This window comes from Salegentibacter agarivorans, from assembly GCF_900113135.1.
In the GTDB taxonomy this organism is placed as follows: Bacteria; Bacteroidota; Bacteroidia; order Flavobacteriales; family Flavobacteriaceae; genus Salegentibacter; species Salegentibacter agarivorans.
In genome coordinates, this window is record NZ_FOOH01000026.1 from 1 (window position 1) to 56,000 (window position 56,000).

A 56,000-nucleotide genomic window follows, 5' to 3' on the forward strand; every position below is an offset into this window, starting at 1 on the left:
GTATTGACGATTCTAACGGGATGATTTACAGGAACCAAATCATCATAACTGGGAGGTAAAAGACTTAACTGCGACTGGTTATAGGTCTTAAATACAACTTTAGCTTTCATTACATGAAAATAATAAAAACCTCAAAATAATCCAACAAGAAAGGCTACCTTTTCAGACAGCCTCCTTTGTTTTATACCTGAAATCCTGTAATTCACTACTATAGGTTCTAATAATTGTTAATTACAATACCTTTAGGTAAGTAACCAAAAATGTATAATTATGAAACGTCTGGTACTTATTATTTGTTTTGCTTTATTGGGAACCACTGCTATGCAGGCACAAAGCGGATTAAGAATAGGAGGAAATGTTGGCTTACCTGTTGGAGATATTGAAGAAGTCAGTAATTTTCAAGCCGGGGTAGATTTAGCTTATATGCTAGACGTCGCTGATATGTTATATCTAGGTCCTAAAATAGGATATACTCAATTCTTTATGGACGAAGATAATTTTGGCGGTTTTGAAGTAGATGATCCTGCTTTTCTACCTATTGCAGCATCAGGAAGAATTTCACTTGCAAGAGGTTTCTTTTTTGGAGCCGATTTGGGCTACGCAGTAGGTTTAAATGATGGCAACGACGGTGGTTTTTATTATAGGCCGCAAGTGGGCTATAATTTTGGAATTATAGGTCTGGTAGGATCTTATACCGGAATTAGTGTAGATGGCGGTAGCTTTGGCGCTATAAACCTGGGACTTGAATTTGGATTGTAACTGTAAGTAACCAACCAGAAATTACCCTTCTTAAAAATTGAATTTCCCTAAAAGGATCTTCTTTTTTTTCTGAAGGGTTTTTTATAGATCAACTATATCTTATTTTTTACCTTTACGAGTATAACCAGCTAACCGGTAAAAAATGAAAATAATGATTATAAACGGTCCCAACCTAAACCTTTTGGGAACCCGTGAGCCTGATACCTACGGAAATAAAAGTTTTGAAACCTACTTTTCTGAACTTCAGTTTAAATTTCAAAAAACCGAACTTTCATATTTTCAAAGTAATATAGAAGGGGAGCTCATCAACAAACTTCATGAAGCCGATAAGGAGTTTGACGGGATTGTTTTAAATGCAGCCGCTTACACACATACTTCGGTGGGATTGGGAGATGCAATTAAAGGCATACAAACTCCTGTTGTAGAAGTACATATTTCCAACACTCATTCGCGGGAAGAATTCAGGCATAAATCTTATATAGCTCCTAACGCTAAGGGGGTAATCCTTGGGTTTGGACTTTTGGGATATGATTTAGCAATTCAAAGTTTTTTAAATGAAATATGATGAAAAAAGCCTATCTAAATTGGAGTAGTGGTAAAGATGCTGCTTTGGCATTTTATAAGGTTAAGCAGGATGGCGAATATTCGGTGCAAAAATTAGTCACAACGGTAAATACTGAGTTTAACCGAATTTCTATGCACGGTGTACGACTCGAATTACTACAAAAACAGGCAGCATGTTTAGATTTACAGCTTCAACAAATAGAATTGAATGGTGAGGTTTCTATGGAAAATTATAATGAGATAATGACAATAGAAACGAACAACCTTTTAGATGAAGGATTTACCCATAGTATCTTTGGTGATATTTTTCTCGAAGACCTGAAGCGTTACCGTGAAAATCAATTAGAGGAAATAGGGGTGCAGGCAGTATTTCCGCTTTGGAAACAGGATACAAAAAAGCTTTTAGAAGAATTTATTGCAACCGGATTTAAAGCTATTGTAGTTTGCGTAAATACAAATAAACTCGACAAATCTTACTGCGGAAGAATTTTAGACCAAAGCTTTTTAAAAGATTTACCAAAAGACGTGGATCCATGTGGTGAAAACGGGGAATTTCACACTTTTGTTTTTGATGGACCAATCTTTAACGAACCAATTAAATTTAAAAAAGGGGAGATGGTGGAGAGATCTTATAAACCTGCTGAAGAATCAGATAATAATTGCTTTTCTAACGATCAAAAATCCTGGGATACCAGTTTTGTGTATTGTGATTTGTTGTTGGAATAGAAATCTAAACATTTTTACTTCTTCACGAAACTTTGGGATTGTTTCAGCTTCTAACATAATTAAATTTAAGCATATTAGATCCTGAAATAAATTCAGGATGACGTTAAAAACTAAAAATCCCCGAAACAATATTGCTTCGGGGATTTTAATTTTTAAAATTATATGCTTCTTAAATATGAATTACTTCATCGTAAGCAGCAGCCACAGCTTCCATCACCGCTTCACTCATTGTAGGGTGAGGGTGAACTGCTTTTAATACTTCGTGGCCTGTAGTTTCCAGTTTACGTCCCAGAACTGCTTCCGCGATCATATCGGTAACGCCGGCGCCAATCATATGGCAACCTAACCATTCACCGTATTTAGCATCAAAAATTACTTTTACGAACCCTTCAGATTTCCCTGCAGCTTTTGCTTTTCCTGAAGCAGAGAACGGGAATTTACCTACTTTAAGTTCGTAACCGGCTTCTTTGGCTTGCTTTTCAGTCATACCGACCGATGCAATTTCTGGCGTAGCATAAGTACATCCGGGAATGTTTCCGTAGTCTAATGGTTCTACATCCATTCCTTTTATCTTTTCTACACAAAGAATACCTTCTGCAGAAGCAACGTGAGCAAGGGCTGGCCCGTGAACTACATCACCAATGGCATAAATTCCGTCTACATTGGTTTTATAAAAATCGTCTACAACAATTTTATCTTTATCGGTCTTGATCTTAAGATCTTCAAGGCCTATGTTTTCAATATTGGTTTTAATTCCAACTGCAGAAAGTACGATATCAGCTTCCAGTGTTTCTTCGCCTTTTTTGGTTTTTACCTTAGCTTTTACTGTTTTGCCAGATGTATCTACACTTTCTACTGAAGAATTGGTCATTACCTTAATTCCCGCTTTTTTGAGACTACGCTCAAATTGCTTGGAGATTTCTTCGTCTTCTAAAGGAACTACATTTGGCAAAAATTCTACCACTGTAACATCTGTTCCCATAGCATTATAGAAATGAGCAAACTCAACCCCAATAGCGCCAGAACCAACAACAATCATAGATTTTGGTTGTTTTTCCAGGCTCATTGCCTCACGGTAACCAATTACTTTTTTACCGTCTTGCTTAAGGTTTGGTAATTCGCGAGAACGCGCACCGGTAGCTACAATAATATTATCGGCCTGGTATTCTTTGGTTTTATCGTCTTTATCTGTGACAGCGACTTTTTTACCGGATTTTAATTTTCCGAAGCCTTCAATTACGTCAATTTTATTTTTCTTCATTAGGAACTGAACTCCTTTGCTCATTCCTGCAGCCACGTCGCGGCTACGTTTAATGACTTTTGAAAAATCCTTATCGGCTTTTTCAAGGCTTAATCCGTAATCTTCGGCGTGTTTCAGGTAATCAAAAACCTCGGCACTCTTTAAAAGGGCTTTAGTTGGGATACATCCCCAGTTTAAACAAACACCTCCAAGGCTTTCTTTTTCTACAATTGCGGTTTTAAAACCTAGTTGTGAAGCTCTAATGGCGGTTACATAACCTCCCGGGCCACTACCTAAAACAATGATATCGTATTTACTCATATTCGGAATTTTTTATTAGGCTTAATAAATCAAATCTCGCTTAGCGAGTGAAGTTGCGAATTTAAGGAATAATCGCTTAAACTGAAAAGTTTTCGTAAGGAGTATACCAGCTATATTAAAGGTGAAGATTTTGAATTCTATTTATGTTGTATTTTATGAATACAAATAGACCTCCCAGGTTTTGAAACCTGGGAGGTCTAATAAAAACTTAATATAAATGAAGGCTTATTTAATTGCTTCAACTTTTTTTACATCACTTTCTTTTAAATCAAGTGCGTTCATAACGGCATCAATATTTGAACTGTCAAAATTCGCATTTTCATAAAAATTAGCCGGAATAATGGCGATCCTAAAAATCTGACCTTCAGTAAAATCATCACTTAGTGCAGCCAGGTCATAATTTCCGTCAATAAAAATTTCAGTATCTACAAAAGTATGGTTAAAAACATATTGTATAGTTCCATCTTCGGTAAAAAAATTCTGAGGTAACATGCTCCATTCATCTACATCGCTACCATCATCTAATTGACCTATAGCGTCCAGGCGATAAATTAAAACAACATCTGTTTCAAGAACTTCAACATCAGTGAAGTCGCTAAAAGCCAAAAGATCAGTAGTCCATAAATTAGCTCCCTCGTCATAAAAAAAGTTAGAATTTATTTCGAATATCGTTGCAGATGCGCCACCAAATCCATCTTCACCGGGAGGTCCTGGAGGTCCCTGCGGGCCCTGATCTCCTTCACAGGCGGAGAATAAAAATGTGGTCATAAATAAAATAGAAAATAATTTTTTCATAATAATAGGTGTTAGGTTGTTATTTATTAAAATTTATACTGGCCGAATTTACGCAATATCGTTGTCCGGTTTCAGTAGGTCCATCATCAAAGACGTGGCCAAGATGCCCGCCGCAGTTAGCACATAGAATTTCTGTTCTAATCATACCAAAGGTTTTATCCTGTACGTATTCTACTTTTCCTTCTATAGCTTTATCAAAACTGGGCCAACCGCAGCCGCTCTCAAACTTGGCTTCACTGTCAAAAAGTTTTTCGCCACAACCGGCGCAAAAATACTCACCATCTTCAAAATGCATATTGTATTTGCCGGTGTGTGGTGCTTCTGTTCCTTTTTTTCTCAATACCCGAAATTGCTCTTCAGAGAGTTGTTCTTTCCATTCGGTTTCGGGTTTTTCTATACTGTACTTTTTCATAATAAATCTTATTTTTCTTTTGGTTCAAAATCCATCGCAATCCCGTTTATGCAATGTCTTTTACCAGTGGTTTCTTTTGGTCCATCCTCAAAAACATGGCCTAAATGCCCACCACAACGGGCGCAGTGTACTTCGTTTCTTTGGTAGCCTAATTTAGAATCGGTTCCATAAGCAACTCCGCCTTCAATGGGGCGATCAAAACTTGGCCAGCCCGTACCGCTCATAAATTTATGTTCGGTTTTGTAAAGTTCGTTTCCGCAGGCAGCGCAAACAAAAGTCCCGGCTTCTTTTATATCATTTAAAGGACTGGAGAATGCTGGCTCTGTAGCCGCTTTTCGTAAAACCTTATATTCTGCATCGGTTAGTTCTGCTTTCCATTCTTTATCAGTTTTGGAAACTTCAAACTCTTCCTGTGCTTTTTGATTTTTCTCCTGTTCTTTTTGGGCATTGCCCTGGCAGCTCATCACAAAGACGGCGAGTAAAATTGGTATTATCTTTTTCATTGCTTTTTAATTTAAATAGCTACATATAAAAGGAAATAGCCATTTCTAAAAACCCTAGATGGGTTTTTTCCTTTAAAAGTACAAAGATTATACCGCGATGAACGTTGTGATTTTGTTAATTACTTTAGAGTCGCCCAATATACGTCTGTGTCCTAAGCCGTTTGTTATAAAGAGTTCGCTGTTTTCTAAAGCCTTGTGAATATCGTAAGCTGAAGATATTTCTACATCTACATCATCCTCATCGTGAACAACAAGAGTAGGTATATTTACCTCTTTAGCCGAGATTGCTCCTGAATAGCTGTCCATATCAATATCGAATTTTTTATCGAAATGAGCTTTCATTTTATCGGCAACCTTACGGTTCATCTTAAGGTTTCGCGCAAATTCACGGGTTATGTGGGTAATACTATTGGCTGTGCCTATTATTACCAGTTTTTTTGTGTTCAATCCATCTTTTACAGCTCTAAGCGTAGCCATACCCCCAAGCGAATGGCCAATCACAGCTTCAAATGGGCCATGTTTTTCATTTAAAAACTGAATGGAATCTATAAAATCCAGCATCATACTTTTCCTGCCAGGAGCTTTACCGTGGGCGGGAGCATCAAAGCTAATGGTACTAAAGCCTTCAGCTTTTAAGGTTTCAGCTATTTTGGCTAATTGGGTTCCACGGCCACTCCAGCCGTGCACCAATAAAATTTTCTTTTTGCTTTCCCCAAATTCATATACCACAATTTCACGCCCGGTTTTTGGAATTTCTGTCCGGTATTGTTTAGAAAGTTCATCCATGTTTTTTTCACGCTCTGGCAGCTTATATTTAAACGGAGTTAAAAAAAGTTGCCCAGCAAACCTGCTGGCTACAAAGGGTGATAGCTTAGAGAGTACGTTGCCGGTATATCTAATATAATTAGGTACAAGTAATCTTTGTACCGGGATTTGGTCTTTTTGCTGTTTGTTCATTTTTAATTTTAGGTAATTAAGTCGCAATTTACATATTTCTTAAATGCCCTATCCCGGAAGAAACGGCTATCTCCAGGATTATTCTCATTATGGTATCATTTTTGAAAACTGTTAAATGATGCTTAAAGCGATTAATAAGCATTCAAGGCTTTTGTAATTTTAACAAAACTAAACCAAAACATATGAAACTTAAAAAGACAATTAGTGTGATTGCTGTTTTACTGCTCGTGGTAGCATGTAAAACCAATCCATTTACCGGAGAAAAGAATTTAAATTTTGTCTCTAACGATCAGTTATTTCCTGCTTCTTTTCAGCAATACGATCAATTCTTGTCTGAAAATGAAGTTATAACTGGCACTGCCGAGTCACAAATGATTAAGCGAACAGGTAATAAAATTGAAACTGCCGCTGAGCGTTACCTAAATGCAAATGGGTACCAGGGATTTTTAGAAGATTTTAAATGGGAATATAATCTTGTAAAAGATGATGCAGTAAATGCGTTTGCAATGCCTGGTGGAAAAATAGTTTTCTTTACCGGAATTTTACCGGTAGCTGAAACCGAAACCGGCATAGCCGTTGTTATGGCTCACGAGATTGCCCACGCCCTTGCCGATCATGGAGCCCAAAGAATGAGTGCAGCACAATTGCAACAATTAGGAGCAGTTGCAGGCTCAGTTGCTGTTAGCGGTAGAAGCCAGGAAACTCAGCAAATTTTTGCACAGGCTTACGGTTTGGGAACACAGTTAGGAGTAATGTTACCTTTTAGCCGTAGCCACGAGACCGAAGCCGATAGAATTGGTTTAACTTTAATGGCAATAGCTGGATATGATCCTTACGAGGCTGCCGATTTGTGGAGAAGGATGGCTGCGCAAAGTGATGGACAGGCTCCACCAGAGTTTTTAAGTACTCACCCTGCTAATGAAACCAGGATAAACAACCTGCAAAAATGGGCACCTGAAGCTGAAGCCGAAGCTAAAAAATACGGTGTTACAAGTTTCCAATAAAACATAATGTATAAATTATCTGAAAAAGCTGTCTTTTAAGGCAGCTTTTTCTATTTTAGGGCTCCTTAAAGATTCTGAATAAATGAATACACTCCCCAAAGGGCATAAAAAATTACTACATGCCTGGGCTTTTTATGACTGGGCGAACTCCGTTTATAGTCTTGTAATTTCTTCAGCGATTTTTCCTATTTTTTATGGAGCACTAACCATTGTAAAAGATGAAGATGGTAGTATCCTGGACGATACTGTAGATTTCTTCGGAATAAGTTTTAACAACGATTCTTTAATAAGTTACGTTACCGCAGCTGCGTTTCTGGTGGTTTCTATTTTAAGTCCGTTTTTATCTGGAATTGCCGATTATGTGGGTAGTAAGAAGAATTTCTTAAAGTTTTTCTGCTATTTGGGAGCATTTAGCTGCATTGGTCTTTTTTGGTTTAGTCTGGAATTTCTCTGGTTTGGCTTATTGTGTTATTTTCTTGCGCTTATTGGTTTTTGGGCTAGTTTGGTTTTTTATAATTCCTATTTACCAGATATTGCTTTTCCAAATCAGCAGGATAAAGTTAGCGCGAAAGGATTTTCTTTGGGTTATATTGGTAGTGTGATTTTATTGGTAGTCTGCTTATTAATGATTCTTAATTATGAAACTTTTGGTTTTGAAAGTGAAGCTCTACCTACACGTTTGTCTTTTGTATTAACCGGAGTATGGTGGATTGGTTTTAGCCAATACACTTATGCCTATTTACCAAAAGGAAATAAAAAAGCTGCATTTACTAAAAATGTGCTTTTCAATGGATTTAGAGAACTTCGCGGAATATGGCTCACTCTAAAACATAATACTCAACTAAAGCGATATTTAGCCGCATTCTTTGTTTACAGTATGGCTGTACAAACTATAATGCTAGTAGCAACTTATTTTGGGATAGAAGAATTGGAGTGGGGGGAGCAAGATGCCACAACCGGCTTAATTATTAGTATCTTATTAATTCAACTGGTGGCTGTAATAGGCGCAACCTTAACTTCAAGACTAGCTATAAAATATGGAAATATTAAAATCCTCATTTTTATAAATTTAATCTGGATCGCTATCTGCGGTTATGCTTTTTTTATAGTTAGTCCGCAGCAATTTTATGTGGCGGCTGCTTCGGTAGGGTTGGTTATGGGAGGAATTCAGTCTTTATCCAGGTCTACTTATTCTAAGATGCTTCCAGAAAATGCTATAGATACCGCTAGTTATTTCAGCTTTTATGATGTTTCCGAAAAGATAGGGATTGTAATAGGAATGTTTCTGTACGGAATTGTAGCTCAAATCACCGGGAGTGTCAGAAATTCAATCTTATTTCTAGTGATATTTTTTATTGGAGGAGTAATTTTATTGCTACGGGTACCCATAAAAAATCCCGTCTCGAAAGACAGGATTTAATAATTTTTCTTTTTCAATTTTATTTCTTCTGAATATTAATTGGAAGAAATTGAACCCGAACCTGAAGTTTTGAAATCCTGGTTTTTAGGGTTTCCTTTGTATTTAATATCTCCCGAGCCCATTACTTTAGCTTTCAACTTTTTACTGGCGGAAATTTGAATGTCTCCCGAACCCATTACGGTTGCTTCTACATTTTCAGCTTTAAGATCATAGGCTTTAAAATCTCCAGATCCGGTAACTTTACAATTAAAGTCCCTGGCTTTTCCAGATAAAAGTATATCCCCAGATCCGGTTACCGCACCTTCCAGGTTTTCAACCGTCAGATCTAATTTTATATCGCCAGAACCGGTAAGTTTGGTGCTAAAGTTTCTGGCTGTAATTGTTGAAGAATTCCAAAGATCTCCAGATCCGGTTACTTCAACTGCAGCTAAGTCTTTAAAAGGAACAGTAACTTTAATACCATTACTTCTGGAAGGTTTCAAATTATAACCTTTTTCTACTGAAATTTTCAAAGTACCGCCATTCACTTCGGTAGTGATATATTCCTGCAGGTTGCTTTCGGCCTCTACGGTTAAATTGCCTTCACTGCCAGAAACCAGTTCCACATCCATAGAGCCTACCAGGGAAATTTCGTCATAATCACCGATACTTCTTTTTTCTGAAGTCATTTGGCCGTTTCCTTTTATGGTTTCGTTGCTACCCCACCATTGCGCCTGTACTGGAGATGATACGGTAAATAATACTGATAAAATTAAGATTAGTTTTTTCATGATTTAAGTTTAATGATTGATGAATTATTTTTAGTTTGTCTATTGTTTACTGAAAGTTACATTTCCATAACTAGTGTTTATAAAAATACTGTTACCTGAATTTTCTTCAAGGTGATATCCTTCAAAAAGCTTGCTGGTATTCTCATCGTGGCGTTTTCTAATTTGCATCTCCTCAAGCCCTTTTGCACTTCCATAAGATGATTTTACCGTAAAATTAAAGGGATGTTCTCTATCGTAACCCAGTTTTATACCGGCATAATCGGTGTTTATTTCTACTTTAGAAACTCCTTTTAAGATCTTTTCTATAGTTGCGGAACCATAATCGAGATTAAGGTCTAAAGATTCAAAAACACGACCAATTTTAGTACTTAAATAGTCTCCATTACCAACGATCCTTTTTGCTTTTTCAATATTTATACTTCCATAATCACAATTAAAATCGAGCTGGGCTACTTTTTTAATCCTGGAATCAGTATAATCGGCACTAATATTTAGTATTTCGGCTTCTTCAATTTCATACCCGCTATAATCGGCTTTTATCTCCGCATTTTTTACATAACCTATGTGGCTGTTTCGGGTGTAATCAAAATTAAGCTGGGTAGAATTTCCACGTAATTCGCCAATATCAATTTTTCCATAATCGCAGCTTATTTTTGCATTACCTAAGAGACGATCTATGTAAATTCCGCCGTAATCATTTTCTATATCTACGCTGTGTCTTTCAGGCGCTTTAATGGTATAATTAATTTCCATATTTACACTGCCAGAATTATTAAAAAGTGAACTCCACCAGGATCTGTCTTCTCTCGTAAAATGGGTTTTTGCACTCACTCCAGATGAAGATTGATTAAATTCTATATTGATCTCGTCCAGTTTCTTTTGTACTTTTTCCTCATCGTCGCCATTGGTTTTTATATTCACTTCTATCACCACTTTGTTCTGATTCCAGGTAGAGATATCTACATTCCCGTAGCTGTTGTCTATAGTGAGCAAATCAGTAGCACTCACATTATAAGTTTTTGTAACCTTTTTCTCTTTGGTATGTCTCCCGTTGAGATCGCCGTGGCAGTAGCTTAAAGCCGGGGCCAGCATCGTTACCATTAATATTTTAAATATAGTTTTCATCGCTTTGGTTTTTTAGGGTTTTAATATTTTCTATTTGCTCAAGTACTTCATTTAATAGATTTATTCTTTGCTGAAAATTGGAGATCATCGCATAGATAACCCGTTTGTCTTTCCCACTGTTTTGCAAGTCTTTTTTCAGTTTTTCGTACTCGGTTTCCAGTTTTTCAAGTTGTGTTAGCGCATCATTTACAATAGCTTCGGTTTCCGGGGTATTTTCAGCTTCCAGTGTTGCCAGTTCTGTTTTTATAAGCTGGGTATAAAATTGCTGGGTTTCTTTCATTTCTGGAGAAACACTTGCCAATTCTCCTGAATTTCTGCTGGCGTTTTCATTAAAAAAACCGGCAAAAACCATAAAAGCTATCGCAAGTATTGCAGCTACCGAAAGCATTGGCGCCCATATACTTCTTTTATGAGGACTGCTGCCAGAAGTGTTGGTTTTACCATTCTGTTCTTCCAGTTTTCTCAAAAACCTTGCTTTATGTCCCGAAGCAGGCTCTTTATTATCAAAATCCAGCTCTTTAAAAAGCTCGTTTATATTATCCTTTTTCATAATTTTATAAATTGAAATAATCCAGTAAGTTTCTCGCAGACTAATTATTTTCACCTGGTTTTTTTCAGCTTATGTGTCCGGCATCAGGCCGGTTTCATCTTTTAGCAATTTTTTTCTTAGGCTTTCTTTAGCTCTTGAGATTGTTGTTCGGGAATTGGCATAACTTAAATTTAGTATTTCACCAATCTCTTCGTAATCGTAACCTTCTATTAAGTGCAGCGTTAAAGCAACGCGGTAATTTTCTTTAAGTGAATTAAGTGTTTTTAAAACCTTATTTACTTTTTGGTTTTTTGAATCTTCTTCCAGGATAATTCCTTCACCTTCATCCATTTCGTTCTTGAGCTCATCATTATAGGCTACTTCGTTTAATTTCACCTTTTTATTGAAAGCATTAATACTTAGGTTTACCACGATTCTTTTTAACCAGGCGCCAAAAGTTGAAGTCCCCTGGAAGCTATCTATTTTAGAAAAAGCTTTTAAAAATGCTTCCTGCATAATGTCTTCAGCCTCAGCTGTATCGTTTACAATACGCAGGGAAGTATTATACAAGGCCTTATAATAGCGCTCGTAAACTTCCATTTGTGCCCGCTGGTCATTTTTCCGGCAACGCGCAACAAGATCATTGATATGTGTGATGGTTGGTGTCAATTAAAACTATCTTGTTTCTGTACTAAAGATAGCTTTGAATTTGATTTGTTACACTTTTCAGAAAAAAAATCTGGAAAAGATGGTGGCACAGGAATTGACTACTTCTAGTAGAAATTGCACGAAAAGTCGCTTAGTTTACTGAGCATAAGGCTTTGCAGAAAAAGAAAAGATTAAGAACCACAAGCTGTTAGTGACAGTTTGACTTAAAATAAATTATGGCTAAAACGAAATTGACGAGTTTTGACAGTTTGTCATTGCAAGATATAGATCAGGATGCAGATTTAATTCCCTTAATGACGCCAGAGGATGAGGAAGAAATAAACAGGGAAGAATTGCCCGATACTTTACCAATACTACCGTTAAGAAATACAGTGTTGTTTCCTGGGGTAGTAATTCCAATTACTGCCGGAAGGGATACTTCTATTAAATTGATTAATGAAGCAAATAACGATTCTAAAATTATTGGGGTTGTTGCTCAAAAAGATGAAGAAGTTGAAAATCCTTCTGCTAAGGATATTTACAATACCGGTGTTGTTGCACGTATTCTGCGGGTTTTAAAAATGCCCGATGGAAATACTACGGTAATTATCCAGGGTAAAAAGCGTTTTGAAATTGATGAAATTGTAAAGGAGGAACCTTACCTAACTGCAAAAATCAAGGAAGTTCCTGAAGCAAGACCAGAATTGGATAACAAAGAATTTCCCGCAATTATAGATTCTATTAAAGAATTGGCACTTCAAATTATAAAAGGAAGTCCAAATATTCCAAGTGAAGCTTCTTTTGCTATTAAGAATATAGAAAGCTCTTCATTCTTAATCAATTTTGTTTCTTCCAATATGAACCTTGCGGTAGAAGACAAGCAAAAATTACTGGAAACAAACGATCTTAAAGATCGTGCCCTGGCTACTTTGCGCCATATGAATATGGAGTTTCAGAAATTGGAACTTAAAAATGATATTCAGAGCAAGGTGCAGAGTGATATGAGCCAGCAGCAGCGTGAATATTTTCTTCATCAGCAAATGAAAACCATCCAGGAAGAATTGGGAGGCGTTTCCCATGAAGATGAAATTGAAGAAATGAAACTCCGCGCCAAAAAGAAAAAGTGGGGCGAAAAGGTTCAAAAACATTTTGATAAGGAAATTTCTAAAATGCAGCGGATGAATCCGCAGGTTGCAGAATATTCCATTCAACGAAATTACCTGGATTTATTTCTTGATCTCCCGTGGAATGAATTTAGTAAGGATAAATTCGATTTAAAAAGAGCGAAGAAAATTTTAGATCGTGACCACTATGGTCTAGACGATGTAAAACGCCGAATTATAGAATATCTGGCGGTATTGAAACTTCGTAACGATATGAAGTCGCCCATCCTTTGTCTTTACGGACCTCCCGGAGTTGGTAAGACTTCGCTGGGTAAATCTATGGCCGAGGCATTGGGTAGAGAATACGTGAGAGTTTCTCTTGGTGGATTACGTGATGAAGCAGAAATACGCGGGCACAGAAAAACTTATATCGGGGCTATGCCTGGTAGAATAATCCAGTCGCTAAAAAAAGCGGGTACAAGTAACCCTGTTTTTGTTTTAGATGAAATTGACAAATTGAGTATGGGACACGCCGGTGACCCATCTTCAGCATTATTGGAAGTTTTGGATCCCGAACAAAATAGCGAGTTCCACGATAACTTCCTGGAAATGGGCTTTGACCTTTCTAAAGTAATGTTTGTGGCCACCGCAAATACTTTAAGTACCATTCAACCGGCACTTAGAGACCGTATGGAAATCATAAATGTTACCGGTTATACCATTGAGGAAAAGGTAGAAATCGCCAAGCAACATTTGCTTCCGAAGCAATTAAAAGAACACGGATTAACCAAAGAGCATATAAAAATTGCTAAACCGCAATTAGAAAAAATTGTGGAAGGTTATACAAGAGAATCCGGAGTTCGTGGATTGGAAAAACAAATTGCTAAAATGGTTCGTCACGCAGCCAAGAATATTGCGATGGAGGAGGAGTACAATGTGAAAGTTACCAACGAAGATGTTATAGAAGTTCTAGGTAGTCCAAGATTGGAGCGTGATAAATATGAAAATAATGAAGTTGCCGGTGTTGTAACAGGATTGGCCTGGACGCAAGTTGGTGGCGATATCTTATTTATTGAATCTATTCTTTCTAAAGGAAAAGGTAATCTAAATATTACCGGAAACCTTGGAAAAGTGATGAAAGAATCGGCTACCATTGCGATGGAGTATATGAAATCTAATGCCGAAGAACTTGGTTTAGATCCTACTATATTTGAAAAGTACAATGTACATATTCACGTACCTGAAGGTGCTACGCCAAAAGATGGGCCGAGTGCAGGGATAACGATGCTTACTTCTTTGGTTTCCCTGTTTACTCAGCGAAAAGTGAAGAAAAGTATTGCGATGACTGGAGAAATTACCCTAAGAGGGAAAGTACTTCCGGTTGGAGGGATTAAGGAAAAAATCCTTGCTGCCAAACGTGCCCGTATCAAAGAGATTATTCTTTGTAAAGAGAATGAACGTGATATAAAAGAGATAAAAGCAGATTATCTAAAAGGACTTACTTTTCATTATGTAAATGAAATGAGCGAAGTTATAAATCTCGCCATTACAGATGAAAAAGTAAAAAACGCTAAAACGCTTTAATTTTAAAAGCTGTTTGGGACATCCGGTTTCGTCAACCTGAACTGGTTTCAGGTTCTAACATGAGATTAATTCTCATTTTCTTAGATTCTGATCCCGAAGCTTCGGGACAGAATGACGTTCTCATGGATTTTCCAGACAGCTTTTTTAATTCTAATACTTAAAGTTTCAGAAAACTATCGCTTTGTTTAATTTTGCTTTCCACTTTTAAATTAAATTATGAGTAAAAAAATAACGATTGCCATAGATGGTTATTCCTCCACCGGGAAAAGTACCGTTGCTAAACAGCTTGCGGCAGAACTTGGCTATGTCTATGTTGATACCGGTGCGATGTACCGCGCCGTGACTTTATATTTAATGCGCAAAATGATAGTCACCGATACCAATTTTGAAGAAGAAGCCATTTTAAGGCAATTACCTTTTATTAATATCAGCTTTGTTTTTAATAAAGAGTTGGGTTATGGGGAAGTTCATTTAAATAATGAGAATGTTGAAAAGGAAATCAGGTTGATGGAAGTTTCCCAGCAGGTGAGTAAAGTGGCAGCTGTGCCAGATGTTAGAAAGATGTTGGTTAAAATCCAGCAGGAAATTGGCAAAAATAAAGCAGTAGTTATGGATGGCCGTGATATTGGAACCGTGGTTTTTCCTGACGCCGATTTGAAATTATTTATGACCGCTTCAACCGAAAAAAGAGCGGAGCGCAGATATGACGAATTAAAGGGCCGTGGCGATGAGGTTAAATACGAAGATGTACTGGCTAATGTTAAAGAAAGGGATTACCTGGATACCACCCGCGAAGACTCTCCTTTAGTAAAAGCTGAAGATGCTATAGAAATCGATAATTCAGATATGAATTTGGAGGAACAGTTTGAAAAAGTATTAAAACTGGCCAAAGATAAAATTGAAGAATAAGCATTCTGTTTTTAAACTAATTAGGGTTTGAGAAAAGAAAAATAAGTTGTATTTTTGCAGCCCTTTTTGGCGAAGAATCGGAAAATCAAAAGGGATTGGAAATCAAAACCATAACTACTTCTGTGTTTTATTTGCTTAATTTTTCCGAAGAATACAGGATACAAATTTTTTATCAGCAATGGCTGAAGACAAAAAAAACCAGGACGTTCAGGACGAAAATCTTGAAGTTCAACCGGTAGCTGGAATGGCTACTTCATCGCAACCCGCTCCTACCGAGCAGCAGGAAAACCCTGAGAAATTTCTTGAAGAATTTAACTGGCACAATTATGAAGAGGGAATTGACCCTATTGATGATGAGAAGTTAGAAGAATTTGAGAAATTAGTTGCAGAAAATTTCGTAGACACTTTAAATGACGAAGTTGTAACAGGAAAAGTAATTAATATTACAGATCGTGATGCAATTATAGACATTAACGCAAAAAGTGAAGGCGTTATTTCCCTTAACGAATTTCGTTACAATCCAGATCTTAAAGTTGGAGACGACGTTGAGGTTTTAATTGATGTTCGTGAAGATTCAACAGGACAATTAATCCTTTCTCACCGTAAAGCTCGTGTAATTCAGGCCTGGGATCGTGTGAACAAAGCTCACGACGAAAGTCTTATCGTAAATGGTTTTGTGAAATGCAGAACTAAAGGTGGTATGATCGTAGATGTATTTGGAATTGAAGCATTCTTGCCAGGATCTCAAATAGACGTGAAGCCTATCCGTGATTACGATGCTTATGTTGGAAAAACAATGGAATTCAAAGTTGTGAAAATTAACCACGAATTCAAAAACGTGGTGGTTTCTCACAAAGCGCTTATTGAAGCCGATATCGAAGAACAGAAGAAAGAAATTATCGGTCAGCTTGAAAAAGGTCAGGTACTTGAAGGTACTGTTAAAAACATCACTTCTTACGGAGTATTTGTTGATCTTGGAGGAGTTGACGGACTTGTTCACATTACCGACCTTAGCTGGTCTCGTATCAACCATCCAAATGAGATCGTTGAACTTGATCAAAAACTAAACGTGGTAATTCTAGACTTTGATGAAGCTAAAACAAGAATCCAACTTGGTCTTAAGCAATTAAGCAAACACCCATGGGAAGCTCTTGACGAAAACCTTAAGGTTGGAGACAAGGTAAAAGGTAAAGTAGTTGTAATCGCAGATTACGGTGCATTTATTGAAGTTGCCGATGGTGTTGAAGGTCTTATCCACGTTTCTGAAATGTCATGGAGTACGCACTTGCGTTCAGCTCAGGATTTCGTAAATGTTGGAGATGAAGTTGAAGCTCAAATCTTAACTTTAGATCGTGAAGACCGTAAAATGTCTCTTGGAATTAAGCAATTAACTCCAGACCCATGGACAGATATTACTACTAAATATCCTGTTGGTTCTAAACACAAAGGAATTGTACGTAACTTCACCAACTTTGGTGTATTCGTAGAATTAGAAGAAGGAATTGACGGACTTATTTATATCTCCGATCTATCCTGGACTAAGAAAATCAAGCACCCATCAGAATTTACTAACGTAGGTGATGAGCTTGAGGTTGTAGTTCTAGAATTAGATGTTGATGGTCGTAAGTTAAGCCTTGGTCACAAGCAGGTTGAAGACAACCCTTGGGATAAATACGAAACTGAGTTCGCTGTTGGTACTAAACACACCGCAGAGATTGCAGAGATCGTAGATAAAGGTGCTACTATAGACTTTAACGAAGATATCACTGCATTTGTTCCTACCAGACATCTTGAAAAAGAAGACGGTAACAAATTAACTAAAGGTGAATCTGCAGAGTTCCAGATCATTGAATTCAATAAAGAATTCAAAAGAGTGGTAGCTTCACATATGGCTATTCACAAAGAAGAAGAGCAGCAAATCGTTAAGCAAGCCGCTAAAAAAGCAGCTTCGCAAAGCAATGACAAAACCACTATTGGTGATGTTAATGCCGATCTTCAGGCTTTAAAAGATAAAATGGAAGGGAAGTAAATCTATTTCCGTGAAGACGGGAATCCCCTGATATTTAATCATAAACAAAAACCTCCTTAGTTCGCTAAGGAGGTTTTTTTCTTGACCCTATTAAAAGGCTATTACACTAAATATTTTCCCAGCAATGTTCTTTTCTTAGGATCTAGTGCCTGGTTATTTACAGCAATTTGCAAAAAGTCCTGGTTCTTTTCTTTTGCATAAATCAAATGGAAAAGTTCTGCAACACTTAAACTCTTATCAGGGCGCTCTATTAAAGTGAAGTGATCATTCTTCGCTACAGATCCTTCTTCTAGAATACTTACATAGGTTCCTGCATAACCTCTCTTAATAAATTGTTTCAGGACGTTTTGATCTCCAAATTTATAACCGAGTTTATAACAGGGTTCTCGATAATCTGAAACCTGCACTACGGCATCACCCACTTTATAGACATCACCTAAGAAAACCTTTCTTTCATCAAAATCTGCTACGGTTAGATTCTCTCCAAACATACCCCAGTTCCACTCCAGGTTGGGATAAAGATTCTTCCAATATGGATACTGTTCTACAGAAAATATATAACAGGCCTTGTAAAAACCACCGTGATGTTTACGATCTGAAATTTCATCATTCATCACATTGTTTTTCGCCAAATAAACAGCTTCATCGGTAGGTATTTTATAGATACCTGTTAGTACTTCTTTTGAATTCCAAATTATTTTAGTCGGTTTTCCAATATTGGTTGAAATTATTTTCACGTAGCTAAAAATTTATTTTATAAAAGGTATTAATAGGAGTATTCACCTTTAATCACCCATTCCAATTTCCAAATTCACCATTTTGATAATCCTGGAAAGCCTGCTGGACTTCCTCCTGTGAATTCATCACAAAAGGACCCTGTGCAACGATGGGTTCGTTGAAAGGTACAGCGTGGCCTAGAAGTAGGATGCTTTCTTTGTGGGCTTCAATTTCCAGTTTTTTACCATCATTATTAAATTCAACGAGGTTATGCATTTTTGCTTCTTTCCCGTTCACTTTTACCTTACCCTTTATCACGTAAAAGAAAATATTCCTATCAGAAGGAATTTCTACCGAATATTTACCGCCTTCAGCAAAATTTACAGTAGCCATCTGGATATCGTTTAATGGATCAAAAGCGCCTTTTTCACCTTCCCAGTTTCCTGAAACTGCAGCTAATTTTACTTTTCCTTCATTTAGATTTAGCTGCGTAATATCTTCTTTCTGAAGTCCTACATAATTTGGTTCGGTCATTTTATGTTTTGCCGGTAAGTTTACCCAAAGCTGAAGAATCTCCAATTCGCCACCTTTCTTTTTGAATTCTTCTGAAGAAACTTCAGCGTGAATAAGTCCTTTTCCCGCCGTCATCCATTGTACACCACCTGCTTTTATAACACTTTCAAATCCGCCACTGTCTTTATGGGTTAAATCGCCCTTCAAAATAAAAGTCACGGTTTCAAATCCCCGGTGGGGGTGAGGGCCAAACGGCAATCCATTATTATTTACAGGATATTCCTGGTAGCCGTGATGGTTTAAAAACAAAAACGGATCTATATGATCTACAGAATTTGTGGGCAGGGCACGATAAGTAATTAGATCGGCGATAGGGGAACTTACCGCGGTATGTATTTTTTTAATGCTTCTCATAAAATTGATTTTACTCTTAATTAAAAAATAAAATTATTGGCGAGTTTCAACTCATCTTCTGAAATGGTATGTGGCCGGTTTTTATAGATTTTCACTTCTACATTAGCATTCATTTCCCTTAATATTTCAGCTGAATCTTCTACTCGCTCAACCGGAACGTGAGGATCTGGATCTCCGGTACCTATAAAAATTGGAGTTCCATTAAAATCTCCCGAATAATTTTCAGTATAAATCTTATCGCCAATGAGGCCGCCGGTAAAAGCGGCAACCCCGCCAAATCTTTGGGCGTTGCGGGTTACAAATTCCAGCGTTAGGCAGGCGCCCTGTGAAAATCCGGCAAAATAAATATTTTCTGATGCTATGCCGGTTTCTTTAATGTCTTCAAGTAATTCTTCTAAAACTTCTAAAGCCGATGAATATTCGGGTTCATTTTGTGCTACTGGTGCTAAAAATGAATTCGGATACCAGGTAAAATCTGTAGCCTGTGGTGCTAAAACTGCGAAGTCCTGGGGGTTTAACTGATTGGCCAAAGAAAGAAATTCTTTGGCACTGCCACCACGGCCGTGGATTAAAACCAATACTTTTTCGGCTTCCCGTAGTTCTTTTCCCGCGGTATATATCTCTTTTTTGTGCATTGTTATAATTTTAAATTAAGATACTAAATACCAATAAAAAAGTCCCGAAAAACGGGACTTTTAAAACAATTTTTAGAATTGACTCACTAAGTGAGAATAGATAGCGTTAATCTAATTAATTATCGTCGTTATCTATCTTTACTTTTTTCTTCACTTCGCCGTCATCTTCTTTGATTTTAATCTTTTTATCATCGGTCTTTACTTTAACCTTATCATCTTTCACTTTCACCTTTGCATCTTCTTCCTCGGCTAATTGTTCAATTTCAGATTTCTCTTCTTCTTCCCTGCAGGACACAACCGTAAGGCTTAATGCCAGAATTAATAAAATTGATTTTAATGCAATTTTCATAGTTAATAGTTTTAGTTATAAGGATTAAATGTAGGCAAAAAACTCAATCTTTTTTCGCCAGTACTGCTTTTTCTGAAAATTCAACCAAATCTACTTTTGGATTTCCATAAAGTTCCATTTCGCTTCGGTTTTTAGCAGTAAGTGTAAGGTTTTCAAGAACTTCAAGTTCATTTTTAGATTTACCTTCAGCAATAACTACTGCGTTTCTTGCACTTAATCTTCTGCCGTCAAACTTAGTAGAATGTTCAGAGCGTAGTTGTAGATCGTCTACTTCACCTTCAATACGAGCGCTGGCTTTTTCATAGATATCTACTTTAAATCTGGGTGCATTCACCAAAGCTTTAATATCGCTAGACTCGTTAAGCTGAAAATAAGCATCTTCTGCAGTTAAATTTAATTCTACATCAGCTTTTCCCTCATTAAAAAGATCAAATTTGGTTGCGGTTACGGTTAGGTATACTTTAGCATCATCTGCCGTGGTTATTTTTAATTCTTCAGAATATAAATCTTCATCTGCTTCCAATTCTGTGTTGCCCGAAACTGTAATTTTTTCAAGATTTTGAGGGTAAGTCAGTGTTATTTCCTGCGATTTGCTTCGGCCTATCTTTTTTGTAGGCTTTAAGTATAAAACCTGGTCTACAACTTCGCCTCTTATTATTCGGTGTAAGTTATCATCGGCTTCAACTTCCATCATCGCGGTAGATCCTTGCTTGAGGGTAACTTCAAAATCACCGCCTATTTCTACACTATGGAAATCTGCTAAGCGTGTTTTTTCGGTGGTTACGTTTCTGCTTCCTTTTACTTTTTTTGCACCACAGCTAAATGCCATAAAAATGCTTAGTAAGAGTAGTATCTTTTTCATAAAAAATAAGGGTTTAACACAAATATACTAAAAAAGCCTCCGGATGGGAGGCTTTTAAGACTTGCTTAGCATTCATTGAAAGCTATGATGCAGTGTTCGGATAAGATTTCATTACTTTTTATGTAATCTTTAACCAGTAGATCATTTTCTTGTGCCGGTTCTCCCAGGTTGAAGAGTAGCATTAGTAATTGCAGAACTAATTGTATCATAATTCTTCATTTTCAGGATTTTCTTCTTCTTTTTTAACCGGTTTTTTATCTACCGTTACCCCTCTACTATTTATTTGAATGTTTACCTCTTCATCTCCAGAATTTATCCTGGCGTTAAAGTCGCCGTCTTCATCCCATTCATCTTCACTTTCGGTTTCCCATTCCTCTACCGGGCAATCTTCACAAATAGCGGCATCTTCTGTGATTTTTAAAACTTTTTCTTCGTCGCCGTTTATTAAAATATCTCCCCAGTAGTCTGTATTTCTATGAAATGAATTTGTATTATCGTCTGCCACCAGGCTAGCGCCTTCGGGTAAATATAAGGTAACTTGCACTTCCTGATCCCGATACTTATATTTTGCAGGCGAAGTAAAAAAGCTGTTCAGCAATAATTGGTTGTCATTAAAATTGGTGTTATACATTATATTTTGAGCGCGTTCTCTGGCTTCTTTGTAATCTTTACCTTCTGCCGACTTTACTACTTCCAGTTTGGCAAGGGAGTCTTTAGTTGGTTTTACAATTAGGCGAATATCTGAGCTGTACATTACCTTTTCATCATTCTCATCATATTTAATTTTGAAATCTGAACTTCTGTAAATACTGGATGAGTAATTTGAATTGGCCTGCATTCCCAGGTAAAGTGTATCGTTAGCCGATATTTGCAGTGTTTCTGTAATTACCTGTTCTCCATCAAAAGCACGATGGGTGGCTTGCTGTACCGCTATTACCGATGCTCCTATAAAAGCCAGTATCCATAATCCCAATAAGACTAATTTAGCAGGGGTACCAATAGACCTTAATCTGCCTACAAGAATCTTTAAGCCTAAAATGAACAGGAAGAAAAATGGAATTCCTGCCAGCAAAAAGCTAATTAGCCACAGTAACCAAAGCGGCGCTCCACTAACTGCCATTTCTACATAACTACTCCAGGGTGCGTCTATAAGACCAAAGGTACCAACGGTAAACAAGCCAATAAAAAGACTGATTAATGCCGCACCGGCTATTAATATTAGGATGATTCCAATTAGTTTTACAAATACCTTTAAAATAAAAGCGATTACATCACCTATAGCAGAGGCAGCAGAGTTAGCTCCGCTTTTAGCCTGGTTGCCATATTTTTGATAATCTACATCTTTTACCTTTCCGGTAACATTATCAAAACCCTCACGAATCTTTTTTTCTATATTGCTAATAGTGACCTCCTCTCCACGCATTGCAAGTTTATCGGCTGTAGATTTAGCTTCGGGAACAAAGATCCAAAGTGCAATATAAATTAGGATAAACGCACCACTGGAAAAAATAGTTAGCAAGATCCAAAGTAAGCGTACCCAAATAAAATCTATTCCTAAATAATGCCCCAGTCCAGAAGAAACACCGCCTACATAAGAATGTTCGGTATCTCTAAACAGTTGTTTTCCCGGAGATTTAGTGGTTTTTGTATAAACCGGTTCATCTTCAAAGATCTCTTCATCTACCATATAATCTTCGGGTTGCCCCATAATGGCGATTACTTCTTCTACTTCTTTAATTCCAATAACCTGGCGGTCGTCTTTTTTCTTCTCATTGAACAATTCAGCAATACGTGCTTCAATATCTGCTATAATCTCATCTTTTCCCTGGGTGTTGGTAAAAGAGCGTTTAATAGCGTCTAAATAATGTTGCAGCTTGGCATAGGCGTCCTCGTCTATATGAAAGAATATACCGGCAAGATTTATATTTACTGTTTTATTCATGATTCTTATTTTTTTGATTGGTTACAACGTTTACAGCGGTTTGGAGTTCGTCCCAGGTGCCGGTAAGCTCCTTTAGGAAGAGTTTCCCGGTATCGGTAAGTCCGTAATATTTTCGCGGTGGTCCGCTGCTGGATTCTTCCCAGCGATAACTGAGCAATCCTGCATTCTTTAACCGGGTTAAGAGCGGATAAATTGTGCCTTCAACCACCAGTAATTTCGCGTCTTTAAGGGTGTCCAGGATTTCGGCTACATACGCATCTTCATCTTTTAAGACTGAAAGAATACAGTACTCCAGTACACCTTTACGCATTTGAGCCTTGGTGTTTTCTATCTTCATAGCGTTTCGTTTTGAGGGTTGTTAAACTGTTCATTTTTTGATTGTTGATGGTTATTATGATGATTATTAGAATCTTTTCCTATAAAATTGATGCTTAACGGAAAAGAGTAATGTTCTCCATTACTGGCTTTAATACTTGCGCTTATCACTGCAAAGATTTCGATGAAAAACAAGAGCGAAAGCAAAATGGCAAATACACTAATCGTGATGACTATAGAAATTGCCTGGCCCATTTCGTCTATATAAAAATGCTCGGGACCAATTGCAAAGGGTACATCACCACCCAGCCGAATAGCCTGAAAAAGAATAATTGAAATTCCTACGGCCAATATTAAAATGGTGTAGAGAAAGAGACTAATTTGAAAATTGATTGCCTTCCTGCCGTGATCGTCTATAAAGGGCTTTTCTTTTTTAGTGAGCCATAATATTAGTGGAAATATAAAATTCCCTAACGGAATAATAAATTTACTAAAGACCGATAAATGCAGGATTGTGGCCAGTGTTTTTTCTTCTTTTGCTATCTTTGAGTTCATAACCTATTAATTTACATTACAAATATATGGTTAAAAGAAGGTATTTTGCAAAACATAGTACTAAAATTTAACATATTTTTATGAAATTATTTCTGAAGTCATATTGATTAATTTGAATACATTTATTAAAAACAAACTATTTCTAATGACATTAAATAAGAATAAACTCAATAAATTTCTAATGCTGAAACTGCCAAGCGCCTGGCTTTGTGGGGTTCGGGTAAGTGAGATTGAAGAAGATACCTGTAAAGTAGGTGTGAAGTATAAATGGATAAATCAAAACCCATTTAATAGTATGTACTTCGCTGTGCAGGCAATGGCAGCAGAATTAAGCACCGGTGCGTTGGTAATGGGAAAAATTAAACAGTCTAATAGAAAAATTTCTATGCTGGTTGCGCAAAATAGGGCCACGTTTACCAAAAAAGCGACGGGCAAGATTAATTTCTACTGTTATGATGGTCATTTAATAGACGAAGCTATAGAGAAAACACTTGCCACGGGCGAAGGGCAAACCTTATGGATGAAATCTACGGGAATAAACGATACTGGTGAACAGGTGGCCGTATTTGAGTTTGAATGGACTATAAAAGCAAAGTAAAATGAATGCACACGAAATAGATTACCAAATTTTTGGGGAAGAAATGCAATATGTAGAATTAGAGCTGGATCCTCGTGAAGCTGTTATTGCCGAAGCCGGTAATTTTATGATGATGGACGATGGGATTAGAATGGATACTATTTTTGGCGATGGCTCTAAAGAAAACGAAGGTTTCCTGGGTAAAGTTTTAGGTGCGGGCAAACGTTTGCTTACCGGAGAAAGTTTATTCATGACGATTTTTAGTAATGAAATTCAGGGCAAAAAGCGTATTAGTTTTGCTTCGCCTTATCCCGGAAAAATTATTCCTATAGATCTTACCCGATATGGAAATAAATTTATTTGCCAGAAAGATGCATTTTTATGCGCTGCCAAAGGAGTTTCGGTAGGAATTGAATTCAGTAAAAAACTGGGGCGCGGTTTTTTTGGAGGTGAAGGTTTTATTATGCAAAAACTGGAAGGCGACGGGATGGCCTTTGTTCACGCCGGTGGCACGATGGCAAGAAAAGAATTATCTCCCGGTGAAAAATTAAAGATAGATACAGGCTGTATTATTGGCTTCACCCAGGATATAAATTATGATATTGAATTTGTAGGCGGAATTAAAAATACGTTTTTTGGCGGGGAAGGACTTTTCTTTGCAACCCTTACCGGCCCGGGTACAGTTTACGTGCAATCGCTTCCCTTTAGCCGCCTGGCTAACCGAATTTGGCAGGCTGCACCACAAGGAGGTGGGAAAGATAAAGGAGAAGGTAGTATTCTTGGCGGTATAGGTGATGTGATAAGTGGCGATCGGCGATTTTAAGAATTGTTAAACAGCGGTAAATTAAAAGATCTTTATAAATTTTTTATTATATTTAGGTGCTTTTAAAAAATCCGTTAGCCTATTAAAAGATTTCTACTTTTTTAAACCTAACTTCTAATTTAAATCTTTCAAATTATGGCGAGAGCGATGTTTGAATACACCAAAACTGTACTGGATAAAGTCAGTTTTGATCCCATCTTGTTTTGTAGAGAAGTGAAAAAAGCACTTCAACGACTTTTACCTCATGAAATAGAGGAACTTCGTATCTGGATTATAGCACTAACCCGCAAAAATCCTGAACTTAATCAATGTTTAACCTATTTAAATACATAAAAAAAGCGGCTTTTGGGCCGCTTTTTATTTTCAATAAAATTTCCTTTGTTTAAAATAAAACAGTAGGAATTATTTTATCCCTGGTATTCTTTTTTCTTATTCACAGGACTTATAATTTTCACATTGTGAAAAGCGATAGCACCTTTTACAACACCTGCAATGGTACTTTGTATAGCTTCAATAATCTGCATTTTTAATTCACTGCGGTTGTAGATAAGGCTTACTTCTCGTGCGGGTACCGGCTCTGCAAACATCCTTAAATTTTTCTTTTCAGAATCTTTAATATCAAGGGTATGCAAATAGGGGAGCAGTGTCATCCCTAAACCTTCGTTAGCCAGTTTTATTAAAGTTTCAAAACTTCCGCTTTCCAACTGAAAATGATCATCGTCGTAATTTCTGGAAGATTTACATAGGTTAAGAATACCATCTTTAAAACAATGCCCATCTTCAAGCAGCAACATATCGTCTATATCCAGGTCGTTGATTTCAATCTTTTCCTTTTTATGAAGCCTGTGACTGTTTGGTATATAACCTACAAATGGTTCATAATAAAGTACATTTTCTTTGATTCCCTGCAGTTCAAGTGGGGTTGCGGCAATTGCAGCATCTAAATGTCCTTCTCTTAAACGTTCAATAATTGCATCGGTATTTAGTTCCTCAATCTTAAGCTTTACTTTAGGATATTTCTTAATAAAATTATTGATGAACATAGGCAGTAGAGTAGGCATAACCGTGGGAATTACACCTAGTTTAAAAATACCACCTACAAATCCTTTTTGCTGATCTACTATATCTTTAATCCGGTCACTTTCATTCACAATATTTCGCGCCTGTTGCACAATTTTTTCCCCGGTTTCAGTAAGCTGAATAGGTTTTTTGGTTCTATCAAAAATCTGTACATCCAGTTCTTCTTCCAGCTTTTGAATTTGCATGCTTAAGGTAGGCTGGGTTACAAACACTTTTTGTGCCGCTTTGGTGAAATTCTTATGTTCGGCAACCGCCAATACATAATGCAGTTGTGTAATCGTCATAACTTGAAGCTTTATTATTACTGCAAATGTATTGGTTTTTTCTATTCCGAATTAAAATAAATATGATTTTATCTATACGCAAAGAAGAATATTAAACTTTTGAAACTAAAACCTGAGGTTTACTTCTTTCTTCTCGCCATCAAAATTGAATTTCGCATCTTCCCAGATTGGTGGCCCATATAAATTCATTTGATTGTTAGAGACTCCATAATCTTCAGTAGGCATACCATTTGATTCAAAATCCATTCTCTGGTTCCCATTTTTATCATGGTAGGCAGTTACAGCATAGGTTCCAGGTGGTATTTCACTAAAAGTGACCATTGCAACACCGTCCTTAATTTCACTTACTTCTCCCTTTACTGGTGCTTGTTTAAGAAAATTATCTTCATTAAAAAGGGCGAAATAAACTTTTCCTTCTTCCGATGCAATGTTATCTACACTAACACAAATGTTACCCGAATTTTCTGTTTGGGCTAAAGCAAGGTTGCAAAGAAAAAGACTAAATAAAATGGCAATTGTTTTCATAATTAGTTAATTTTTATTGGTTTATAGGCTCAAAACTAACTTGATTTATCCTTTAGATTTAATAAATAATACCGAGTTGTAATTTTTGAGTGCTGAATTGTAGATTCTTCAAAAGAAAAGAGCAAAAAGAGTAAAGAGGAAAGACTGAAAGAAAATTGGGATTGGTGTAAGACTGGAGTCAACTCTGCTAAATTCCAGTAAAAGATTACAATGCCGCTGCATTGCTCGTAATAGCGGGATTAAAGTATTCCCCTCGCTTTAATTTCAAGGTATTTATTGATGGCATTTATACTTAAATCTTCGGGTTTGGTGAGTAAAGTATTAATCCCGTGTTGCCTTAATTCGGCGGCCATTAGTTTTTTATCGTGGGCAAAACCTTCCGCAATTACCTGGTGAGCCATATCGGTAGTATTCTCAGGACTGCTACTTATCACTTTATCCAACTCGGTATTTTCAAAAAATATAACTACTAAAACGTGTTTCTTGTTAATGGCCTTTAAATAGGGAAGCTGTCTTTTTAAAGCCGAAATATGCTCAAAATTGGTGTATAACATCAGCAAACTGCGTTGTGTAACTCTTTGTCGCAAATTACTGTAAAGCATATTAAAATCTGAATCGGGAAATTGAGTATTGATATTATATAAACGCTCCATTATTTGTTGCAACTGGCTTAGTTTTGCATTGGCTTTTAAGATGTTTCCAATTCTTGATGAAAAAGAAATTAGCCCAACTTTATCCTTTTTCTTCAGCGCTATATTAGAAAAAGCCAGGCTACTATTAATTGCATAATCCAGCAAACTCAAACCATTAAAAGGCATTTTCATTACCCGGCCGGTATCTATAATTGAATAGATTGGTTGCGCTTTTTCATCCTGAAACTGGTTTACCATAAGGTCGCCCTGTTTGGCGGTAGCTTTCCAGTTTATGGTTCGCACATCGTCTCCGGGCACATATTCCTTAATTTGTTCAAATTCCATCGTGTGGCCAATCCTTCTAATTTTTTTTAATCCTGGTTGTGATAAACGATTATCTATAGCTAAAAAATCCAGTTTTTTCATCTGAATAAAAGATGGATAGACCTTCAGCATTTGCTTGTTTCCAAAAACCGAGCGTCTTTTCACCAAACCAATTTTGGTAAAAACGTAAATGTTTAGTTTTCCAAAGTAATATTCCCCACGAGCAACTGGCCGTAAATAATAGCTGAATTTTTCAGAATTACCGGCGCCAATCTTTAATTGTTTTAAAAAATCCCGCTTTTGAAACTGTATAGGGATTTCATCAATAATTTCAGTATAAATAGAAAAGCCATAGTTATTTTCCAGGATTATTTCCACTTCATTTTCATCTGAATTTGAGAATTTCTGCGGAAGAATTCTTTCGGCATTTATTCGGTTAGATTTATACAGGCTAACCAACTCGGCTAGAAAAAACAATAGCAGGATAAGGCTTAAAACCCAGGTGAATCCGTATAAAAAATCAAAGAAATAAGAAAATAGAAAGAGCAATGCGATAGCAAAGATCGCATAGAAAAAACGCTGATTTAAATATAAAGATTTTAAGAAGTTAAGCACTAGCGTGGAATTTCTACAGATTGCGAGATCATTTCTATTACTTCTTTGGCAGTAATTCCTTCCATTTCACGATCGGGACTAATAATTAATCTATGCGCTAAAACAGGATTTAGTGCTTTTTTAATATCCTCTGGAATTACAAAATCTCTTCCGTTTATTGCTGCAAATGCTTTAGAAGCGTTCATCACCGCGATAGATGCCCGGGGAGAAGCCCCAAGATAAATGTGAGAGTGATTACGGGTTTTACCTACAATACTGGCAATATAATGCATCAGTTTTTCTTCCATAATAATCTCCTGAATCTGGCCTTTTAACTCGTTTAGATTCTTAGGATTCAAAACAGCTTCAATCTGTGAAATAGGTAACGAGCCCTTGCGGTCGTGGTGGGTTTTTAGAATATTTATTTCGTCTTCAAGACTGGGGTAATCCACTTCAATTTTAAATAAAAAACGGTCTAATTGGGCTTCGGGCAGGGCGTAAGTTCCTTCCTGTTCTATAGGATTTTGTGTAGCCAGGACCATAAATGGCGCTTCCAAATCATGCTGCACCCCATCTATGGTAATTTGGCGCTCTTCCATCACCTCAAACAAAGCTGCCTGGGTTTTAGCAGGAGCGCGGTTAATTTCATCTATTAGAACGATATTGGAAAAAATGGGTCCGGGTTTAAATTCAAATTCACCTTTTTGCGCGTTTAAGACCGAAGTTCCTAAAACATCACTCGGCATCAAATCTGGTGTAAATTGAATTCGGCTAAAGTTTGTTTCCAGGCTTTTAGCAAATAATTTTGCGGTTAAGGTTTTGGCCACACCGGGCACACCTTCAATTAAAACGTGACCGTTAGAAAGCAGGCCTGCAATTAAGAGTTCTACAAAATCGTTTTGACCTACAATTACTTTGGCCAGTTGGTTTTTTAAACTTGAAACCGCTTGTTTAAGATCGTCCAGCGGGATGCGACTGCCAAAATCTAAAGATTCGTTTTCATTATTTATTTCGTTTTCCATTGGAATGTGATTTAAAATTATTTATTGCCTCAGAAAGTTCATAAAATTCACTTTTACCGGCACTTTTATTATTTGAGAGCTTTTCGATTTTCTCAAAAAGTTTCTTTCCTGAAGCTACGCTGTTTCCAGATTTTGCCGCCAGTAAGGTATAGAATTCTTCGTCTATGGTTTTTGTTGAAATTTTATATTGTAAACGAATATATTCAAGAAATAAATTGACTTTCTTAGAGATCAATTCTTCATATTCTTTTTCTTCTAAATAAAGATTTCCAACAGTTTTGGCATATTCGTAACTCTGATTTTTTAAAGGATCTACCACCGGAATAGACCGCTGTTTTCGTTTTCCTTCAAAAATAATGAACAAAACGCAGCCGGCCAGCAGAAAATAATAGGCCCATTTAAGGCGGGTATCACTTAGTAAAATATAAAGCGGGGAAGAATAATATGTTTTTCCGGCTTTATAATAATTATCCAAAAATACCTGGTTTCCCATTTCCATATAAGCCAGGATATTTTCGGCATATTCGTAATTCTTATTGCTTAGTAAAAAGTAATTCCCAAAAGCTTCAGGGGTATTATGCAGGTAAATTTTCCCTTTTCCAAAATCGGACCTTATAAAATTAGGTTGACTGTTTTTTTCATCTCCCTGGATATTAATTTTTCCCAGAACTTCGATTTGCGCACTGTCTTTTTGATGAAAGTAAAGTGACGAAAATTCATTTTTAAACTTAAAATCGTTTTCTTTTTTTAAAGCTGAGTTTTCAAAATTCAATTGTGGTTTTGAACTTAGATCGTTTTTAGGAATAAAAACCTTATTTTCTAAATGAAGTGTATCTAACAACTCGGGACTAATTCCCCTGGCCGATATAAAAAGATGATTTCCATTAGAAACCCAATCAAGCAATTTATTTAACTCATCCTGATCAAAATACACGGCATTATTGAGGAAAAAATAGGTGCCGTTTTCCAGGCTATCAGATAGTTTTTCGAATGGTGGAACGTCAATTTCTTCAAATTTCCAGTTTTCAGTATTTTTCCAGCTATCATAAAAAACAAAACTTCCCAGTGGGATTTTATCGTCACTCATATAACTGGGCGTCCAGTTTACCGGTTCAGGTTCTGTAGCTTCCAGGTAAGTGAGAAAAATTACCAAAAGCAGGAATGCAGCAAAGAAGAGTTTTGAAGTCTTACCCATTATTTCCGCTTTTTAGGTTATTTTCCATTTGGCTGAATTCCCGGTTTACTTTTTGAAAACGCGATTTAGAAAGGTCAAAATCCCCATACCAGATAAAATCGTAAAGTCGGGTGATTTTGGTGAACTGGCTTTTTATTTCAGTCTCCTTTATTTCGTTAATATAATCTTCATTTGTTTTTTGAAATCTATACGAAATATGCTCTTTTTGATCAAGCAAACGCAAGCTCTTTAAGTATAAATACCGAACAGCAAGGCGATAATTTTCTTCTCGAATCGCTTTTTCAATTAATGAAGAGATATCTGCCGATTTTACGATTTCTTCTTCTTTTTGAAGATTGACTCTTCCGGTAATAGGTGCAGCCATCACTGCATTCCTTGGATTTAATCTAATAAAAAGCCAGGTAATTAAACCAAGGACTAAGATTAGGAATATATAGGGTAAAGCTGAGAGAACTGCACTCCAAAAAGCGTTGGTTTGGTAATCGCCAAAAAGCCATTGCAAAAAAGCATTCCATTTAAGGTTAATCCAACGTTTTAAGCGGGTCCACCAGGAATCTTCTTCAATCTTTTCTAGATAATCAAATGCTTTATCAGATTTATAAGCTTCAATTTTTTCAGCATCAAAATTAGCTTTCTCCAGATTTTCTTCAGAGGAATTCTGAACCACTTCCGTAGAATCAGTCATCGCTTGCTCTTGCGGAATTAAGTTTCCGAAGAAAATAAAACTGAAAAGAAGAAAGACTTTAATCATTAATTGTTTTTACCAAGATTTTCAATGCTTTCGTAGGCGCCGGTAAAGTATTTTATTTCATTAAGGTTATAATAAACAAAAGCAACCCCAATTGGTGTAATGGCGTAAAGCAGGTATTGAATGGCAGACGCAATTATGGTTAAGGTGAGATAAACCCAATCAAATAACTCGGCAACATTTGTTGAAGAAGCCGAATTTTCTTCCATAATTGTGAACATTTTTACAAAAGTATAAATGAGCACCGGTAGTTGAAAAATAAGGCTGATGATATACACGATAAGCCAGATTAAGAAAAGGCTTATAAAACTCATCCACCAATTATCTTTTACCAGGTGAAAACCTTCAGAAATGCTACCGCCAATACTTTCGCTTTTAAAAACAAGTACCGCAGCCGCAATACTAAGCGGAACACTTAAATAAATTCCGGGCAGAATAAAAATTATAAGTCCGGCGAAAATCAAGATCCAGGTAACGGCGCCAAGTCCAAACATTTTTCCTAAATCTTTTTTCACGCCTTGTTTAACCTCCTGGTGACTGGCTTCTCCATTATTAGTAACGTAAGATTTTATAAAATGAAATGCCGCCACGTTCATTACTGAGAAATATAATAGTAGCCCAACCATTAATAAGCCAAAACCGATAAAAAACCCGCCATCCTGATTGAACATTAAAGAATTACCAACCGTGGTATACGAATAGTAAGATACGGCAGCGATTAAAAGCAGAAACGCCGGCCAGGAAATTTTTATAACACTTGTAAAATAGGCTTTATAATTTTCACGAATAAACTTAAACGTATAGCTTATAATATCGCCCAGCTCTCGCTGTTGCTTAAAATCAATGTAATCCTGCTTCATGAATTTGTTGTTTTTTATGTAGAAATATGGGGTAAAAAATATAGTAAAATAGAATTAGTGCCAGGGAGCTACCAATAATTAAAATCGCCAGCCAATCGGGCATTTGGGTTAATCGGGTTACGAAGCCTTCCAGAAATCCCGCCAGGATAAAAAATGGAATGGTACTAATCACGATTTTTAATCCGTTTTTAACGCCCTTTACAAAAGAGGTGAGACGAGTGTAAGTGCCGGGGAAAAGTATACTTTTTCCAACTACCAGTCCTGCGCAACCCGCAATAATAATTACTGAAATTTCAATAGTACCGTGAATCCAAATTGTTCTGGCAGATTCCCAAAGTAAGCCCTGGTCGTAAAAGAAATATTGAAAGGATCCGAGCATTACTGCGTTTTGCATTAAAATAAACACCGTGCCAATTCCTGCGAGGATTCCCATACTAAAAGCCATTAGCGAGACCCGAATATTATTGATCGTAATTCCCAGGAACATATCGGTTTCAGACATTTTTTTATAAACCGCCATAGGATCTCCTTCAGCAATATTCTGTAAAGTCATATTCACATAGGCATCGCCTAAAATACTTCTCACAAAAGTATGATCTGATGCTGCTGAAAATGCGCCCGCCGCAGAAAAAAGCGCGAAAATTAAAAAACTTAGCAATAATTGTTTCTGAAACTTATAGAAAAACAATGGGAATTCTTTTGTAAAAAAGGTGATAAACCGGTTTTGTGATTCTTTTTTATTTTTATAGATTTTTTGATGCGCTGAAGCGGCTAACTGATTTAAATAGTTAGTAGTATTGCTTTTAGGATAAAACGTTCTGGAATAGCTTAGATGGTCGCTAATTTCAATATAAATATTAGAGAGCTGCTCTGGTCTCAGTATATTTTTATTTTGAAGCTGGCTTTCAAATTTAAGCCATTTATCCTTATTTTGCTTCACAAATGCAGCTTCTCGCATGGTTTTTCTATTATGACTCAAAGAAACAGATTAAATGGATAATTTTCAAATTGAAACCGCTCAAAATATAAGTATTAATCAGAATGTTGCGAGCGTGGGCGATCGTATCCTTGCTTTTATCGTAGATGCTTTTATAATTGGGTTGTATATAGTAATAAGTTCTTTGGCTTTGGCCGGTACGGGGCTTGATGCCGCAGGGCAATGGGTTTACTACCTTGTAATGGGCTTGCCTTCGCTATTATATTATTTATTATGGGAGAGTTTATATAATGGGCAAACCCCGGGAAAGGCCGCTTTACAAATTAGGGTAGTAAAGATAGATGGCAGCCGGCCCGCTTTTGCTGAATATTTAATCAGGTGGTTGCTTCGGTTTATTGATATTTCTATTAGTAGTGGAGCTATTGCGGTGGTCACTATTTTATTAAACGGAAAAGGGCAGCGGTTGGGCGATCTAGCTGCAAAAACCACGGTGATTTCTGAAAAACCAAGAACGAATTTAAATCGAAGCCTGGCAGTAGATGTTCCTGAAGGCTACCGACCAAAATATCCGCAGGTGAGTGTTTTAAAGGATGCAGATGTACAAAATATTAAAAACCTCTATCAAACTGCGAGAAGAAGTCATAACCACCGACTTATTCTATCACTTTCAGAAAAATTATCAGAATTACTGGAAACTCAACCGAAGGAGTCTCCTATGGAATTTATTCAGCAGGTAATTACAGATTATAATTATTATACCCAGCGGGCCTAATTAATTATTTCAATATCCATTTCCACGTTATTAATTGGCCATTCAGATTGGCCGGTCTCAACCTCTTCAATTTTTTCGGCAACCTCCATTCCTTTGGTTACACGCCCAAAAACAGTATGGTCGTTATTTAAATGTGGGGTTCCGTTTTCTTTCATAACAATAAAGAATTCAAAAGGCGAAGAAGCTTTACTTACATTTTGCTCACTATATTTTGCTGCTGAAAAAGCTCCGTAAGTATGTTTATGGCCGGTATCAAATTCACTGGGAATTAAATAATCTCCAATTTGTGAGCGCTGGCGGGGAGTAGTAACATTATCTGAATTCCCTCCCTGAATCACAAAGCCGGGAGCAACACGATGAAAAAAGGTACTGTTAAAATAACCTTCTTTTACCAGCATTATAAAATTGGCGCGGTGTAGGGGAGTATCTCTAAAAAGTTCTACTTCAATATTGCCAAAACTGGTAATGATTCTCACCCGGGTTTCCGGATTTTCTTTCCCGTACTGAGTTAGAAATGGAATTAATTCTTCCTGTGCAATGGGAAACTCTTTGTTGCTTTGAATAGAATCGCTTTGGTAAGAGGTTTCTTCAGCTTTACTATATTTTGCTCTCAGTGAATCTAATTTGGAAGTTTTTTGATTAACTTCTTCTTTATCTAAAGGCTTTTCCGAAGCATTTTTACTGGAAGATTCCTTATCTTCACAACTTGCAAAAAAAAGAATTAGAAAAAGATAAACGAAAGCAAGCGAGATTTTCATGGATTTTCAGGATTTTAAAGACAGGATACCAAATTTAAAAAAAATTGTCCTTCCGGGAGAAAAGGCGCATCATAAATTAGTGCCCGGCAACCGCATTGAAGAGATGAGAAATCTTGATATTAAAAGCCTTAAGCCTAATAAAGCTGGTGTTATGGCGGTTTTTTATCCCGATAATTTTGGAAAAACTCATCTGGTTCTAATTTTAAGAAAAACCTATAAAGGCGTTCATTCTAATCAAATTGGATTTCCCGGTGGCCGCGTTGAACCTGAAGATGATAACCTGCAACAAACTGCTTTACGTGAAACAGAAGAGGAAGTTGGAATTCCCAGGAATAATATTGAAGTAATAAGAGAGCTTACCCGTTTGTACATTCCGCCCAGTAATTTTTGGGTACAACCTTATTTAGGTTTGCTGGAAAAAACGCCGAATTTAATTCCGCAAGAAAGTGAAGTAGAACGCATCTTAGAGGTAGATTTAGATCATTTTTTAGATCATTCTAACTTTGTGAACCAGGAGTTGAGCACAAGTTACTCAAGTAAAATGGTTGTTCCTGCATTTAGATTAAATGAACAAATTGTTTGGGGAGCTACGGGGATGATGTTGAGTGAAATTCGGGAAATTTTTAGAAAAAGCTTTTAAAAACTAAGAATTACTATATTTGCCGGGCTTAATTTCTACTCGATAATCGAGATTTAAAATAGTGCCCAGCTTGTTTCATAATTAAATTATATTTTTTCATTAGGTTTCCTAATTTAATCGAACTGGAATTATACAAAAAGTAAGAACTGAAAATTAAACTATGGGATTATTTAAAAGAAATCCATTTGGGCATTTTTTATTTCTGAAAAAGTGGCTTATCCGTATTTTCGGATTACTTAGCCACCGCCGTTATCGCGGTTATAATGAACTTAGCATTGAAGGCTCAGATATCATTAAAAACCTTCCCGATAACAATGTACTTTTTGTTTCTAATCATCAAACTTATTTTGCTGATGTAACCGCGATGTTCCACGTTTTTAATGCGAGTTTAAGCGGACGGGTAGATTCCATTAAAAATATAGGGTATATCTGGCAGCCAAAACTCAATATTTATTATGTAGCGGCTAAAGAAACGATGAATGCCGGTTTGATTTATAGAATTATGGCTTATGCCGGCGCTGTGAGTGTTGAAAGAACCTGGCGTGCAAAAGGCGAAGAAGTTGAGCGAAAAGTAAATCCAGACGATACAAAGAATATTGGTATGGCCCTGGAAGACGGGTGGGTAATAACTTTCCCACAGGGAACTACCAAACCATTTAAACCCATTAGAAAAGGAACTGCACACATTATAAAACAATATAAACCGGTGGTAATTCCTATTGTAATTGATGGTTTTAGGCGTTCTTTTGATAAAAAAGGAATCAGGATCAAAAAGCGCGGTATTTTGCAAACTATGCAAATTAAGGAACCGCTAGACATAGATTACGAAAATGATTCTGTTGAAGAAATTGTGAGCAAGCTTGAGTATGCCATAGAGCAGCACCCTTCTTTTCTTAAGGTTATTCCTTCTGATGCAATTAAAGAAATGGAAGAACTAAATAAGAAAAGGGCATATTAAAAAAAGTTATCCCAACCACGAAAACTCAACCATTGCAACCCAGGCGCTATTTTTACCTTATTAAAGTTCAGTATTTAGGCTATCGTTTACACGGCTGGCAAAAGCAGCCAGATGTAAAAACAGTAGAAGAATTAATTACAAAAACTCTGCGTTATGTGATGCCTGAACAAAAGTTTAAAATTTTGGGCACCAGTAGAACCGATGCTATGGTTTCTGCCCAGGAGTCGGCTTTTGAGTTGTTTTTAGATTATGAACCACTTTCCGATCTGGATGAGTTTTTAAGAGAATTCAACCAGAATTTACCACAGGATATTCGGGCGCTTGCCATCACCGAAGTAGATGCGAAATTCAATATTATTCAGCATCCAAAACTTAAAGAATATGCTTATTTATTTAGTTTTGGTGAGAAAAATCATCCTTTCTGTGCGCCATTAATGGCTAATTTTCAATTTGATCTGGATATTGAATTGATGAAAAAGGGAGCAAAGCTTTTTGAAGGTAAACACCAGTTTAGGAACTACTGCGTGCGGGTTTCAGAAAACAGCACTTTTGAGCGTGAGATTATAAAATCTGAATTAGTTGAAAATACCGAAATCACCGCCAGTTTTTTTCCTGAAAAATCTTATATTTTTCATATTCATAGCGCCGGTTTCCTAAGGCACCAGGTAAGGTTAATGATGGGCGCTTTGCTGCAACTTGGTAGAGGAGAATTGACACTGGAAGATTTGGAAAACAGCCTAAAACCCGGCGTTGAAATGCAAATGGATTACATAGTACCGGCCTCGGGCTTGCTTTTAAATAAAATTGGGCTCGAAGATTTTTAAACTTTCGCTTCTTCTTTTTCTAAAACAGCTAAAGCTAATCTGATGGTGCCGTAATCTATTGCTTCTTCAAAATGTTCAAAATATGGTTTTAAACCTTCTGGGTTCTTAAGTTCAATTTTAGCTTTTTCAATAGCTTTAAAATCGGCTTTAGAAATATATTTCATAGGATCTACATCTTCATTTTCAGCATATAATTTTGCTAAATGTGAATAAATAGTAGTGATGGCCAGTTCTCGCTTTTTAGCGATTTCTTCCAGGTTTAAACCTTCGTTCAATAAGCCAAGTGTAGCCTTATAAGTATTCGCTTTTTTACGTTTTTTAGTGCTACGTTTTTTTTTACTAAAAGCGATGATCTCCTTTATGAATTCGTAACCGTAATCCTGCATTTTTTGCCTTCCTACTCCGTTTATCTGGAGAAATTCATCATCGGTCATCGGTCGGGATTTCTCCATTTCTTTAAGCGTAGCATCGTTAAAGATGAGGTAGGCGGGAATTTCTTCTTCACGAGCAATTTTTAACCTTAACTGTCTTAGTTTTTCAAAAAGGGAATTATCTGAAGTTTTTTCTGAAACTTCTGTTTCTTCCCTTCGTTTCAATTTTTTGCGGTCAGGAACTTCAGCAAGTTGGACTTTTTCGCCTTCAAACAAAACATTTTTAGCCAATGCGGTAAGCTGTAAATTATTGCCACGGTGAAAAGCGATTTCTACATAACCAAGGTTGATAAGCTGAATAATATACTGCTGCCAGTGGTGCCAGGAAATATCTTTTCCAATCCCAAAGGTTTTAATTTGCTGATAATTTTTACTGAAAACCGACTCATTTTGTGAACCGCGAAGCACATCTATAAGCACAGTAATGGGTTCGTTTTCTTTTAGCCTGAAAATACACGAAAGTGCTTTTTGAGCGATTACCGTTCCATCAAAAAACTGCGGTGGATTCTTACAAATATCACAGTTGCCACAATCTTCCTGCTTTAATTCTCCAAAATAACTCAGCAATATTTTTCGGCGGCAACTTAAGGCTTCTGAATATTGTTTCATTCGGTCTAGCTTTGCAAGTTGTACTTCTTCATTTCCCGAGTTGGAAGCGAATTTTTGCAACTGCACTACATCGGCATAACTATGAAAAAGCATAGTGTCTGAAGGCAGACCGTCACGCCCTGCACGACCAATTTCCTGGTAATAGCCTTCCAGGTTTTTGGGCATATTGTAATGAATTACCCACCGAATATTAGATTTATCGATGCCCATCCCAAAAGCGATGGTAGCACAAATAACCTTTGAATTATCATTGATAAAATTATCCTGAATTTCGATACGTTTCTCTGCTGGTAAACCTGCGTGGTAAGCTTCCGCTTCAAAACCTTTTCGCTGCAGTTTTTCAGCAATTTCCTCGGTGTTTTTTCTACTTAGGCAGTAGATAATTCCGCTTTCCTTTTTTCGGGTTTTTACGAAATTGGTGATTTGCTCAAAGCGCTTAATTCCGGGCCGAACATCTAAACTCAGGTTTTTCCTATCAAACGAAGCGATGTGCTTTTCGGCATTGGGAATATTTAATTGTCGGCAAATATCTTCTCGCGTAGCTTTATCGGCTGTGGCAGTTAGCGCGATCATTGGAGTAGTGGGAAAGCGATTTTTTAAATAGCCTAGTTGCGTATAAGCCGGTCTAAAATCGTGGCCCCAGCTGGAGATACAATGTGCTTCATCTACCGCGATCAAACTTATTTTGCCGTCACTCATAAAACGGTCTACGAACTGTAGACTTTCTGGAGCAACATAAAGCAGTTTTAATTCTTTGGAATCAATTTTTTTAAAGATTTCCTGTTGCTGGCTTTCGGTTTGGCTACTATTTAAAAATGCCGCTGGAACTCCATTCGCAGTAAGTCCGTCTACCTGGTCTTTCATCAATGCGATAAGCGGTGAAATTACCAGGGTGATTTCAGGAAGTAAAATGGCCGGAAGCTGGTAACAAATAGATTTTCCACCACCGGTTGGCATAATTACCAGGTTATCTTTGCCTTCAAAAACCGAATCGATTATCTTTTTTTGAAGCGGTCTGAAACTATCAAATCCAAAATATTCTTTAAGCGTATGTAAAACCCGGTTATTTTCCATAGCTGCAAAGTTAGGGCAAAGTGACAATTCACAAACCCTCTTGCGTTTAAATTATGGGAAAACACTTATTTTTTAAACTGTGACTTATAAGCGATCTAAAGATCGTAAGCCACATAAGCCTGGTTAATAACTTTAAAAGGCGCGTCTTCTTCACTAACATTTTCAAAAGCTTGATAATCTATCCACACAAAACCATTATCGCCCCAGCTTTCTCCCCAGGAATTTACAACCTTAAAAGCGTTTACTTCATCATCAAAACCAACCACCAACATCGCGTGGCAGGTTACATCATCGTAATTTACCGCGTGTTCGCGATATGCACTCAAACCAAAACTATCGGTTTTCCCAAACTCGGGCGAAAGCACAGCGCCTATAACAATAGGCTGTTGCTGGATAATTAGCGCTTTCATTTCAGCTAGCATATTTTCCCCGCTTAAACCTTTATAATAAGCTATTCTTGCTTCTTCGGCGGCTTCAATTACAGCTTCGTCGGGTTGGGTTTCGCATTCATTACCAGTATATGGGAAAAGTTCTAAAGTGGCGGCTCCCTGTTCTTCTATTAAAGCCAAAGTTTCAGGAATTGAAGTTCCGCCGCATTCATCGGTGGTAAGTTGGTTATATGTATAAGACGGACTAAATATAGTAGCTTCAGAATATGGTAAACCGGATTCGATTTTTTCTTGGAAAGATTTCATATAGTAATTCGTTGCCCAGGAAACGCAGGCTCCCAATTCACCTTGATCGCCAACCGGTGGAAGGTTTTCAGAAAGATCAAAAGCAGCCGGTAATGTATCGGGAACAACCAGGCCTTCCAGTAGGTTTTCAGTATCTATATTATAATCACCGTTGCCTGTACATTCAAGTCCGGTGGAATAAATCTCACCGTCTTCAGAAACAAACTGATTTTCAGTTTCCTGGGGAATTTCTGGAACTTCAGGATTACTACCATCGGTATCTAGATCGTCTCTGTCAGTATAGCATCCTGCAAGGCTCAATGAGAGTGCGAGCAGTAAAATTTGAATTTTTTTCATAGCAATTCGAGTTATTTTAATTCGACATAATTCAGAAAGAAATAATTGGTATTCCAATTGAATTATTTCTGAAAAGCTTTCAACATATAACAGCAATAAACATACAAATAATGTCGGCATTAGGGAAATATTGATAATTTGAGCTGAATTGCTTTGGTAGATAAAAAGAAATTAGTCGCTACACTAGAAAATATGTACATTTGCAGCCGCAAAAAATCATTACTATGAAAGCCGGAATTGTAGGATTACCAAACGTAGGAAAATCAACGCTATTTAATTGTCTCTCTAATGCAAAGGCACAGAGTGCGAATTTTCCTTTTTGTACCATAGAACCTAATGTTGGGGTAGTGAATGTTCCAGATCCCAGGATTCAACGATTGGAAAGTTTGGTTAAACCCGAAAAAGTACAGCCGGCCACAGTAGAAATTGTAGATATTGCCGGTTTGGTAAAAGGCGCTAGTAAAGGCGAAGGATTGGGGAACCAGTTTCTTGGAAATATTCGTGAAACCGATGCCATTCTACATGTTTTGCGTTGTTTTGAGAACGATAATATTGTGCACGTAGATGGTTCTATAGATCCTATTCGGGACAAGGAAACCATAGATATGGAGCTTCAGCTAAAAGACCTTGAAACAGCAGAGAAAAAGTTGGAGAAAGTAAAGCGTGCTGCCCGTACCGGGAATAAAGAGGCCCAAAAAGAAGAAGCTGCACTTACTAAGGTTAAAGAAGGTCTGGAAGCAGGGAAATCTGTTAGGGCTATAGATTTAACCGAAGAAGAAAGAAAAGATTTTATAAAACCGCTTCAATTTATTACCGATAAGCCGGTGATGTACGTTTGTAATGTAGATGAAGATGCGGCGGTAGATGGAAACGCCCACGTAGATCGTGTAAGAGAAGCTGTAAAAGAAGAAAATGCTGAAGTTTTGGTACTTGCCGTAGGAACTGAAGCTGATATTACCGAGCTTGATGATTTTGAAGAAAGACAAATGTTTCTTCAGGATATTGGTCTCGAAGAACCTGGTTCTGCCAAATTAATTCGTGGAGCTTACGAATTATTAAACCTCCAAACCTATTTTACCGCGGGAGTTAAAGAAGTACGCGCCTGGACTATTCCTGTAGGAGCTACTGCGCCACAGGCAGCCGGAGTAATTCATACCGATTTTGAAAAAGGATTTATTCGCGCTGAGGTAATTTCTTATGCCGATTTTGACAGTTTTGGAAGCGAAGCTAAGGTAAAAGAAGCCGGTAAAATGCGAGTAGAAGGTAAAGAGTATATTGTACAGGATGGCGATGTAATGCACTTTAGATTCAACGTGTAAATCGCAATTTTTTAAGATAATTTTGCCTTTTTTATACTTATTCACTCGAATTTAACTAAAATTAGAATTTTATCTAAATTTTTAGAAATAGTTTATCATTCGTGCTAGTTTCAGCTTTTATTTATTTCCTAATTTTAAGTAAAACAACCAAAATAGGAAACTATGAAACTGAGAAAGAATTTTGAATCTAAACTTAAAACACCGGCTTTTGTCAAAAAAACCGGGCTTATAGTTATGGCTTCCGGGCTTTTATTTGCCTGTAATGATGGTAATAAAAAAGCCGATGATGCAGAGATAGAAATCGAACAGACCCTGGAGATAGAGGAGGATACTATGTCTAATTATGCTTATCAAACTAATGCGGTAGCAGATTATCTTACCTATGTAGATGGAGATGATGAGTATGAAGAAATGCAGGAAGAAATTGATCCTGAAACAGCTTTGCAAAAATTTGCAGCTGCAGTTTCAGAAAGAAGTAGAGATTTTGGAATGCAGGCCGATGAAAAGCTTGAAGTTATTGGCGATAGTCTAAGCCAACCGGCAGATGATATGAACGCACAATTGCAAACTGCCATAGCTTCCCTCGAAAAACTCCAGGAAAATGCTTATGATGAACTTTCTGAAGAAGTAGATGACTTGAAAGCTGAACTTCAGAATATTGATATGCAAGCTGATAATGCGAAAGAAAAGTTGCGTAATTTCTTCCATAAGGCTGCAGATGTAATGGAAGATATGGACGCACCAACAGATGATGGTACAATGAGGGTGAATCCGGGCGCAGTAGATGAGTCAGATTACAGTCAGGAGCCAGATACCCTTGATGTAAATCAATAGAAAAATTTAGATTATAATATTTATAAGAACCGTCTAAAAAGACGGTTCTTTTTTTGTCTTTATTTTACTTATTTTTAATTGAAATTATATTTTAATGAAAGATAATTTTTCTACTCAATCTTCGTCTTATGCAAGGTACAGACCTGCTTATCCGCAGGAATTATATGAAATGTTGAAAGCAAAATTAACCGCAACTGAAACCGCCTGGGACTGCGGAACGGGAAATGGCCAGGTAGCGGGAGAATTAGCAAATCTCTTTCAAAAAGTAGAAGCTACAGATATTAGTAAGCAACAATTAGAAAATGCAGTAAAGAAGCCTAATATTCAATACTCTGTGCAACGGGCTGAAAAAACAAACTTTCCGGATAAAACTTTTGACTTTATTACTGTGGCGCAGGCCGTTCACTGGTTCAATTTTAAAACTTTTTACAACGAAGTAGAGCGGGTTTTAAAACCTAATGGAATTATTGCGATAATAGGTTATTCCTTATTTAAAAGTAATATGGAAACAGATAAGCTGATTCATAAATTTTATAAAGATATTATTGGCCCGTTTTGGGATGAAGAGAGGCGCTTTTTAGATGAAAAATATCAAACAATTCCTTTTCCTTTTCAGGAAATTGAAACACCTGCGTTTCAGCAGGAATATCAATGGAGTTTTGATCATTTAATAGGATACTTAGAAACCTGGAGCGCTGTAAAACACTATGAAAAAGAAAAGGGTGAAAATCCTGTAAATTTGATTAAAAATGAACTTAAAACCGCCTTTGGAAATGAAAATAAAATAGTTTTTCCTATTCTTCTAAGGCTGGGAAAATTGAATGATTAAAATTAAAAATTGAACTGGCATAGAATATGATTATCTTCCAATCGTTATAAATAAATAAATTAGCTGATTAAAATAATTGATAATGAATAAATTAGGTTTTATTTTCCTGTGTTTTACGGGTATGTTTTTTCAGAATTCATTGGCACAAAGCTTTGCCGATGACCAATCGGTAACCCAGCAGGTGCTCCAGGAGCTTAATAGAGAACGCAGTTTGTTAAGTCAGAATCTGGAATTTAGAATTAAAGAAATAGATTCAAAAATTAGCAACCTTGATGAAAGCATTCAAAACACGAATTCTTCTGCAGAAAAAGTAGAAAAACTTCTGGAACGTGTTAAATTCCTTGAAGAACGCCAGGAAGAAATAGATAAAAATACCATTAGCGTTTACAAATATAATTACAGTTCTGCCGTGCTAAATTTAGCATCTATGGAACGCGAAATTAAGCCGCTAAATCTTTTTAATGCTTCCCGTGAATTTTATGCAACTTTAGACCAGGTGAGTAACCCAATGCATTATGAAGGTTACCAGGAGTGGTTTGGCGAGTTTAGAAAGTTTATTGAAGATGAAAAGAAAAATGATGCCAGGCTTTCTGCTTTAAGCCATATTCTAAATGTAACTGGAGATCTTGCCCAGGGCACACCATTTACCGGAATGTTTGCCGGAACCGTTTTTGACGGAATTGGAAGCTTTATAAATTCTCTTGGTTGGGGCGATAAAAAACTGAAACAGCAAAGTACAGAAATGCTGAAACTAACCACAACTGTGGCGCAATTTACCCACGATAAGGATCTTATAGAAACCGAATGGGAATCTATTAATAAAAACCTGGATGAATTAAAAGAGCTACAGGAAAAGGCAATGCAGGAAAATTTAGTACAAATCCTGGGAATAGATCCAACCGAGTTTGATCGTAATTTCACAAATGAAACCGATGCAAAAAAACGTACGCAGTATATTTTAGATATTTCTAAAATTGCTGAAAATAAAATCGCTGAAGAAAAAGCTAAAAATCCTGAAAACTGGAAACAGGATTATCACGACCAGATGATCGCGGTACAGAATTTAAAGATCCGTTTTGGAACTATTACTTTTAGAATTCTCGAAAATTTAAAGAAATATGATTCGCTTATCAAGAAATACGAGAACGATGAATATTTAAAAACTAAAATCGCCGATCTAAAAACGAAACTTAACGTGGTGCGAAACAGTTTTGAGTCTACTTTTAATCCGCAGGAATATATTAAAGCATCTAACGAGATGTATGTGGTAGAGTAGGGGTTTTCTTCCTTATTGATAAAGACTATCTCAGAATCTTAGTTCCTGAAATAAATTCAGGATGACGTTAAAGATTCTGAGATAGTCTTTTATGTTTGTCTATTGTTTTAATTCAGGCAGGAGTTTTTCAATCCTATCTCTGGAACCTTCATATTGTTCAGGTAATTTTAGGTTGCTTCCAAGTTCTTCAAGGCTTTCATCTCTTGTAAAGCCGGGATTATCGGTAGCGATTTCAAATAAAACTCCGCCCGGTTCTCTAAAATAGAGCGAATAGAAATAATCCCTATCTATTTTTTCGGTGATTTGTAAACCTTTCTGAATAATTTTTTCCCTAAAGCGCATTTGGGTTTCTTCATCTTTTACCCGAAAAGCGATATGGTGATTAGTACCACCGGCGTTAATTCCACGGTCGGCTGTTGGGTCTTCGTGAATATCAATTATAGCAGCATTTTCTACTGCACTGGTTTTGTATCTATAAAATTCACCCGATTTTTCTTCGAGTTCGTAGTCAAAAATATCTGTTAGAATACTGGCAGTAGGACCAACATTAAATAGAGTAAGAGTTACACTATGAAAACCTTTTAAAGCCACATCGCTTTTAATTTCATCGGTTTCCCAGGCCTCACGGTTATCCTGGTGTTTAGTGACAATTAGTTTTAAATTAAGTCCGTCGGGATCTCTAAAAGGTAAATATTGTTCTCCAAACTGCTCCCTGATTTTTCCAAACTCCACTCCGTGTTTTTCAAAGTGCTCCTGCCAGAAATCGAGGCTGCCTTCGGGAACCGAATAACCTATTTCGGTAGCCATTCCCACGCCGTTTTTCCCCTGCTTAACTCGTGGCCACGGAAAAAAAGTTAGAATGCTTCCAGGGGAGCCAACTTTATCGCCAAAGTAAAAATGATAGGTTTTAGGATCATCAAAATTCACCGTTTTCTTAACCATTCGTAATCCTAGAACTTTGGTGTAAAAATCGTAATTGCGTTGCGCATCTCCGGCAATTGCAGTAATATGGTGTAAACCAAGTATTTTATCTTCCATAATTTTTTGTTTCAATTAAGTAAAAACCAGCCTCATCCTAGGTTAAATTATTGGTAAAAAATAACCTATAACTGAAATTCAGGAATTTCAGCTGAAACAGGAGCTAAAAATTTAAGTTCAATAGCTCTATAAAATTAAAGAATTTATTGGGATTAAAATCCAGTTAGGAAGATCTAAAGGTGTTTATGCAGACGCTTTACAATATCGTAAGTATTAGAATCAGAATAAGTTCCAAAAGCATTTACCAAAACGCCTTTTATTTTATGATTGTGAGAAGAAATGGCGTAAACAATCATTTCATCGCCTGGATCTGTGATCCCTTCAAAACGGTAGATTTCATCAATTTCAAAATCTTCAGGAGAAAGTTCAAGGGAGCGCTGTGGAGCAACAATTTTATCCTTTTCCGGCTCTAATTTAAAGTCGGTGGTATAACCTCGAGCAGCAAGACCATTCATTGCCTGGCTTACAGTATCGTAATCGTGTCTTTCTACCAACATAATTTCATCTATTTAATACTATAAAATTACTTAATTTTAATCTATAAAACTATTGAAAATCAGAGTTTTATTTAATATATAAAAACTTCAGTGTATGTTTAAATACTAATTTTAACCTTCAATTGAATAAAAGAATATCTAGTTTAAGTCCTTTAGTAAAAAGATTTAAAACTGAAGTCTATTCAACTTCAGAAAAAAATAAAAAAGCTTACTTTTGTGACAGAACTTCTATTTTTTGCAACTAAACTATGGGCCAAAGAACATTACTGAATGCTGTTGAAATAAATATTATTTTACACCGTCTTGCCTGCCAGTTAGTTGAAAATCACACCGATTTTAAAAATACCGTAATTATAGGAATCCAACCGCGAGGTGTTTTTCTTGCTGAAAGAATTATAAAAATTCTGGAAGAGGAATACCAGATTGAAGATTTAAAATACGGTCACCTGGATATCACTTTTTATCGAGACGATTTTAGAAGAAGTGACAAACCGCTTGAAGCGAATAAAACTAAAATTGATTTTATTGTTGAAGATAAAAAAGTGGTTTTTATAGATGATGTTCTTTACACCGGCCGCAGCATTAGGGCTGCACTAACTGCCGTACAATCTTTTGGCAGGCCTGCAGAAATTGAATTATTAAGTTTTATAGATAGGCGTTTTAGCCGTCATTTACCCATTCAGCCAGATTATAACGGGCGACAGGTAGATGCTATAAATGAAGAAAAAGTAATAGTGAACTGGAAAGAAAACGATGGTGAAGACGTGGTTTATCTGGTTTCTAAATAATTAAAAATATGAGCGAATTAAGTGTAAACCACTTACTGGGAATTAAATATCTAACCAAAGAAGATATTGAGCTTATTTTTAAAACCGCCAATCATTTTAAAGAAGTGATTAACCGGCCCATTAAAAAAGTCCCTTCGCTTAGAGATATTACCATTGCCAACCTGTTTTTTGAAAATTCTACCAGAACCCGACTTTCTTTTGAACTTGCAGAGAAACGCTTAAGTGCCGATGTTGTAAATTTTTCTGCAGCATCTTCTTCAGTAAAAAAGGGAGAAACCCTTATAGATACCGTAAACAATATTTTATCTATGAAAGTAGATATGGTAGTGATGCGGCACCCCAATCCCGGGGCAGGAATTTTTCTTTCCCGCCACGTAAAAGCCAGTATTATTAATGCCGGAGACGGTGCACACGAGCATCCTACCCAGGCGCTTTTAGACAGCTACTCTATTAAAGAGCGTCTTGGTGAAGTTAAAGGTAAAAAAGTGGTGATTGTGGGTGATATTCTGCATAGTAGGGTAGCGCTTTCAAATATTTTTGCACTTAAACTTCAGGGAGCCGAAGTTAAGGTTTGTGGGCCTAAAACTTTATTGCCAAAACATATTGAATCTTTGGGTGTGGGCGTAGAGACCGATCTTAGAAAGGCCCTGGAATGGTGTGATGTGGCAAATATGCTTAGAGTTCAGAATGAGCGAATGGATATTAGTTATTTTCCCAGTACCAGGGAATACGCACAGCAATTTCAATTAAATAAGAAAATGCTGGAAAGCCTGGATAAAGAAATAGTAATAATGCACCCGGGACCCATTAATCGCGGCGTGGAAATTACCAGCGATGTTGCCGATGCAGAAAATGCGATTATTTTAGACCAGGTACAAAATGGAGTAGCCGTTAGAATGGCAGTGATTTATTTATTAGCTTCAAAGATAAACCACTAAAAGGCTTTAATTCCTTAACTTTAAATTTCAAAGAACCACGCTATGAAGATTTCAGAAAAAGAGAATTATATTTTAATAGAACCTTTAGAAGCTCCGGTTGTAGATTTTGTTTCGTTACTTACACAAAGACACACCGAGTTTGAAAATAATAATGTGGCTGTAAATTTGCTTGCTTATCACCAAATTCAAAAAGAAGAAGTGATGGGATTTTTAGAAATTGCCACTACGCATCAAATGAATAATAAATCTTTTGTTTTAATAAGTAATGCAGTTACTATAGATGAACTGCCTGAAGAAATTGTGGTAGTGCCCTCTTTACGGGAAGCTGAAGATCTTATTCAAATGGACGAAATTCAAAGGGATTTAGGGGTTTAATTTTTACTGCATGAAGCTCAATATTCTTGGCTGTTACGCTGCTACTCCCCGTAGTTTCACTAATCCCACTTCCCAGGTGTTGGAAATTAAAAACGAATTGTTTTTAATTGATTGTGGCGAAGGGACGCAGGTACAACTAAGGCGCAATAAAATTAAATTTTCCAGGATAAAACACGTCTTTATTTCCCATCTTCACGGGGATCATTGTTACGGGCTTGTTGGGCTTATTTCTACCTTTAGATTATTGAACCGGGAAACTGAATTACACGTTTACGGGCCTAAAGGAATAAAGGAAATTATAACAATACAGCTTAAACTTTCTAATTCCTGGACTAATTACCCGCTTTATTTCCATGAATTGAGTAGCAAGGAACCCCAGCTTATTTTTGAAAATGAAAAGCTAAGCGTAGAAACTATTCCTTTAATTCATAGAATTTATACTAATGGTTTTCTATTTAAAGAAAAACCCGGGGACCGGAAATTGCTTATCAATAAAGCGGTTGAATATAATATTGATGTTTCTCTCTATAAAAGCTTAAAGAAAGGAAAAGATGTAACTTCTGAATCTGGTGAATTGGTTCGTAATCATTTGGTAACCGCCCCACCTGAACCTACAAAAAGTTACGCCTATTGTAGTGATACCGCCTTTAATCAGAAAATGATTCCGCAGATAAGCGGTGCGACGGTTTTATATCACGAATCTACTTTTCTTGAAGATAAAGCAGAACTGGCTTTTCCCACCAAGCATAGCACGGCCAAAGAAGCTGCACAAATTGCTAAAGAAGCAGGGGTGCAAAAACTAATTCTTGGCCATTATTCTACCCGATATTCTAATATCAATTTATTTAGAGAAGAAGCTGCAGGTATTTTTCCTGAAGTTGAACTTGCCGATGATGGGAAGGTTTTTGTCTTTGAATAACACTTTTCCTTACATTTTCCTACATTTTAAATTTTCTGAATTCCTAATAAGTTCATTTTTAGTAGGATAAAACTTGCTATTTATGTTAAAATTCAGATAAAATCGATGAACTGCATTTTAACATATGTTTTTAGTCGATAAAAAGTGTACTTTTAACTTCCCAGTCTAACTTACTGAACTATGAGAAAAAGTACCTTTAGGTTTGCAATACTTCTTTTGCTCTCTATATCAACGATTTCCTGCGCAAAGGAAAGCATCGAAGATGAAGTGAATTCCTACAATCATACCGCAGAAGAAATTGTTAATTTTAATTATTCTGAAATAGAAAGTAGTATTCTTGAATTAGTTAATGCACACCGTAAAAGCCTGGAACTAGAACCTCTTAAACCAATTGCTGAAGTTTCTTTAGAAGCCGAATCTCATAATTATTATATGCTTGAAGTTGGAAAGGTAAGTCACGATAATTTTGGTGCACGTTACGAAAATCTGGTGGAGGCTGTTGGAGCAAAATCTGTAAGTGAAAATGTTGGATTTGGCTACCGTACTGCAGAAGCAGTGGTAAATGCCTGGTTAAATAGTGATGGCCACAAGAAGAATATTGAAGGAAACCATTCTCACTTTGGAGTATCTGTGGTAGATGATGCAGAAGGCCGCAATTATTTCACCAATATCTTTATAAGAAAGTAATATTTGTTTTTCATAGATTGATTAAGGAAAAAAGGTTCAGCGTTTTGCTGAACCTTTTTTAATTTTATTTACTTCAAAAAAATTAATCCATCTTAACCACGCTAAACATAGAGCGGCGATTAAGCTGGTGCTGCTTACTGGAACAGCGGTCACAGTCTATGGCGGGTTTACGTTCTCCAAAAGCCTGTTTTTGAAGTCTCTCTCCACTTACACCTTCAGCAATTAAATAATCACGAGTGGCTTTGGCCCGTCTTTCGGCTAGAGCATCGTTATAAATATCACTTCCACGTTTATCGGTATGGGAACCAATTTCTATCACCAAATCTGGATATTCTTCTTTCATTAATTTTACCAGTTTATCCAGTTCTTTTGCGGCATCTGCTCTAATATTACTTTTATCAAAATCGAAATAAATATTATTTATTTCCGCAAGATATTCCACATCGGCAATCGGTTGGAGTGCGATATTATAGATTAATTCTTCCGAATCTTCCATATTGCGCGTATCCAGAGTGTCAATAAAATTTTGATATTCAATTTGCTTTGCTTCCAAGGGAAGATCTATATTTCTATTTACCGTGGTTTGGTAATCTCCATCTTCATTAGATTCCAAAAAAGCAACTTCTTCATTATTTTTATTAAAAAGTCTTATGGTAGCCCGGGGAATAGGGTTTCCATTTACAGCATCGGTAACTTTTCCTTTTAATACCAAGGGAAGCAATTGATTAAAGCTATAAATATTATCTGAACCCTCCCGATTAGAAGCTATAAACCCCGCATTCACGCCGTTTTCTTCAAAATAACTAAAATCATCTAAATTACTGTTGATGGTTTCTCCGAGGTTTTGAACTTCAAGATTTTCAGCCTCTAAATCTGTCTTAAAAATATCGGCTAAACCGTAACTGCCGTGACCGGTAGAAGAGAAGTAGAGTACATTTTCTTCATCTATAAAGGGAAAAGTTTCATCTTCAGGTGTATTAATTTCACTTCCTAAATTTTCCGGGACTCCAAAAGTATTATTTCTCTTTTTGGAAACCTTATAAAGATCGGTGCCGCCCTGGCCACCTGGCATATTAGAAGCAAAATAAAGTGTTTTTCCGTCTTGGGAAACCGTTGGGTGTCCCACAGAATAATTATCACTATTAAACGGTAATTCCTGAATATTTACCCAGCTATTTCCCGATTTTTGAGCGGAATAGATCTTTAAATGGTTAGTAGCTTCTTTATCTCTTTTTCCTTCCTTATTATTGAAATAATTATTTCGGGTAAAATATAAAGTTTCCCCATTTGGGCTAAAACTTATTGGGCCGTCGTGCAATTTGGTATTAATTTCTCCTGAAATAGGAGAGACCTCACTATTAGAATTTAATTTATAAATATCTAAGAAAGGCTCCTCGTTCCAGGAATATTCTTTTTCTGAATTCTTTGAATTTCGAGCTGAAATAAGATATGTTTCATCCTTATATTTTACAGCGCCAAAATCACTAAATTCTGAATTAAAATCACTTTTCTGAAGTTTATAGGTGGTTTGTATTGCAGAGTTTGTCCTGTTCAGTATTTTATTCGCTTCAGCTGAAGCTTCGCCGCGACTTTCAAGATATTTCTGCAGCCATTCCCGGGACTCTTTATATCTTTTCGCTCCGCGCAAGGCCTGGGCGTATTCGTAATAATATTCCGCAGAAATATTTGTAGAATCTTCTAAAACATCTTCATAATAAAAAACAGCGTTTTCGGGACTTCTTAATTTCATATAAGTGTCGGCGAGTTTTAACCTGTTTTCCTTGAGATTATATTCGTTTGCTATAAGTTCTTTGTAAACATCCACGGCTTCTGTATAAGCAAAATTGCTATATAGCTTATCGGCTTTTTTTTGTTTACCATATTGTGCCTGCAGGTTTATGCTAAACACTAAGAATAATAGAATTAAATAGTATTGTTTTTTCATAATCGGCGGCATTTATATTAAAAGAATCGAGGAGATTTGTACCTGGTTTTTTGAAATCTGAATTCGTAAATAAGTAAGATCTCGTGTGAACCCGAGGTGTATGGTCTTATGTCTGAAATTGAATATTCGTAAGCATAACCTGCTCTAAAACCATCAAAAAGTTCTACATCCAGGAAAGCTCCCAAAGCATCATCTATTCGCCAATTGGCGCCCAGGTAAAATTTCTCATTAAAAATCATTGTTCCCGAAAAATCTACAGAAAGCGGTGCACCGCTGGTCATTTTTAATAAAGATGTGGGTCTAAATTTTAGATTTTCGTTCAGGTCAAAAACATAACCACCGGTTAAATAATAATGAATCTGCTCCATAGCCAGGAATTCATTATACTCGTGATTGTTATTATTAATCAATTTTGGTGCAGAAGCTCCTATATACCAGTTTTGAGCTGAGAGATAGAATCCTATCCCAAAATTTGGTGTCCATTTATTAAACTGGTCTTCAAAGAAGGGATCGTTTAAAACCTGCTGGTCATTAAATAGTTCTTCATCTAAATTATAGTAGCTCATCCCGGCTTTTAAACCCATTGCCAAAGAGATATTATTGTTAAAATCTAAACGATAAGCGAAATCACCATAAGCATAAGTATAATTCTCGTATCCAGTTTTATCATTAATTACCGAGAGTCCAAGACCAACTTTATCGTTTGTAAGTGGAGAATGCACCGATAGCGTTTGTGTATTTGGCGCCCCGCTTACTCCAGCCCATTGATTTCGGTTTAAAGCAGTTATTGAAAAGCCATCCCGGCTCCCGGCATAGGCTGGGTTTATAGAAATGGTATTGTACATATATTGGGTGAATTGCGGTAATTGCTGGGCTAAAGCCGAAACCGAAAACATAAGACAAAATATGAGTAGATATATATTTTTCATGTTCTTTCTTTTTTATTTTGTTCCTAAATAGATGTAACCTTGAATAGGGGCAAATCCGCTATTTCTAATTTCCAGGATATAGAAGTATGTTCCTGAAGGCAACTGATTTGAACTGGTTATGGAATTTGTTGAATATCCATCCCAATTGTTTTGATAGTTAACAGCTTCGTAAACTTTACTTCCCCAACGGTTAAAGATTTTTACATCGTAAGTGAAGCCGCATTCGCTGGCAAAATCTATACTGAAATAATCATTATGGTTATCGTTATTAGGTGTTACCGCTTTAGAAATACTGGATTGAATATCTTCCAGGCTACAAGGTAGAACCACACAATCATCATTGATAGATACTGTAACTTCTGTAGTAGAATTACAAGTACCATTGTTTAACTGATAATTAAAAGTATAGGTACCAACCTGAAGCAAAGCAGGATCAATAGTGCCCTGATTTAGGGCCCCGGTATTTTCTGGATCTACCCAGGTTCCGGAAGTGTCGTAGTCTCCCTGCAGTAGTTCAAATAAATCGAAAGTGATATCTTCAGTACAAAGGCTTATCGTGCTGGTTTGAATTTCGCTTGCTACAGGATCTTCTAAAGTTACCACCGTAGCTTCTGAAATTTGATCAAATTCATCCTTTGCCGTTACTGAATAAGTTCCCGGCTCAAGCGCTGTAAATTCATCTACTGCATAATAATTTTCTTCGTCAATGCTATAGGTAAGTCCGTTTTCAATATTAATCAGGATTACCCCAGTTGGGGTAACACAGTCTGGCTGAATTACTTCAACTTGTGGAGCATCTGGTGCTGGAGGAGTTTCTTGTAAATCTTCTTCTACAATAACTGTGAAGGAACAGTTAGCCGAATTTCCTGCAGCATCGGTAACTTTATAAGTAACCGTTGTTAGGCCTACAGGAAATTCTTCCCCCGGAGCAAAACCTTCTATTAGTTCAATATTGGTTCCTGAACAATTATCTGAAGCGATAATGGCTTCATAATTTACCACTACGCTGCCAGTTCCGAATTCAACGTTTAAGGTAATATCTTCCGGACAGGAGATTGTGGGAGATTCATTATCTATCACGGTCACTGTAAAGCTGGAATTAGCTGAATTTCCATTAATATCGGTAGCGGTATAGGTGACTGTAGTTTGGCCTATAGGAAATTCAGACCCTGGAGCCAATCCTTTAGTAAGTGCTATACTTTCTATGCCACAATCATCGCTTGCCGACGGAATATCGTATTCCACAATCGCACCACATAAATCGGGATCGGTATTTACCGTGATATCATTTTTTTCTTCAATAACCGGGGCTTCATCATCAATTACCGTTACATTAAAGCTACAGCTGGTTGTATTTCCTGCTGAATCAGAAGCAGTAAAAGTTATAGTTGTAGTGCCCACCGGAAATACCTCTCCTGAAGACAGGCCAGCGGTTTGTTCTACAGTAACATCCCCGGAATTATCAAAACCTTCAGGAGTTTCAAATTCCACTACCGCCGCACATGAACCCGCATCAATATCTTTTGAAATATCTAACGGACATTCTAAAGAAGGATCTTCTGTATCTTCAATAGTTATATCAAAGCTACATTTACTGGTATTTCCTGAACTATCTGTTGCCGTAAAAGTTACTGTGGTTGTTCCAATAGGAAATTGAGAACCAGAAATAGGTCCGCCGGTTTGTTCTACAATCACTTCACAATTATCGATTGCTAAAGGATTGTCAAAATTCACTGTAGCAAAATCAACATTTGTTTCTGTACTAAATATCATGTTATCAGGACATTCAATTGAAGGTGCCTGATCATCGATTACTGTTACGATCTGAATTACCGGCTCAGCTTCATTTCCATTTTCATCGGTTGCTGTCCAGGTAATAGTTGTTGTTCCCACCGGATATTCAGCCTCAAGATCCTGATTATCATCCCGGGTTCCGATTACATTTCTTACTGAACAGTTATCAGTAGCTTCCGGAGCATTGATGGTTATCATCGCGCCACAAGTATCTGGATCGGTAGTGGTATTTATAGTTTCCACTTCAGCAATTATCGGAGCCTGGTTATCTTCAACATTTACAATTTGTATAACTGGCACAGCTTCGTTTCCATTTACGTCAGTTGCTGTCCAGGTAATCGTAGTTGTTCCCATCGGATATTCAGCATCAAGAGCCTGATTATCATCCCGGGTTCCATTTACATTTCCTACGGAACAGTTATCAGTAGCTTGCGGAGCATTGATGCTTATCATTGCGCCACAAGTATCTGCATCGGTAGTGGTATTTATAGTTTCCACTTCAGCAATTATCGGAGCCTGGTTATCAATTACAATAATGGTTTGAGTACAGGTAGTTATATTTCCAGACTTATCGCTTACCGTCCAGGTTACGATTGTTTCTCCAGGTTCAAATACTTCCGGAGCATCGTTGGTTATACTTAATTCTGAATCACAATTATCTTCGGCAACAAGATCTCCAAGTTCAAGATTAGAAGCAGAACACATTCCCTCGTCTGCATTTACACTTGTTAAATCAGTAGGACATGAGATGATTACCGGTGCCTCTTCGTCTAGATCTGCTTCAACAATTATTTCTACAGTAGATTCGCAATCATTATTTTGAGCTACCAGGTAATAGGTTCCGGATGTCAAATTTGAAATGATCCCATTTTCGTAAGAATATTCATTTTCTTCGCTATCCTTTAAAATATAAGATAAACTTTCAGTAAGCTCAAACTCTATGATACCATTACTTTCGCCACAAGTTGTATTTGTAACCGAAGTAATAACTGGAGATTCCGGACTTCCTGCGTTTTCTTCAATAATAATTGCTTCGGAAATTGCTTCGCAGTCTCCATTGCTAGACTGAACGAAATAAGTTCCTGCGACTAGATTGCTAAATTCTCCATTTTCGATGGTATTGTTTACAGCGTTTTGATTCTCATCAAGCAGGCTATATGTGATTCCCTGAACAGTAGTTACCGAAATCGCACCTGTAATATCTTCACAAGTTGGTTGTTGAGAAACAATTGCTTCTGGTTGCGCTGGAATTCCTTCGTTTTCTTCGATTACTAATACTTCAGAAATCGTTTCACAACCTCCATTTTTAGCTTTTACAAAATAGGTTCCAGCCGCTAGACCACTGAATTCAGCGTTTTCTATTGAGTTGCTTAATTCGTTTTCATTTTCATCAAGTAGGGTATAATTAATTCCGTCATCAGTAGTTACTGAAAT

Annotated in this window: 58 protein-coding genes; 24 read left to right on the forward strand and 34 right to left on the reverse strand. The window is 36.8% G+C overall.

The genetic code is table 11. The features are described 5' to 3' along the window. The first annotated feature begins 270 nt into the window (after positions 1–270). The 3 genes from BM084_RS15655 to BM084_RS15665 all read left to right on the forward strand — a co-directional run bounded on the left by BM084_RS15655 (position 271) and on the right by BM084_RS15665 (position 2,049). Positions 271–759, forward strand: coding sequence for a hypothetical protein (locus tag BM084_RS15655; RefSeq protein ID WP_093305956.1), 489 nt, complete (start codon positions 271–273; stop codon positions 757–759). A 142-nt stretch (positions 760–901) separates the two neighbouring features. Then, positions 902–1,324, forward strand: coding sequence for a type II 3-dehydroquinate dehydratase (gene aroQ / locus BM084_RS15660; protein WP_093305958.1), 423 nt, complete (start codon positions 902–904; stop codon positions 1,322–1,324). Then, a complete protein-coding gene (locus BM084_RS15665; RefSeq protein ID WP_317040677.1) occupies positions 1,321–2,049 on the forward strand; it encodes a Dph6-related ATP pyrophosphatase in 729 nt (242 codons plus the stop codon). Before aroQ ends, BM084_RS15665 begins: the two co-directional genes overlap by 4 nt. Before the next feature lie 169 nt (positions 2,050–2,218). Here BM084_RS15665 and lpdA read toward each other — a convergent pair whose 3' ends face one another. From lpdA to BM084_RS15690, 5 genes are all read right to left on the reverse strand, one after another. Further along, positions 2,219–3,610 carry a dihydrolipoyl dehydrogenase gene (gene lpdA / locus BM084_RS15670; protein WP_093305962.1) on the reverse strand — a complete coding sequence of 464 codons (1,392 nt, stop codon included), beginning with the start codon at positions 3,608–3,610 and terminating at the stop codon, positions 2,219–2,221. A gap of 225 nt (positions 3,611–3,835) precedes the next feature. Further along, on the reverse strand, positions 3,836–4,405 hold the full coding sequence (locus BM084_RS15675; protein WP_093305965.1) for a DUF2977 domain-containing protein: 570 nt from the start codon (positions 4,403–4,405) through the stop codon (positions 3,836–3,838). Positions 4,406–4,424: 19 nt separating this feature from the next. Beyond that, positions 4,425–4,817 carry a peptide-methionine (R)-S-oxide reductase MsrB gene (msrB, locus tag BM084_RS15680; RefSeq protein WP_093305967.1) on the reverse strand — a complete coding sequence of 131 codons (393 nt, stop codon included), beginning with the start codon at positions 4,815–4,817 and terminating at the stop codon, positions 4,425–4,427. 8 nt (positions 4,818–4,825) lie between these two features. Further along, positions 4,826–5,320 (reverse strand): peptide-methionine (R)-S-oxide reductase MsrB, encoded by a 495-nt coding sequence (gene msrB / locus BM084_RS15685; RefSeq protein WP_093305969.1) that lies wholly within the window; start codon positions 5,318–5,320, stop codon positions 4,826–4,828. 87 nt (positions 5,321–5,407) lie between these two features. Then, a complete protein-coding gene (locus tag BM084_RS15690) occupies positions 5,408–6,277 on the reverse strand; it encodes an alpha/beta fold hydrolase (RefSeq protein ID WP_093305971.1) in 870 nt (289 codons plus the stop codon). Between the two features lie 182 nt (positions 6,278–6,459). On the opposite strand from BM084_RS15690, the gene BM084_RS15695 reads away from it, so the two are divergent. Together BM084_RS15695 and BM084_RS15700 are read left to right on the forward strand one after the other, a co-directional pair. Next, positions 6,460–7,281 carry a M48 family metallopeptidase gene (locus BM084_RS15695; protein ID WP_075327225.1) on the forward strand — a complete coding sequence of 274 codons (822 nt, stop codon included), beginning with the start codon at positions 6,460–6,462 and terminating at the stop codon, positions 7,279–7,281. Between the two features lie 82 nt (positions 7,282–7,363). Further along, positions 7,364–8,701: an MFS transporter gene (locus BM084_RS15700; protein ID WP_093305973.1), complete on the forward strand. Its 1,338-nt coding sequence runs from the start codon at positions 7,364–7,366 to the stop codon at positions 8,699–8,701. Between the two features lie 35 nt (positions 8,702–8,736). Here BM084_RS15700 and BM084_RS15705 read toward each other — a convergent pair whose 3' ends face one another. The 4 genes from BM084_RS15705 to BM084_RS15720 all read right to left on the reverse strand — a co-directional run bounded on the left by BM084_RS15705 (position 8,737) and on the right by BM084_RS15720 (position 11,794). Then, on the reverse strand, positions 8,737–9,471 hold the full coding sequence (locus tag BM084_RS15705; RefSeq protein ID WP_093305975.1) for a head GIN domain-containing protein: 735 nt from the start codon (positions 9,469–9,471) through the stop codon (positions 8,737–8,739). A gap of 39 nt (positions 9,472–9,510) precedes the next feature. Then, positions 9,511–10,596 (reverse strand): hypothetical protein, encoded by a 1,086-nt coding sequence (locus BM084_RS15710; RefSeq protein ID WP_093305977.1) that lies wholly within the window; start codon positions 10,594–10,596, stop codon positions 9,511–9,513. Further along, on the reverse strand, positions 10,580–11,146 hold the full coding sequence (locus BM084_RS15715; protein ID WP_093305980.1) for a hypothetical protein: 567 nt from the start codon (positions 11,144–11,146) through the stop codon (positions 10,580–10,582). Before BM084_RS15715 ends, BM084_RS15710 begins: the two co-directional genes overlap by 17 nt. Before the next feature lie 69 nt (positions 11,147–11,215). Next, positions 11,216–11,794 (reverse strand): RNA polymerase sigma factor, encoded by a 579-nt coding sequence (locus BM084_RS15720; RefSeq protein WP_245764395.1) that lies wholly within the window; start codon positions 11,792–11,794, stop codon positions 11,216–11,218. 215 nt (positions 11,795–12,009) lie between these two features. Between BM084_RS15720 and lon the strand changes: the two genes are divergently transcribed. From lon to rpsA, 3 genes are all read left to right on the forward strand, one after another. Further along, positions 12,010–14,460: an endopeptidase La gene (gene lon / locus BM084_RS15725; RefSeq protein WP_093305985.1), complete on the forward strand. Its 2,451-nt coding sequence runs from the start codon at positions 12,010–12,012 to the stop codon at positions 14,458–14,460. 216 nt (positions 14,461–14,676) lie between these two features. Beyond that, positions 14,677–15,369 (forward strand): (d)CMP kinase, encoded by a 693-nt coding sequence (gene cmk / locus BM084_RS15730; protein ID WP_093305987.1) that lies wholly within the window; start codon positions 14,677–14,679, stop codon positions 15,367–15,369. Positions 15,370–15,547: 178 nt separating this feature from the next. Next, on the forward strand, positions 15,548–17,398 hold the full coding sequence (gene rpsA / locus BM084_RS15735) for a 30S ribosomal protein S1 (protein ID WP_093305990.1): 1,851 nt from the start codon (positions 15,548–15,550) through the stop codon (positions 17,396–17,398). 101 nt (positions 17,399–17,499) lie between these two features. Here rpsA and BM084_RS15740 read toward each other — a convergent pair whose 3' ends face one another. From BM084_RS15740 to BM084_RS15775, 9 genes are all read right to left on the reverse strand, one after another. Beyond that, positions 17,500–18,135, reverse strand: coding sequence for an MOSC domain-containing protein (locus tag BM084_RS15740; protein ID WP_093305992.1), 636 nt, complete (start codon positions 18,133–18,135; stop codon positions 17,500–17,502). 52 nt (positions 18,136–18,187) lie between these two features. Continuing rightward, positions 18,188–19,042, reverse strand: coding sequence for a pirin family protein (locus tag BM084_RS15745; RefSeq protein WP_093305994.1), 855 nt, complete (start codon positions 19,040–19,042; stop codon positions 18,188–18,190). Between the two features lie 20 nt (positions 19,043–19,062). Further along, positions 19,063–19,677, reverse strand: a complete 615-nt coding sequence (locus BM084_RS15750; protein ID WP_093305996.1) for an alpha/beta hydrolase — start codon at positions 19,675–19,677, stop codon at positions 19,063–19,065. Between the two features lie 115 nt (positions 19,678–19,792). Continuing rightward, positions 19,793–20,026 carry a hypothetical protein gene (locus BM084_RS15755; RefSeq protein WP_093305998.1) on the reverse strand — a complete coding sequence of 78 codons (234 nt, stop codon included), beginning with the start codon at positions 20,024–20,026 and terminating at the stop codon, positions 19,793–19,795. A 43-nt stretch (positions 20,027–20,069) separates the two neighbouring features. Beyond that, the gene (locus tag BM084_RS15760; protein WP_093306000.1) at positions 20,070–20,888 is read right to left on the reverse strand and encodes a GIN domain-containing protein; all 819 of its coding nucleotides are present in this window, start codon (positions 20,886–20,888) and stop codon (positions 20,070–20,072) included. 65 nt (positions 20,889–20,953) lie between these two features. Further along, positions 20,954–21,097 (reverse strand): hypothetical protein, encoded by a 144-nt coding sequence (locus tag BM084_RS19220; protein ID WP_156858148.1) that lies wholly within the window; start codon positions 21,095–21,097, stop codon positions 20,954–20,956. After that, on the reverse strand, positions 21,094–22,830 hold the full coding sequence (locus tag BM084_RS15765) for a PspC domain-containing protein (protein WP_075327211.1): 1,737 nt from the start codon (positions 22,828–22,830) through the stop codon (positions 21,094–21,096). Before BM084_RS15765 ends, BM084_RS19220 begins: the two co-directional genes overlap by 4 nt. Beyond that, a complete protein-coding gene (locus BM084_RS15770) occupies positions 22,823–23,167 on the reverse strand; it encodes a PadR family transcriptional regulator (protein ID WP_075327210.1) in 345 nt (114 codons plus the stop codon). The genes BM084_RS15765 and BM084_RS15770 overlap by 8 nt, the downstream gene beginning before the upstream one ends. Beyond that, complete coding sequence (locus BM084_RS15775; protein WP_093306002.1) at positions 23,164–23,700, reverse strand: DUF4870 domain-containing protein; 537 nt, start codon at positions 23,698–23,700, stop codon at positions 23,164–23,166. Before BM084_RS15775 ends, BM084_RS15770 begins: the two co-directional genes overlap by 4 nt. 145 nt (positions 23,701–23,845) lie before the next feature. Here BM084_RS15775 and BM084_RS15780 point away from each other — a divergent pair, with 145 nt between their 5' ends. The 3 genes from BM084_RS15780 (at position 23,846) to BM084_RS15790 (ending at position 25,433) form a co-directional block, all read left to right on the forward strand. After that, entirely contained in the window at positions 23,846–24,298 is a 453-nt protein-coding gene (locus tag BM084_RS15780) for a DUF4442 domain-containing protein (protein ID WP_075327208.1), read from the forward strand. A 1-nt stretch (position 24,299) separates the two neighbouring features. Beyond that, positions 24,300–25,100, forward strand: coding sequence for a TIGR00266 family protein (locus BM084_RS15785; protein WP_079734281.1), 801 nt, complete (start codon positions 24,300–24,302; stop codon positions 25,098–25,100). 135 nt (positions 25,101–25,235) lie between these two features. Further along, positions 25,236–25,433, forward strand: a complete 198-nt coding sequence (locus BM084_RS15790; protein ID WP_075327206.1) for a hypothetical protein — start codon at positions 25,236–25,238, stop codon at positions 25,431–25,433. 74 nt (positions 25,434–25,507) lie between these two features. Here the strand turns inward: BM084_RS15790 and BM084_RS15795 are convergent, their stop codons facing one another. The 8 genes from BM084_RS15795 to BM084_RS15830 all read right to left on the reverse strand — a co-directional run bounded on the left by BM084_RS15795 (position 25,508) and on the right by BM084_RS15830 (position 33,322). Next, complete coding sequence (locus tag BM084_RS15795; protein WP_075327205.1) at positions 25,508–26,464, reverse strand: LysR family transcriptional regulator; 957 nt, start codon at positions 26,462–26,464, stop codon at positions 25,508–25,510. 105 nt (positions 26,465–26,569) lie between these two features. Next, positions 26,570–26,989 (reverse strand): DUF2141 domain-containing protein, encoded by a 420-nt coding sequence (locus BM084_RS15800; RefSeq protein ID WP_093306004.1) that lies wholly within the window; start codon positions 26,987–26,989, stop codon positions 26,570–26,572. Positions 26,990–27,228: 239 nt separating this feature from the next. Next, on the reverse strand, positions 27,229–28,560 hold the full coding sequence (locus BM084_RS15805; RefSeq protein WP_093306007.1) for a DUF58 domain-containing protein: 1,332 nt from the start codon (positions 28,558–28,560) through the stop codon (positions 27,229–27,231). After that, positions 28,560–29,561: an AAA family ATPase gene (locus BM084_RS15810; protein WP_093306009.1), complete on the reverse strand. Its 1,002-nt coding sequence runs from the start codon at positions 29,559–29,561 to the stop codon at positions 28,560–28,562. The genes BM084_RS15805 and BM084_RS15810 overlap by 1 nt, the downstream gene beginning before the upstream one ends. Beyond that, positions 29,542–30,756, reverse strand: coding sequence for a DUF4350 domain-containing protein (locus tag BM084_RS15815; RefSeq protein ID WP_075327201.1), 1,215 nt, complete (start codon positions 30,754–30,756; stop codon positions 29,542–29,544). The genes BM084_RS15810 and BM084_RS15815 overlap by 20 nt, the downstream gene beginning before the upstream one ends. Further along, positions 30,749–31,507, reverse strand: coding sequence for a hypothetical protein (locus BM084_RS15820; RefSeq protein WP_093306011.1), 759 nt, complete (start codon positions 31,505–31,507; stop codon positions 30,749–30,751). The genes BM084_RS15815 and BM084_RS15820 overlap by 8 nt, the downstream gene beginning before the upstream one ends. After that, positions 31,507–32,364: a hypothetical protein gene (locus BM084_RS15825; protein ID WP_093306013.1), complete on the reverse strand. Its 858-nt coding sequence runs from the start codon at positions 32,362–32,364 to the stop codon at positions 31,507–31,509. The genes BM084_RS15820 and BM084_RS15825 overlap by 1 nt, the downstream gene beginning before the upstream one ends. Continuing rightward, positions 32,345–33,322: a stage II sporulation protein M gene (locus BM084_RS15830; RefSeq protein WP_075327198.1), complete on the reverse strand. Its 978-nt coding sequence runs from the start codon at positions 33,320–33,322 to the stop codon at positions 32,345–32,347. The genes BM084_RS15825 and BM084_RS15830 overlap by 20 nt, the downstream gene beginning before the upstream one ends. Positions 33,323–33,356: 34 nt before the next feature. Here BM084_RS15830 and BM084_RS15835 point away from each other — a divergent pair, with 34 nt between their 5' ends. Next, positions 33,357–34,073, forward strand: a complete 717-nt coding sequence (locus BM084_RS15835) for an RDD family protein (protein WP_075327197.1) — start codon at positions 33,357–33,359, stop codon at positions 34,071–34,073. Here the strand turns inward: BM084_RS15835 and BM084_RS15840 are convergent. After that, a complete protein-coding gene (locus BM084_RS15840) occupies positions 34,070–34,831 on the reverse strand; it encodes a peptidylprolyl isomerase (protein WP_075327196.1) in 762 nt (253 codons plus the stop codon). The two genes, BM084_RS15835 and BM084_RS15840, sit on opposite strands and share 4 nt — an antisense overlap. On the opposite strand from BM084_RS15840, the gene BM084_RS15845 reads away from it, so the two are divergent. From BM084_RS15845 to BM084_RS15855, 3 genes are all read left to right on the forward strand, one after another. Beyond that, positions 34,830–35,471, forward strand: coding sequence for an NUDIX hydrolase (locus tag BM084_RS15845; RefSeq protein ID WP_075327195.1), 642 nt, complete (start codon positions 34,830–34,832; stop codon positions 35,469–35,471). The two genes, BM084_RS15840 and BM084_RS15845, sit on opposite strands and share 2 nt — an antisense overlap. Before the next feature lie 160 nt (positions 35,472–35,631). Further along, the gene (locus tag BM084_RS15850) at positions 35,632–36,429 is read left to right on the forward strand and encodes a lysophospholipid acyltransferase family protein (RefSeq protein ID WP_075327194.1); all 798 of its coding nucleotides are present in this window, start codon (positions 35,632–35,634) and stop codon (positions 36,427–36,429) included. 32 nt (positions 36,430–36,461) lie between these two features. Beyond that, positions 36,462–37,253, forward strand: a complete 792-nt coding sequence (locus tag BM084_RS15855) for a tRNA pseudouridine synthase A (protein ID WP_093306015.1) — start codon at positions 36,462–36,464, stop codon at positions 37,251–37,253. Here the strand turns inward: BM084_RS15855 and recQ are convergent. Continuing rightward, on the reverse strand, positions 37,250–39,367 hold the full coding sequence (recQ, locus tag BM084_RS15860; protein WP_093306017.1) for a DNA helicase RecQ: 2,118 nt from the start codon (positions 39,365–39,367) through the stop codon (positions 37,250–37,252). The two genes, BM084_RS15855 and recQ, sit on opposite strands and share 4 nt — an antisense overlap. Before the next feature lie 95 nt (positions 39,368–39,462). Continuing rightward, positions 39,463–40,398, reverse strand: a complete 936-nt coding sequence (locus BM084_RS15865) for a C1 family peptidase (RefSeq protein ID WP_177195723.1) — start codon at positions 40,396–40,398, stop codon at positions 39,463–39,465. Between the two features lie 224 nt (positions 40,399–40,622). On the opposite strand from BM084_RS15865, the gene ychF reads away from it, so the two are divergent. The 4 genes from ychF (at position 40,623) to BM084_RS15885 (ending at position 44,656) form a co-directional block, all read left to right on the forward strand. Further along, a complete protein-coding gene (gene ychF / locus BM084_RS15870; protein WP_093306021.1) occupies positions 40,623–41,717 on the forward strand; it encodes a redox-regulated ATPase YchF in 1,095 nt (364 codons plus the stop codon). Between the two features lie 162 nt (positions 41,718–41,879). Then, on the forward strand, positions 41,880–42,551 hold the full coding sequence (locus BM084_RS15875) for a hypothetical protein (RefSeq protein ID WP_093306023.1): 672 nt from the start codon (positions 41,880–41,882) through the stop codon (positions 42,549–42,551). 94 nt (positions 42,552–42,645) lie between these two features. After that, positions 42,646–43,380, forward strand: a complete 735-nt coding sequence (locus BM084_RS15880; RefSeq protein WP_093306024.1) for a class I SAM-dependent methyltransferase — start codon at positions 42,646–42,648, stop codon at positions 43,378–43,380. An 82-nt stretch (positions 43,381–43,462) separates the two neighbouring features. Beyond that, on the forward strand, positions 43,463–44,656 hold the full coding sequence (locus BM084_RS15885) for a hypothetical protein (RefSeq protein ID WP_093306026.1): 1,194 nt from the start codon (positions 43,463–43,465) through the stop codon (positions 44,654–44,656). 99 nt (positions 44,657–44,755) lie between these two features. Here the strand turns inward: BM084_RS15885 and BM084_RS15890 are convergent, their stop codons facing one another. Together BM084_RS15890 and BM084_RS15895 are read right to left on the reverse strand one after the other, a co-directional pair. Then, positions 44,756–45,694: a ring-cleaving dioxygenase gene (locus tag BM084_RS15890; protein ID WP_093306029.1), complete on the reverse strand. Its 939-nt coding sequence runs from the start codon at positions 45,692–45,694 to the stop codon at positions 44,756–44,758. Between the two features lie 173 nt (positions 45,695–45,867). After that, positions 45,868–46,191 (reverse strand): phosphoribosylpyrophosphate synthetase, encoded by a 324-nt coding sequence (locus tag BM084_RS15895; RefSeq protein ID WP_075327185.1) that lies wholly within the window; start codon positions 46,189–46,191, stop codon positions 45,868–45,870. A 248-nt stretch (positions 46,192–46,439) separates the two neighbouring features. Here BM084_RS15895 and pyrR point away from each other — a divergent pair, with 248 nt between their 5' ends. From pyrR to BM084_RS15920, 5 genes are all read left to right on the forward strand, one after another. Beyond that, positions 46,440–46,979 carry a bifunctional pyr operon transcriptional regulator/uracil phosphoribosyltransferase PyrR gene (pyrR, locus tag BM084_RS15900; RefSeq protein ID WP_079734259.1) on the forward strand — a complete coding sequence of 180 codons (540 nt, stop codon included), beginning with the start codon at positions 46,440–46,442 and terminating at the stop codon, positions 46,977–46,979. An 8-nt stretch (positions 46,980–46,987) separates the two neighbouring features. Continuing rightward, positions 46,988–47,917 (forward strand): aspartate carbamoyltransferase catalytic subunit, encoded by a 930-nt coding sequence (locus BM084_RS15905; RefSeq protein WP_093306031.1) that lies wholly within the window; start codon positions 46,988–46,990, stop codon positions 47,915–47,917. 42 nt (positions 47,918–47,959) lie between these two features. Then, a complete protein-coding gene (locus BM084_RS15910) occupies positions 47,960–48,292 on the forward strand; it encodes a ribonuclease Z (protein ID WP_093306033.1) in 333 nt (110 codons plus the stop codon). A gap of 10 nt (positions 48,293–48,302) precedes the next feature. After that, entirely contained in the window at positions 48,303–49,211 is a 909-nt protein-coding gene (locus BM084_RS15915) for a ribonuclease Z (RefSeq protein WP_093306035.1), read from the forward strand. A gap of 180 nt (positions 49,212–49,391) precedes the next feature. Continuing rightward, the gene (locus tag BM084_RS15920; RefSeq protein WP_093306037.1) at positions 49,392–49,898 is read left to right on the forward strand and encodes a CAP domain-containing protein; all 507 of its coding nucleotides are present in this window, start codon (positions 49,392–49,394) and stop codon (positions 49,896–49,898) included. An 82-nt stretch (positions 49,899–49,980) separates the two neighbouring features. Here the strand turns inward: BM084_RS15920 and BM084_RS15925 are convergent, their stop codons facing one another. The 3 genes from BM084_RS15925 to BM084_RS15935 form a co-directional block, all read right to left on the reverse strand. Next, positions 49,981–51,843, reverse strand: a complete 1,863-nt coding sequence (locus tag BM084_RS15925; RefSeq protein WP_093306039.1) for an OmpA family protein — start codon at positions 51,841–51,843, stop codon at positions 49,981–49,983. A gap of 17 nt (positions 51,844–51,860) precedes the next feature. After that, complete coding sequence (locus BM084_RS15930) at positions 51,861–52,772, reverse strand: PorP/SprF family type IX secretion system membrane protein (RefSeq protein WP_075327178.1); 912 nt, start codon at positions 52,770–52,772, stop codon at positions 51,861–51,863. Positions 52,773–52,784: 12 nt separating this feature from the next. After that, on the reverse strand, positions 52,785–56,000 hold a 3,216-nt coding region (locus tag BM084_RS15935; protein WP_143083674.1), incomplete at its 5' end, for an HYR domain-containing protein.

Excerpts from the sequence above, each read along its gene's own strand:
- BM084_RS15655 (WP_093305956.1), top strand. The coding sequence starts at position 271 with ATGAAACGTCTGGTACTTATTATTTGTTTTGCTTTATTGGGAACCACT.
- aroQ (WP_093305958.1), top strand. The coding sequence starts at position 902 with ATGAAAATAATGATTATAAACGGTCCCAACCTAAACCTTTTGGGAACC.
- BM084_RS15665 (WP_317040677.1), top strand. The coding sequence starts at position 1,321 with ATGATGAAAAAAGCCTATCTAAATTGGAGTAGTGGTAAAGATGCTGCT.
- lpdA (WP_093305962.1), bottom strand. The coding sequence starts at position 3,610 with ATGAGTAAATACGATATCATTGTTTTAGGTAGTGGCCCGGGAGGTTAT.
- BM084_RS15675 (WP_093305965.1), bottom strand. The coding sequence starts at position 4,405 with ATGAAAAAATTATTTTCTATTTTATTTATGACCACATTTTTATTCTCC.
- msrB (WP_093305967.1), bottom strand. The coding sequence starts at position 4,817 with ATGAAAAAGTACAGTATAGAAAAACCCGAAACCGAATGGAAAGAACAA.
- msrB (WP_093305969.1), bottom strand. The coding sequence starts at position 5,320 with ATGAAAAAGATAATACCAATTTTACTCGCCGTCTTTGTGATGAGCTGC.
- BM084_RS15690 (WP_093305971.1), bottom strand. The coding sequence starts at position 6,277 with ATGAACAAACAGCAAAAAGACCAAATCCCGGTACAAAGATTACTTGTA.
- BM084_RS15695 (WP_075327225.1), top strand. The coding sequence starts at position 6,460 with ATGAAACTTAAAAAGACAATTAGTGTGATTGCTGTTTTACTGCTCGTG.
- BM084_RS15700 (WP_093305973.1), top strand. The coding sequence starts at position 7,364 with ATGAATACACTCCCCAAAGGGCATAAAAAATTACTACATGCCTGGGCT.
- BM084_RS15705 (WP_093305975.1), bottom strand. The coding sequence starts at position 9,471 with ATGAAAAAACTAATCTTAATTTTATCAGTATTATTTACCGTATCATCT.
- BM084_RS15710 (WP_093305977.1), bottom strand. The coding sequence starts at position 10,596 with ATGAAAACTATATTTAAAATATTAATGGTAACGATGCTGGCCCCGGCT.
- BM084_RS15715 (WP_093305980.1), bottom strand. The coding sequence starts at position 11,146 with ATGAAAAAGGATAATATAAACGAGCTTTTTAAAGAGCTGGATTTTGAT.
- lon (WP_093305985.1), top strand. The coding sequence starts at position 12,010 with ATGGCTAAAACGAAATTGACGAGTTTTGACAGTTTGTCATTGCAAGAT.
- cmk (WP_093305987.1), top strand. The coding sequence starts at position 14,677 with ATGAGTAAAAAAATAACGATTGCCATAGATGGTTATTCCTCCACCGGG.
- rpsA (WP_093305990.1), top strand. The coding sequence starts at position 15,548 with ATGGCTGAAGACAAAAAAAACCAGGACGTTCAGGACGAAAATCTTGAA.
- BM084_RS15745 (WP_093305994.1), bottom strand. The coding sequence starts at position 19,042 with ATGAGAAGCATTAAAAAAATACATACCGCGGTAAGTTCCCCTATCGCC.
- BM084_RS15750 (WP_093305996.1), bottom strand. The coding sequence starts at position 19,677 with ATGCACAAAAAAGAGATATATACCGCGGGAAAAGAACTACGGGAAGCC.
- BM084_RS15755 (WP_093305998.1), bottom strand. The coding sequence starts at position 20,026 with ATGAAAATTGCATTAAAATCAATTTTATTAATTCTGGCATTAAGCCTT.
- BM084_RS15760 (WP_093306000.1), bottom strand. The coding sequence starts at position 20,888 with ATGAAAAAGATACTACTCTTACTAAGCATTTTTATGGCATTTAGCTGT.
- BM084_RS19220 (WP_156858148.1), bottom strand. The coding sequence starts at position 21,097 with ATGATACAATTAGTTCTGCAATTACTAATGCTACTCTTCAACCTGGGA.
- BM084_RS15765 (WP_075327211.1), bottom strand. The coding sequence starts at position 22,830 with ATGAATAAAACAGTAAATATAAATCTTGCCGGTATATTCTTTCATATA.
- BM084_RS15770 (WP_075327210.1), bottom strand. The coding sequence starts at position 23,167 with ATGAAGATAGAAAACACCAAGGCTCAAATGCGTAAAGGTGTACTGGAG.
- BM084_RS15775 (WP_093306002.1), bottom strand. The coding sequence starts at position 23,700 with ATGAACTCAAAGATAGCAAAAGAAGAAAAAACACTGGCCACAATCCTG.
- BM084_RS15780 (WP_075327208.1), top strand. The coding sequence starts at position 23,846 with ATGACATTAAATAAGAATAAACTCAATAAATTTCTAATGCTGAAACTG.
- BM084_RS15785 (WP_079734281.1), top strand. The coding sequence starts at position 24,300 with ATGAATGCACACGAAATAGATTACCAAATTTTTGGGGAAGAAATGCAA.
- BM084_RS15790 (WP_075327206.1), top strand. The coding sequence starts at position 25,236 with ATGGCGAGAGCGATGTTTGAATACACCAAAACTGTACTGGATAAAGTC.
- BM084_RS15795 (WP_075327205.1), bottom strand. The coding sequence starts at position 26,464 with ATGACGATTACACAACTGCATTATGTATTGGCGGTTGCCGAACATAAG.
- BM084_RS15800 (WP_093306004.1), bottom strand. The coding sequence starts at position 26,989 with ATGAAAACAATTGCCATTTTATTTAGTCTTTTTCTTTGCAACCTTGCT.
- BM084_RS15810 (WP_093306009.1), bottom strand. The coding sequence starts at position 29,561 with ATGGAAAACGAAATAAATAATGAAAACGAATCTTTAGATTTTGGCAGT.
- BM084_RS15815 (WP_075327201.1), bottom strand. The coding sequence starts at position 30,756 with ATGGGTAAGACTTCAAAACTCTTCTTTGCTGCATTCCTGCTTTTGGTA.
- BM084_RS15820 (WP_093306011.1), bottom strand. The coding sequence starts at position 31,507 with ATGATTAAAGTCTTTCTTCTTTTCAGTTTTATTTTCTTCGGAAACTTA.
- BM084_RS15825 (WP_093306013.1), bottom strand. The coding sequence starts at position 32,364 with ATGAAGCAGGATTACATTGATTTTAAGCAACAGCGAGAGCTGGGCGAT.
- BM084_RS15830 (WP_075327198.1), bottom strand. The coding sequence starts at position 33,322 with ATGCGAGAAGCTGCATTTGTGAAGCAAAATAAGGATAAATGGCTTAAA.
- BM084_RS15835 (WP_075327197.1), top strand. The coding sequence starts at position 33,357 with ATGGATAATTTTCAAATTGAAACCGCTCAAAATATAAGTATTAATCAG.
- BM084_RS15845 (WP_075327195.1), top strand. The coding sequence starts at position 34,830 with ATGGATTTTCAGGATTTTAAAGACAGGATACCAAATTTAAAAAAAATT.
- BM084_RS15840 (WP_075327196.1), bottom strand. The coding sequence starts at position 34,831 with ATGAAAATCTCGCTTGCTTTCGTTTATCTTTTTCTAATTCTTTTTTTT.
- BM084_RS15850 (WP_075327194.1), top strand. The coding sequence starts at position 35,632 with ATGGGATTATTTAAAAGAAATCCATTTGGGCATTTTTTATTTCTGAAA.
- recQ (WP_093306017.1), bottom strand. The coding sequence starts at position 39,367 with ATGGAAAATAACCGGGTTTTACATACGCTTAAAGAATATTTTGGATTT.
- BM084_RS15865 (WP_177195723.1), bottom strand. The coding sequence starts at position 40,398 with ATGAAAAAAATTCAAATTTTACTGCTCGCACTCTCATTGAGCCTTGCA.
- ychF (WP_093306021.1), top strand. The coding sequence starts at position 40,623 with ATGAAAGCCGGAATTGTAGGATTACCAAACGTAGGAAAATCAACGCTA.
- BM084_RS15875 (WP_093306023.1), top strand. The coding sequence starts at position 41,880 with ATGAAACTGAGAAAGAATTTTGAATCTAAACTTAAAACACCGGCTTTT.
- BM084_RS15880 (WP_093306024.1), top strand. The coding sequence starts at position 42,646 with ATGAAAGATAATTTTTCTACTCAATCTTCGTCTTATGCAAGGTACAGA.
- BM084_RS15885 (WP_093306026.1), top strand. The coding sequence starts at position 43,463 with ATGAATAAATTAGGTTTTATTTTCCTGTGTTTTACGGGTATGTTTTTT.
- BM084_RS15890 (WP_093306029.1), bottom strand. The coding sequence starts at position 45,694 with ATGGAAGATAAAATACTTGGTTTACACCATATTACTGCAATTGCCGGA.
- BM084_RS15895 (WP_075327185.1), bottom strand. The coding sequence starts at position 46,191 with ATGTTGGTAGAAAGACACGATTACGATACTGTAAGCCAGGCAATGAAT.
- pyrR (WP_079734259.1), top strand. The coding sequence starts at position 46,440 with ATGGGCCAAAGAACATTACTGAATGCTGTTGAAATAAATATTATTTTA.
- BM084_RS15905 (WP_093306031.1), top strand. The coding sequence starts at position 46,988 with ATGAGCGAATTAAGTGTAAACCACTTACTGGGAATTAAATATCTAACC.
- BM084_RS15910 (WP_093306033.1), top strand. The coding sequence starts at position 47,960 with ATGAAGATTTCAGAAAAAGAGAATTATATTTTAATAGAACCTTTAGAA.
- BM084_RS15915 (WP_093306035.1), top strand. The coding sequence starts at position 48,303 with ATGAAGCTCAATATTCTTGGCTGTTACGCTGCTACTCCCCGTAGTTTC.
- BM084_RS15920 (WP_093306037.1), top strand. The coding sequence starts at position 49,392 with ATGAGAAAAAGTACCTTTAGGTTTGCAATACTTCTTTTGCTCTCTATA.
- BM084_RS15925 (WP_093306039.1), bottom strand. The coding sequence starts at position 51,843 with ATGAAAAAACAATACTATTTAATTCTATTATTCTTAGTGTTTAGCATA.
- BM084_RS15930 (WP_075327178.1), bottom strand. The coding sequence starts at position 52,772 with ATGAAAAATATATATCTACTCATATTTTGTCTTATGTTTTCGGTTTCG.